Source organism: Aeromicrobium jepli (assembly GCF_047246605.1).
Taxonomy (GTDB): Bacteria; Actinomycetota; Actinomycetes; order Propionibacteriales; family Nocardioidaceae; genus Aeromicrobium.
Genome location: NZ_JBFOKO010000005.1, coordinates 272 through 56,342, shown reverse-complemented (window position 1 = coordinate 56,342; position 56,071 = coordinate 272). Strand labels below are relative to the sequence as shown.

The 56,071-nt window shown below is 71.3% G+C and carries 51 protein-coding genes, 1 pseudogene and 1 riboswitch (1 of these 53 only partly in view); of the genes and pseudogenes, 29 read left to right on the top strand and 23 right to left on the bottom strand.

From position 1 onward, the window contains the following. Both AB3M81_RS11005 and AB3M81_RS11000 read left to right on the top strand, forming a co-directional pair. On the top strand, positions 1–206 hold the final stretch of the coding sequence (locus AB3M81_RS11005; protein WP_412903960.1) for a hypothetical protein. It extends 547 nt beyond the left edge of the window; 206 of the gene's 753 nt are visible here — the last part of the coding sequence; the start codon falls outside the window, past its left edge; its stop codon occupies positions 204–206. A 3-nt stretch (positions 207–209) separates the two neighbouring features. After that, entirely contained in the window at positions 210–1,367 is a 1,158-nt protein-coding gene (locus AB3M81_RS11000; RefSeq protein ID WP_412903959.1) for a MalY/PatB family protein, read from the top strand. A gap of 6 nt (positions 1,368–1,373) precedes the next feature. Here the strand turns inward: AB3M81_RS11000 and AB3M81_RS10995 are convergent, their stop codons facing one another. Together AB3M81_RS10995 and AB3M81_RS10990 are read right to left on the bottom strand one after the other, a co-directional pair. Then, on the bottom strand, positions 1,374–1,592 hold the full coding sequence (locus AB3M81_RS10995) for a hypothetical protein (RefSeq protein ID WP_412903958.1): 219 nt from the start codon (positions 1,590–1,592) through the stop codon (positions 1,374–1,376). Between the two features lie 53 nt (positions 1,593–1,645). Next, a complete protein-coding gene (locus AB3M81_RS10990; protein WP_412903957.1) occupies positions 1,646–2,239 on the bottom strand; it encodes a M15 family metallopeptidase in 594 nt (197 codons plus the stop codon). Between the two features lie 131 nt (positions 2,240–2,370). Here AB3M81_RS10990 and AB3M81_RS10985 point away from each other — a divergent pair, with 131 nt between their 5' ends. From AB3M81_RS10985 to AB3M81_RS10975, 3 genes and pseudogenes are all read left to right on the top strand, one after another. Next, positions 2,371–3,066 carry a response regulator transcription factor gene (locus AB3M81_RS10985; RefSeq protein ID WP_412903956.1) on the top strand — a complete coding sequence of 232 codons (696 nt, stop codon included), beginning with the start codon at positions 2,371–2,373 and terminating at the stop codon, positions 3,064–3,066. Then, a pseudogene (locus tag AB3M81_RS10980) lies at positions 3,059–3,679 on the top strand (HAMP domain-containing protein); the annotation flags it as partial. The gene AB3M81_RS10985 and the pseudogene AB3M81_RS10980, both read left to right, overlap by 8 nt. Before the next feature lie 142 nt (positions 3,680–3,821). Next, entirely contained in the window at positions 3,822–4,148 is a 327-nt protein-coding gene (locus AB3M81_RS10975) for an ATP-binding protein (RefSeq protein WP_412903955.1), read from the top strand. A 13-nt stretch (positions 4,149–4,161) separates the two neighbouring features. Here the strand turns inward: AB3M81_RS10975 and AB3M81_RS10970 are convergent, their stop codons facing one another. Then, complete coding sequence (locus AB3M81_RS10970; protein ID WP_412903954.1) at positions 4,162–5,532, bottom strand: hypothetical protein; 1,371 nt, start codon at positions 5,530–5,532, stop codon at positions 4,162–4,164. Between the two features lie 67 nt (positions 5,533–5,599). Between AB3M81_RS10970 and AB3M81_RS10965 the strand changes: the two genes are divergently transcribed. The 3 genes from AB3M81_RS10965 to AB3M81_RS10955 all read left to right on the top strand — a co-directional run bounded on the left by AB3M81_RS10965 (position 5,600) and on the right by AB3M81_RS10955 (position 14,213). Next, the gene (locus AB3M81_RS10965) at positions 5,600–6,244 is read left to right on the top strand and encodes a DedA family protein (protein ID WP_412903953.1); all 645 of its coding nucleotides are present in this window, start codon (positions 5,600–5,602) and stop codon (positions 6,242–6,244) included. A gap of 247 nt (positions 6,245–6,491) precedes the next feature. Continuing rightward, the gene (locus AB3M81_RS10960; protein WP_412903952.1) at positions 6,492–7,895 is read left to right on the top strand and encodes an NAD-dependent succinate-semialdehyde dehydrogenase; all 1,404 of its coding nucleotides are present in this window, start codon (positions 6,492–6,494) and stop codon (positions 7,893–7,895) included. A 312-nt stretch (positions 7,896–8,207) separates the two neighbouring features. Further along, complete coding sequence (locus tag AB3M81_RS10955; protein ID WP_412903951.1) at positions 8,208–14,213, top strand: Ig-like domain-containing protein; 6,006 nt, start codon at positions 8,208–8,210, stop codon at positions 14,211–14,213. Positions 14,214–14,298: 85 nt separating this feature from the next. Here AB3M81_RS10955 and AB3M81_RS10950 read toward each other — a convergent pair whose 3' ends face one another. From AB3M81_RS10950 to AB3M81_RS10935, 4 genes are all read right to left on the bottom strand, one after another. Continuing rightward, on the bottom strand, positions 14,299–15,648 hold the full coding sequence (locus AB3M81_RS10950) for a hypothetical protein (protein ID WP_412903950.1): 1,350 nt from the start codon (positions 15,646–15,648) through the stop codon (positions 14,299–14,301). A gap of 61 nt (positions 15,649–15,709) precedes the next feature. Next, positions 15,710–17,686 carry an ABC transporter ATP-binding protein gene (locus AB3M81_RS10945; RefSeq protein WP_412903949.1) on the bottom strand — a complete coding sequence of 659 codons (1,977 nt, stop codon included), beginning with the start codon at positions 17,684–17,686 and terminating at the stop codon, positions 15,710–15,712. A 4-nt stretch (positions 17,687–17,690) separates the two neighbouring features. Continuing rightward, positions 17,691–17,981 (bottom strand): YbaY family lipoprotein, encoded by a 291-nt coding sequence (locus AB3M81_RS10940; protein ID WP_412903948.1) that lies wholly within the window; start codon positions 17,979–17,981, stop codon positions 17,691–17,693. 96 nt (positions 17,982–18,077) lie between these two features. Continuing rightward, positions 18,078–18,491, bottom strand: a complete 414-nt coding sequence (locus AB3M81_RS10935; protein ID WP_412903947.1) for a hypothetical protein — start codon at positions 18,489–18,491, stop codon at positions 18,078–18,080. A 219-nt stretch (positions 18,492–18,710) separates the two neighbouring features. Here AB3M81_RS10935 and AB3M81_RS10930 point away from each other — a divergent pair, with 219 nt between their 5' ends. After that, complete coding sequence (locus AB3M81_RS10930) at positions 18,711–19,259, top strand: VanZ family protein (protein ID WP_412903946.1); 549 nt, start codon at positions 18,711–18,713, stop codon at positions 19,257–19,259. Positions 19,260–19,279: 20 nt separating this feature from the next. Here the strand turns inward: AB3M81_RS10930 and AB3M81_RS10925 are convergent, their stop codons facing one another. The 3 genes from AB3M81_RS10925 to AB3M81_RS10915 are packed head-to-tail and all read right to left on the bottom strand — an operon-like array spanning position 19,280 to position 21,966. Beyond that, complete coding sequence (locus AB3M81_RS10925; RefSeq protein ID WP_412903945.1) at positions 19,280–21,439, bottom strand: heavy metal translocating P-type ATPase; 2,160 nt, start codon at positions 21,437–21,439, stop codon at positions 19,280–19,282. Between the two features lies 1 nt (position 21,440). Beyond that, entirely contained in the window at positions 21,441–21,671 is a 231-nt protein-coding gene (locus tag AB3M81_RS10920; RefSeq protein WP_412903944.1) for a heavy-metal-associated domain-containing protein, read from the bottom strand. A gap of 1 nt (position 21,672) precedes the next feature. Next, positions 21,673–21,966, bottom strand: a complete 294-nt coding sequence (locus AB3M81_RS10915) for a metal-sensitive transcriptional regulator (protein ID WP_412903943.1) — start codon at positions 21,964–21,966, stop codon at positions 21,673–21,675. A 100-nt stretch (positions 21,967–22,066) separates the two neighbouring features. Here AB3M81_RS10915 and AB3M81_RS10910 point away from each other — a divergent pair, with 100 nt between their 5' ends. Next, positions 22,067–22,495, top strand: coding sequence for a PaaI family thioesterase (locus AB3M81_RS10910; protein ID WP_412903942.1), 429 nt, complete (start codon positions 22,067–22,069; stop codon positions 22,493–22,495). A gap of 50 nt (positions 22,496–22,545) precedes the next feature. Next, positions 22,546–22,634, top strand: a riboswitch (ZMP/ZTP riboswitch). A 45-nt stretch (positions 22,635–22,679) separates the two neighbouring features. Next, positions 22,680–23,930 carry a phosphoglycerate dehydrogenase gene (gene serA, locus AB3M81_RS10905; protein WP_412903941.1) on the top strand — a complete coding sequence of 417 codons (1,251 nt, stop codon included), beginning with the start codon at positions 22,680–22,682 and terminating at the stop codon, positions 23,928–23,930. A 121-nt stretch (positions 23,931–24,051) separates the two neighbouring features. Here serA and AB3M81_RS10900 read toward each other — a convergent pair whose 3' ends face one another. From AB3M81_RS10900 to AB3M81_RS10885, 4 genes are all read right to left on the bottom strand, one after another. Continuing rightward, positions 24,052–24,837, bottom strand: a complete 786-nt coding sequence (locus tag AB3M81_RS10900) for a Sir2 family NAD-dependent protein deacetylase (RefSeq protein ID WP_412903940.1) — start codon at positions 24,835–24,837, stop codon at positions 24,052–24,054. Continuing rightward, positions 24,830–25,351, bottom strand: a complete 522-nt coding sequence (locus AB3M81_RS10895; RefSeq protein ID WP_412903939.1) for a DUF1697 domain-containing protein — start codon at positions 25,349–25,351, stop codon at positions 24,830–24,832. Before AB3M81_RS10895 ends, AB3M81_RS10900 begins: the two co-directional genes overlap by 8 nt. A gap of 200 nt (positions 25,352–25,551) precedes the next feature. Further along, entirely contained in the window at positions 25,552–27,573 is a 2,022-nt protein-coding gene (locus AB3M81_RS10890) for an oxidoreductase (protein WP_412903938.1), read from the bottom strand. Further along, a complete protein-coding gene (locus AB3M81_RS10885) occupies positions 27,570–27,983 on the bottom strand; it encodes a nuclear transport factor 2 family protein (protein ID WP_412903937.1) in 414 nt (137 codons plus the stop codon). The genes AB3M81_RS10890 and AB3M81_RS10885 overlap by 4 nt, the downstream gene beginning before the upstream one ends. Before the next feature lie 33 nt (positions 27,984–28,016). Here AB3M81_RS10885 and AB3M81_RS10880 point away from each other — a divergent pair, with 33 nt between their 5' ends. Then, positions 28,017–28,247 (top strand): SCO4848 family membrane protein, encoded by a 231-nt coding sequence (locus tag AB3M81_RS10880; protein WP_412903936.1) that lies wholly within the window; start codon positions 28,017–28,019, stop codon positions 28,245–28,247. Here AB3M81_RS10880 and AB3M81_RS10875 read toward each other — a convergent pair. Next, the gene (locus AB3M81_RS10875; RefSeq protein ID WP_412903935.1) at positions 28,216–28,755 is read right to left on the bottom strand and encodes a PadR family transcriptional regulator; all 540 of its coding nucleotides are present in this window, start codon (positions 28,753–28,755) and stop codon (positions 28,216–28,218) included. The two genes, AB3M81_RS10880 and AB3M81_RS10875, sit on opposite strands and share 32 nt — an antisense overlap. A gap of 136 nt (positions 28,756–28,891) precedes the next feature. Between AB3M81_RS10875 and AB3M81_RS10870 the strand changes: the two genes are divergently transcribed. The 3 genes from AB3M81_RS10870 to AB3M81_RS10860 are packed head-to-tail and all read left to right on the top strand — an operon-like array spanning position 28,892 to position 31,357. Next, complete coding sequence (locus AB3M81_RS10870; RefSeq protein ID WP_412903934.1) at positions 28,892–29,758, top strand: ABC transporter substrate-binding protein; 867 nt, start codon at positions 28,892–28,894, stop codon at positions 29,756–29,758. 4 nt (positions 29,759–29,762) lie between these two features. Then, positions 29,763–30,626 carry an amino acid ABC transporter permease gene (locus tag AB3M81_RS10865; protein WP_412903933.1) on the top strand — a complete coding sequence of 288 codons (864 nt, stop codon included), beginning with the start codon at positions 29,763–29,765 and terminating at the stop codon, positions 30,624–30,626. Beyond that, positions 30,626–31,357, top strand: a complete 732-nt coding sequence (locus tag AB3M81_RS10860; RefSeq protein WP_412903932.1) for an amino acid ABC transporter ATP-binding protein — start codon at positions 30,626–30,628, stop codon at positions 31,355–31,357. The genes AB3M81_RS10865 and AB3M81_RS10860 overlap by 1 nt, the downstream gene beginning before the upstream one ends. A gap of 128 nt (positions 31,358–31,485) precedes the next feature. On the opposite strand, the gene AB3M81_RS10855 is transcribed toward AB3M81_RS10860, so the two are convergent. Next, positions 31,486–32,298 (bottom strand): alpha/beta fold hydrolase, encoded by an 813-nt coding sequence (locus AB3M81_RS10855; protein ID WP_412903931.1) that lies wholly within the window; start codon positions 32,296–32,298, stop codon positions 31,486–31,488. 166 nt (positions 32,299–32,464) lie between these two features. On the opposite strand from AB3M81_RS10855, the gene AB3M81_RS10850 reads away from it, so the two are divergent. The 5 genes from AB3M81_RS10850 (at position 32,465) to AB3M81_RS10830 (ending at position 37,115) form a co-directional block, all read left to right on the top strand. Continuing rightward, positions 32,465–33,628: a CaiB/BaiF CoA transferase family protein gene (locus AB3M81_RS10850; RefSeq protein ID WP_412903930.1), complete on the top strand. Its 1,164-nt coding sequence runs from the start codon at positions 32,465–32,467 to the stop codon at positions 33,626–33,628. Beyond that, on the top strand, positions 33,628–34,770 hold the full coding sequence (locus AB3M81_RS10845; RefSeq protein WP_412903929.1) for an acyl-CoA dehydrogenase family protein: 1,143 nt from the start codon (positions 33,628–33,630) through the stop codon (positions 34,768–34,770). The genes AB3M81_RS10850 and AB3M81_RS10845 overlap by 1 nt, the downstream gene beginning before the upstream one ends. Positions 34,771–34,801: 31 nt before the next feature. Then, the gene (locus AB3M81_RS10840; RefSeq protein WP_412903928.1) at positions 34,802–35,167 is read left to right on the top strand and encodes a VOC family protein; all 366 of its coding nucleotides are present in this window, start codon (positions 34,802–34,804) and stop codon (positions 35,165–35,167) included. A 167-nt stretch (positions 35,168–35,334) separates the two neighbouring features. After that, positions 35,335–35,859: a hypothetical protein gene (locus tag AB3M81_RS10835; RefSeq protein ID WP_412903927.1), complete on the top strand. Its 525-nt coding sequence runs from the start codon at positions 35,335–35,337 to the stop codon at positions 35,857–35,859. 65 nt (positions 35,860–35,924) lie between these two features. After that, positions 35,925–37,115 carry a lipopolysaccharide biosynthesis protein gene (locus AB3M81_RS10830; RefSeq protein ID WP_412903926.1) on the top strand — a complete coding sequence of 397 codons (1,191 nt, stop codon included), beginning with the start codon at positions 35,925–35,927 and terminating at the stop codon, positions 37,113–37,115. A gap of 13 nt (positions 37,116–37,128) precedes the next feature. On the opposite strand, the gene AB3M81_RS10825 is transcribed toward AB3M81_RS10830, so the two are convergent. The 5 genes from AB3M81_RS10825 to AB3M81_RS10805 are packed head-to-tail and all read right to left on the bottom strand — an operon-like array spanning position 37,129 to position 42,197. Beyond that, positions 37,129–38,202, bottom strand: a complete 1,074-nt coding sequence (locus AB3M81_RS10825) for a glycosyltransferase (RefSeq protein WP_412903925.1) — start codon at positions 38,200–38,202, stop codon at positions 37,129–37,131. Further along, complete coding sequence (locus AB3M81_RS10820; protein ID WP_412903924.1) at positions 38,195–39,574, bottom strand: O-antigen ligase family protein; 1,380 nt, start codon at positions 39,572–39,574, stop codon at positions 38,195–38,197. Before AB3M81_RS10820 ends, AB3M81_RS10825 begins: the two co-directional genes overlap by 8 nt. A 3-nt stretch (positions 39,575–39,577) precedes the next feature. Then, positions 39,578–40,396, bottom strand: coding sequence for a LicD family protein (locus AB3M81_RS10815; protein ID WP_412903923.1), 819 nt, complete (start codon positions 40,394–40,396; stop codon positions 39,578–39,580). Then, entirely contained in the window at positions 40,393–41,424 is a 1,032-nt protein-coding gene (locus AB3M81_RS10810) for a polysaccharide pyruvyl transferase family protein (protein WP_412903922.1), read from the bottom strand. The genes AB3M81_RS10815 and AB3M81_RS10810 overlap by 4 nt, the downstream gene beginning before the upstream one ends. A gap of 59 nt (positions 41,425–41,483) precedes the next feature. Next, positions 41,484–42,197: a MerR family transcriptional regulator gene (locus tag AB3M81_RS10805; protein ID WP_412903921.1), complete on the bottom strand. Its 714-nt coding sequence runs from the start codon at positions 42,195–42,197 to the stop codon at positions 41,484–41,486. Between the two features lie 96 nt (positions 42,198–42,293). Here AB3M81_RS10805 and AB3M81_RS10800 point away from each other — a divergent pair, with 96 nt between their 5' ends. From AB3M81_RS10800 to AB3M81_RS10790, 3 genes are all read left to right on the top strand, one after another. Then, the gene (locus AB3M81_RS10800) at positions 42,294–42,872 is read left to right on the top strand and encodes a hypothetical protein (RefSeq protein WP_412903920.1); all 579 of its coding nucleotides are present in this window, start codon (positions 42,294–42,296) and stop codon (positions 42,870–42,872) included. 120 nt (positions 42,873–42,992) lie between these two features. Then, positions 42,993–44,207: an acetyl-CoA C-acetyltransferase gene (locus tag AB3M81_RS10795; protein WP_412903919.1), complete on the top strand. Its 1,215-nt coding sequence runs from the start codon at positions 42,993–42,995 to the stop codon at positions 44,205–44,207. A gap of 33 nt (positions 44,208–44,240) precedes the next feature. Continuing rightward, positions 44,241–46,430 carry a 3-hydroxyacyl-CoA dehydrogenase NAD-binding domain-containing protein gene (locus AB3M81_RS10790; RefSeq protein ID WP_412903918.1) on the top strand — a complete coding sequence of 730 codons (2,190 nt, stop codon included), beginning with the start codon at positions 44,241–44,243 and terminating at the stop codon, positions 46,428–46,430. A gap of 103 nt (positions 46,431–46,533) precedes the next feature. On the opposite strand, the gene AB3M81_RS10785 is transcribed toward AB3M81_RS10790, so the two are convergent. Continuing rightward, on the bottom strand, positions 46,534–48,039 hold the full coding sequence (locus AB3M81_RS10785) for a sugar transferase (protein ID WP_412903917.1): 1,506 nt from the start codon (positions 48,037–48,039) through the stop codon (positions 46,534–46,536). Between the two features lie 243 nt (positions 48,040–48,282). Here AB3M81_RS10785 and AB3M81_RS10780 point away from each other — a divergent pair, with 243 nt between their 5' ends. Together AB3M81_RS10780 and AB3M81_RS10775 are read left to right on the top strand one after the other, a co-directional pair. Then, entirely contained in the window at positions 48,283–48,873 is a 591-nt protein-coding gene (locus tag AB3M81_RS10780; protein ID WP_412903916.1) for an LPXTG cell wall anchor domain-containing protein, read from the top strand. Positions 48,874–48,918: 45 nt separating this feature from the next. Next, positions 48,919–50,712 carry a DUF4012 domain-containing protein gene (locus AB3M81_RS10775; protein WP_412903915.1) on the top strand — a complete coding sequence of 598 codons (1,794 nt, stop codon included), beginning with the start codon at positions 48,919–48,921 and terminating at the stop codon, positions 50,710–50,712. Here AB3M81_RS10775 and AB3M81_RS10770 read toward each other — a convergent pair. Then, positions 50,709–51,251, bottom strand: coding sequence for an arsenate reductase/protein-tyrosine-phosphatase family protein (locus AB3M81_RS10770; RefSeq protein ID WP_412903914.1), 543 nt, complete (start codon positions 51,249–51,251; stop codon positions 50,709–50,711). The two genes, AB3M81_RS10775 and AB3M81_RS10770, sit on opposite strands and share 4 nt — an antisense overlap. A 77-nt stretch (positions 51,252–51,328) precedes the next feature. Here AB3M81_RS10770 and AB3M81_RS10765 point away from each other — a divergent pair, with 77 nt between their 5' ends. The 4 genes from AB3M81_RS10765 (at position 51,329) to AB3M81_RS10750 (ending at position 55,804) form a co-directional block, all read left to right on the top strand. Beyond that, the gene (locus AB3M81_RS10765; protein ID WP_412903913.1) at positions 51,329–52,759 is read left to right on the top strand and encodes a tyrosine-protein kinase domain-containing protein; all 1,431 of its coding nucleotides are present in this window, start codon (positions 51,329–51,331) and stop codon (positions 52,757–52,759) included. Positions 52,760–52,831: 72 nt separating this feature from the next. Continuing rightward, a complete protein-coding gene (locus tag AB3M81_RS10760) occupies positions 52,832–53,701 on the top strand; it encodes an aldose 1-epimerase family protein (protein ID WP_412903912.1) in 870 nt (289 codons plus the stop codon). A gap of 17 nt (positions 53,702–53,718) precedes the next feature. Further along, positions 53,719–54,480, top strand: coding sequence for a glycoside hydrolase family 16 protein (locus AB3M81_RS10755; RefSeq protein ID WP_412903911.1), 762 nt, complete (start codon positions 53,719–53,721; stop codon positions 54,478–54,480). 64 nt (positions 54,481–54,544) lie between these two features. Further along, positions 54,545–55,804, top strand: a complete 1,260-nt coding sequence (locus AB3M81_RS10750) for an HNH endonuclease signature motif containing protein (protein WP_412903910.1) — start codon at positions 54,545–54,547, stop codon at positions 55,802–55,804. Positions 55,805–56,071 lie beyond the last annotated feature (267 nt).

The following is a 56,071-nucleotide window of genomic DNA, read 5'->3' as shown; positions in this document are numbered from 1 at the left end:
TGGCCGGGGCCGCGATCTTCGCGCTCGGCGTCAACCTGCTGATGCCGCGCAGTCCGGGCTACGCCGCCGCGGCCATCTGGGCGCAGGTCGGCGTCATCGCCGCGGTCGCCGGCGAGTCGACCCCCCCGCTCATCGTGTCGATCGTCGCGATCGTGCTGCTGGTCCTCGAGACCGCGTTCCTGTGGAAGCGCGTCGTCGAGGACTGACGGGTGCTGGGGCAGACTGGCGCGGTGTTCGACCTCGACGACGACGCGCTGCGGGCGCGCGACAACCTCAAGTGGGCCACGACCGGGGCCGACGTCCTGCCGGCGTGGGTCGCCGACATGGACGTGCGCGTGCCCGACGTCGTGGTCCGGCGGGTCCGTGACCTGCTCGACGCCGGTGACATCGGCTACCGCGTCTTCGACGCCGCCCCCGACCTCCTGCTCGAGGCGTTCGAGGATCGCATGGCGCAGCGGTTCGGCTGGGCGCCGGAGCCCGGCCGCAGCCGCGCTATCACGGACGTCATCCAGGCGTTCCAGGTGCTCGTCGAGCTGCAGACCGCGCCCGGCGACGGCGTCGCCCTGCACGTCCCGGCGTACCCGCTGTTCCTCGAGTCGCTGGCGGCCGCGGGGCGACGCATCGTGCCGATCCCGATGGACGCCGACGCGGACGAGCTCGCCGGCCGGTGGCGGCGCGAGAACGTCCGGCTCGTCGTCGTGGTCAACCCGCACAACCCGTCCGGCCACATGCTCACCGCCGACGAGCTGCGCCCGATCGCGGATGCCGCGGCCCTGTCCGACCTCACCGTCCTGTCCGACGAGATCCACGCCGACCTCGCGCTCGACGGCCGGCGGCACGTGCCGTTCGCGTCGCTCGGACCCGACGTCGAGGCGCGCACCGTCACCGTGACGTCGGCGTCGAAGGCGTTCAACCTCGCGGGCCTGCACTGCGCCCTCGCGCACATCGGCGACGCCCGCGTGCGTGCGCGGCTCGACGCGTTGCCGTTCGCGTTCCTCGGCGGCGTCAGCAGCGTGTCGCGCGTCGCCACCATCGCCGCCTGGACCGAGGGGGACGCCTGGCTCGACGACCTGGTCGCGCGGCTCGCCGAGAACCGGGACACGGTCACCCGGTGGGCCGGCTCGGTGGGCGCGGCGGTCGTGCCCGCCGAGGCCACCTATCTCGCGTGGCTCGACTTCGCGGGCACGCGCGTCGAGGCGGACCCCGCGGGCGCCTTTGCCCGGGCCGGAGTCCGCCTCTCGCCGGGAGTCGAGTTCACCGCGCACACGGCGCTGGAGTCCCCGACGTTCGCGCGGCTCAACTTCGGTACGAGCCCCGAGCGCCTCGCCCGGATCCTCGACCGGATGGGCGACGCGCTGCGCGACTGACCGCTCTCAGCGGCCGAGCACCTCGGCGGCGTCGACGGCGCCGTGACGATCCTGGATCGCGTCGGCGAGCTTGGTCACGCTCTCCTCGGACACCTCGATGCCCACCTCGGAGAAGCCCTTGCGCAGCTCGTCCTCGACCGTGCCCTCGGTGGCGCCGTCCTGCCAGGAGGTGACGCGGTCGACGACGGCTTGGACGGCTTCGAGATCGATGTTCGTGTCAGTCATGCCCGGCACGTACCCGCTGCGGGCGGTCGCAACCGCCCGCGCTCCGACCGGACTCAGCGCCCCAGGTGCGAGGCGTCGGGGAGCATCTCGGGACAGCTGCCTCCCGGCTCGGCGGCGAGCTCGAAGTGCCACCGCTCGTTGGCGTACGTCTGACAGAGCCCGTAGGCGGCTCCGTGCTCCATGAGCCAGAGCTGGGCGTCGAGCGGTCCCACATCGACCGCCTTCCCCGTCAGATGGGTCGACAGCTCCGGTGGCGCCACGAACTGCCGGGCGATCTCCTCGCTCCCGTACCGGGCTCGCGCCTCCTCGAAGAGCTGCGCCTGGTATCGCTCGCTCCGCCAGCCGGTGGTGACGTAGAGGGGCTGTCCCTCGAGCGCGGCATCGTTCGTCGCGGCTCGCAGTGCGGCGCGCAGCCGGGGCTCCAGCCCGGTCATCGCCGGATGGTCGGCGTTGACCGTGAGGAGCGCGCCCTCGGGAATGAGGCCGTCATCGCGACCCACCGGAGCGTCTCCGCCGGCGCTCGCGCGAACCTCCGCGAGACCGTCGTGGACCTTGGCGCCCACCGCTGAGCCGGGACCCAGGCTGGACACGAGAGCCGAGACGACGACGCCGCTGACGACGGCGACGAGGAGGACGACGCCGAGCATGCTGAGGAGGGGCCGTGATCCGCGACCGAGTGGGTGGAGGTGCATGCGTCCATCGCACCGGCCCTCGCGTCGCGAGAGCGTATCGAGATTCCGATACGTCGGCGATATGCACCGGTACGTATCGTCGCGGTATGCGCGTGCTGATCGTCGAGGACGAGGTGTTCCTGGCCGAGGCCGTCCGCGACGGTCTGCGCCTCGAGTCGATCGCGGCGGACATCGCGCACGACGGCGACGCGGCACTCGCCCAGCTCGCGGTGAACGACTACGACGTGATCGTCCTTGATCGCGACATCCCCGGGCCCAGCGGCGACGAGGTCGCGCGGGTCGTGTCCGCCCGGCCGACGGGCCCCAGGATCATCATGGTCACGGCGGCCGGACGACTCCAGGACAAGGAGACGGGCTTCCACCACGGGGCGGACGACTACCTCCCCAAGCCCTTCAGCATGCGCGAGCTCGTGCTGCGGCTGCGCGCGCTCGAGCGCAGGCCTCGCGCGTCCCGGCCTCCGGTCGTGGGCGCCTTCGGCCTGCAGCTGGACCCCTTCCGCCGCGAAGTCCATCGCGACGACCGGTACATCGCGCTGACCCGCAAGCAGTTCGCGGTGCTGCAGGTGCTGGTCACCGCCGAGGGCGGTGTCGTGAGCGCGGAGGAGCTGCTCGAACGTGCGTGGGACGAGAACGCGGATCCCTTCACGAACGCCGTGCGCATCACGATCTCGACGCTGCGCAAGCGGCTCGGCGAGCCCTGGCTGATCCAGACCGTGCCCGGTGTCGGATATCGATTCGGTGAGGCGTCACGCGAGACCGAGGACGCCCGTCGCGATGGCTGACGCACAGCCCCGGAGCCGTCCTGCCGGCCTGTCCCTGCGATGGCAGCTGACGCTCAGCTACGCAGCGTTCGTCGTGGTCGTGGGGGTCGTCCTGTTCGCCGTCGGGCTGCTCCTGCTCAGGTTCGTCCCGGAGGGCAATCTCAGCGGGGGCGGCGAGCTCGGGTTCATTCCCGACCGCACGGACCTGCTGACCGTCTTCACGCGCTACGCCGTCGCCGGGCTCGTGTTCCTCGCGGCGTTCGGCGTGGGCGGCGGGTGGCTGCTGGCGGGGCGCATGCTGCGTGGCGTGGACCGGATCACCGCCGTCGCCGAGCGGGTGCGGGCCGGTGACCTCGGACAGCGCATCGACTGGCCCGGCCGGTCGAACGAGCTGTCGGACCTGGCGGACACCTTCGATGCGATGTTGGCGCGGATCGAGTCCGCGATCGACGAGCAGCGTCGCTTCGCCGCCAACGCCTCCCATGAGCTGCGCACGCCCAACGCGGTCATCCGGACCATCGTCGAGGTCGCTCGGGCGGACCCGGAGCGGGACGTCGACCGGGTGCTCGATCGCATCGAGGAGATGAACGAGCGGTCGATCATGGTGACCGAGGCGCTGCTCGACCTGGCACAGGCCGACCAGGGCGTCGAACGGAGGGAGTCGGTCGACCTCGCCGCTCTCGCGGCTGCGCGGGTGGGCGAGGTGGCAGACGCTTCTGGACGTCATCCGGCACTTGGCGCCCGCCACCGTGTCAGGGGATCCGGTGCTGCTCTCCATGCTCGTCGCGAACCTCGTGCAGAACGCCGCGGTCCACAATCACCCCGACGGCTGGATCTCCGTCGCCACGCGCACAGACGGCGGAGACGTGGTTCTCGAGGTCGGCAACACGGGCCCGGCCGTCGACGACGCGGTCGTCGCGACGCTCACGGAGCCCTTTCTCCGTGCGGCCGGACGTGCCCGATCCGGTGACGGCTCGCATGCGGGCGCGGGGCTGGGGCTCGCCATCGTCGCGTCGATCGTCCGGGCGCACGGCGGCCGTCTCGATCTGAGCCCGCGTCGCGACGGTGGGCTCACGGTCCGGGTCCGACTCGCGGCGGCGTAGTCCCGGCCCCGCGTCACTGGTACGTGATGAGCTGCGGCCGCGGGCGGACCTGCCGCCACGTCTGCGCGACGTCCAGCATCGGCTCGTCCTCGTCGACGAAGTTCTTCCAGCCCCAGCCCACCCCGGCGGGCGCGTCCTGCCGGATCGTGCGCCACGTGCCGAACTTGGCGCCCGGACTGCCCTGGCCGTCGACGTGGATGATCGTCGAGAGCTCGGGGTGGTCGGTCCGGACGCGCTTTCGATGGCGGATCATCTGCGTCTGGAACTGGTGCAGCACGAAGACCTTCTGCGGCAGCGCGTGCTTGCGGGTCAGGGCGGCGAGCCAGGCCGACGTGCGGTTGATCTCGGCCGCGTCGACGTGGCCGATGCGCTCGAGCGGCTTGCCCTTCGGGCCGAGCTTCCACTCCGGGTCGAGCGCGAGGCCGACGTGCGGCCGGCGCAGCAGCGACTCGTACTCCCTCGCCTGCGCCGGGAACGAGCCGCGTCCCGGCTGCAGGTCCAGGATCACGACGACACCCGCCTTCTCTGCGGCGTCGACGAGCGGCTCGAGGTCGCTGACCTTCGTGCGCGCGGAGTAGTCGCCGTGCGGGCCCTTGCCGGCGGACGCGACGGTCGTGATGATCTCGAAGGCCGGCACGAACGTCGCGTCCGGCGCGACGCGGCGGTACTTGCGCACGAGCTCCCGGACGCGGGCGACCGACGCCTCGACCCCCTGCTCGCCGAGGACGCCGAGCGCGGGCCCGGACGGGTGCCCGTACATCGCCAGGAGGTGCTTGCCGCGCGTGGCGAACCAGCCGCCGCCGACGGCCTGCGCGTTCTCGCGCACGACCCGGACGGCGTAGCCCGACGCCCCGAGGGTGAGCAGGGCGGAGTCGGCGCCGCGACGCAGCCGCTGGGCGGACGTCCGGTCGTGGCGGGGGTCGGCGGCGATCCGCATCAGGTTGGCGTCGCCGATCGCGGCCAGGTGCAGCAGGGCGCCGGACGGCCTCCCGGTCACCGCGATCGTGACGCTCGCGTCGCGCTCGACGGGCTCGGCGGAGTCGCCCGGCTGCTCGTCGGCACCCAGGACGCGCGCCCCGAGCCGCTGCGCCTCGGCCCGGCCGGCCTCGGTGGCGGGCAGCACGGGGACGCCGGCGTCGCGCGCCCGGTCGATCGCGGCGTCGGCGTCCTGCTCGGGCAGCAGCACGACGGCCGAGGCGCGGTCGAACAGGAAGCGCGAGGCCGCCACCAGGTCGTCGGCCTGCGCGACGGTGAGACCCTCGGGCGCGGCCGGCGTGAGGGACTCGGCGTCGGGGGAGTCGTCGTTCTGGCACGCGGTGAGCAGCGCCGTCAGCAGGACGGTCGCGCCCACGGCGGCGAGGAGCCTGCGGAACGGATGCACCATCGCGACGCTACCCCGTCCGCGAAGAGCGACGACAGGCTGCGGGGCCCTCGTTATGCTCTGCCGGGTGATGACTCAGGCGGGGGCCGACCAGCAGATCGACGGGCTGGCGGGCTTCATGGTCGACCTGATGGACCGCCTGGGCCTGTTCGGCGCCGCGATCGCGGTCGGCCTGGACAACCTCTTCCCGCCCATCCCCAGCGAGATCGTCCTGCCGATGGCCGGCCTGGCCGCCAGCCAGGGCCGCTTCTCGCTCGCCGGCGCCCTGTTCGCCACGACCGCCGGCTCCGTCATCGGCGCCTGCATCATGTACTGGCTCGGGCGCCTGTTCGGCCGCGACCGCACCGAGTGGGTCTTCGCCAAGACGCCGCTGCTCAAGATCAGCGACCTCGAGCGCACCGAGGCCTGGTTCGCCAAGCACGGCACGAAGGCGATCTTCTTCGGCCGCATGGTGCCGATCTTCCGCAGCCTCATCTCGATCCCGGCGGGCGTCGAGCGCATGTCGTTCGGGGTCTTCCTCGTGCTGACCACGCTCGGCAGCCTCATCTGGAACTCGGTCTTCGTCGGCGCCGGCTACACGCTGGGGGAGAACTGGCACGTCATCGAGCCGTGGGCGGACTGGTTCCAGCGCCTCGTGATCCTCGCCGTCGTCGTGGTCTGCGGCTGGTTCGTCGTCTCGCGCGTGCGCGAGCTGCGCGACCCGCGTGAGAGCTGACAGTTTCCCCGGTTAAGCAGGTTTCCTGTCACTGAACGAGGGTTGCGATCCCCTGGAAGTGACAGGAAACCTCGCGAGGTCGCGGCCGCGGCGACTGAACGAGGCTTTCTCCCACTTCACGGGGATCGCAACCCTCGTGAAGTGCGAGAGAACCTACTTAACCGGGGAAACCGTCACCGGACGAGGTTCGCCGGCCGGGCGGTCTTCCAGAAGGAGGAGTCCCCGGGTCGGTAGTAGCGTCGAGGACATGGCGAACCAGCTCTTCATCGCAGGTCAGTGGCGCGACGCCGAGAACGGCGCGACGTTCGAGGTCGAGAACCCGGCGACGGGCGAGGTCCTGGCGACGGTGGCCGACGCCTCGGTCGCCGACGGCAAGGCCGCCCTCGACGCCGCGGTCGCCGCGCAGGCCGACTGGGCGCGCACGGCCCCGCGTGACCGTGGCGAGATCCTGCGCCGCGCGTTCGAGCTCATCACCGAGCGCGCCGACGAGCTGGCCGAGCAGATGACCGCCGAGATGGGCAAGCCGATCAGCGAGTCCAAGGCCGAGATCGCCTACGGCGCCGAGTTCTTCCGCTGGTTCGCCGAGGAGGCCGTGCGCATCAACGGCCGCTACGCCGTCTCGCCGAACGGCGCCACGCGCCTGCTGACGCTCAAGCAGCCCGTCGGCCCGTGCCTCATGATCACGCCGTGGAACTTCCCCCTCGCGATGGGCACGCGCAAGATCGGCCCCGCGATCGCCGCCGGCTGCACGATGGTCGTGAAGCCCGCCTCGCTCACGCCGCTGACGATGCTGAGCCTCGCCGAGATCCTCACCGAGGCCGGCCTGCCCGACGGCGTGCTGAACATCGTGACGACGAAGAGCACGGGCGAGGTGATGGAGCCGATCATCCGCGACCCGCGCCTGCGCAAGCTGACGTTCACCGGCTCGACCGAGGTGGGCCGTTCGCTCATCGAGCAGTCGGCGCAGGGCGTCCTCAAGGTCTCGATGGAGCTGGGCGGCAACGCGCCCTTCCTCGTCTTCGCCGACGCCGACCTCGACAAGGCGGTCGACGGCGCGATCCTGGCGAAGATGCGCAACCTCGGCGAGGCGTGCACCGCGGCCAACCGCTTCATCGTGCACGAGTCGCTGGCCGAGGAGTTCAGCAAGCGCCTCGCCGAGAAGATGGCGTCCGACGAGGTCCCGACCGGCCCGCTCGTCGAGGCCAAGCAGCGCGACAAGGTCGCCGAGCTGGTCGACGACGCGAAGCAGCACGGCGCGACGGTGCTGACCGGAGGCGAGGTCCCCGAGGGCGCGGGCTACTTCTACCCGCCGACCGTGCTGACGGACGTGTCGAAGGAGGCGCGCGTGTGGCGTGAGGAGATCTTCGGCCCGGTCGCGCCCATCTTCACGTTCAGCGACGACGACGAGGCCATCGCGATGGCCAACGACACCGAGTTCGGCCTCGTCGCCTACGCGTTCACCGAGAGCTACCACCGCGCCATCAAGGTCTACGAGGGACTCGACACCGGCATGGTCGGGATCAACCAGGGCGTCGTGTCGAACCCGGCCGCCCCGTTCGGCGGCCAGAAGGCGTCCGGGTTCGGTCGCGAGGGCGGCGACGAGGGCATCGAGGAGTACCTCGAGACGAAGTACGTCGGCCTCGCCCTCTAGCGACCGCCGTCGTTGTCGCTGCGGCGGATGATCCTCCGCATGCCTCACGAGTCTCGTGTGGCGCCCGTCATGACACTTTGGTTCCCCCTGCGTAGTTCTTTGCGACCGTTTGAGGATGGTCTTGCCCGAACGGGCCCAGAAAGCGTCACCAGCACCTCCTGTCACAGGTAGCGTCACCGGCGAGCGGGTGACGAGGGAGTCGGATCCGCTCCCTCGGGGCCGCGGCAATGACGGTCCAGGTCGCGCCGGACGGTGCGATCCCGCGCCTTCCTGCGCGCTGTGCGTCTCCCGCTCGAGAGGTCTCGTAATTCCATGGCGTTCCGCCTGCGCAGCCGACTGCTCACCTGCGCGTCAGCCTTCCTGCTGATCGCGCTCAGCCTCGCCGGAACCATGACGGTCCTGGCGCCGGCCCCAGCCGCCGAGGCGGCCCCGGCGCCGGCGTTCGACTGCACGGTCCCGCGCTTCTTCGCCCAGGCCGAGGAGCCGGTCGGCACCGTCAAGCTCAACTCGGGCTCGTACACGACGACGGGCGGCTCGCAGTGGACCCAGATCGGGTCGAACTTCACCGGCCAGAACGTGTTCAACGCGCTGGCGTTCAACCCGACCGACGAGTACCTCTACGGCACGTTCTACGGCCAGACGTCGGGCAACGTCCGTGGCTCGTTCGCGCGTATCAGTCGCTCGGGCGTCGTGACGCCGCTGGGTGACGCCACCACGGCGCTGGGTGCCCCCCCGAACCTGCTGTGGGACAGCGGCGAGTTCGACGCTGACGGCAACTACTACGTCGCCAACGGTTACGCCGGCACGACGACGATCCACAAGGTCGCCGGACTGAAGGGGGTCACGAGCGCCACGAGCACCCCGCGCCCGACGCGAACGACGATCACGCTGTCGAGCAGCATCCGCTTCGCCGACCTGACCTTCCTCAAGGGCTACCTGTGGGCCGCGAACTACGGCCAGTCCTCCACGCTCTACCGGATCAACCCGACCACGGGTGCGGTCACGACCTTCGCCGTGCCCGCCGACGTCATGCCGACCAACTCCTACGGCTCGGCATTCACGATGACGAACGGCAACCTCGCCCTCATCGCGACCAACGGCTTCATGTACCAGATCGCGATCCGGGGCGCGGATCAGGCGTCGCCGACGTTCGAGCTGATCAGCCGCGTGACCGCGCCGGCGAACCAGCGCAGCGACGCGACGAACTGCTCGACCGCGCTGCCGTCCAAGCTGAGCGTGACGAAGACCGGCCCGGCCACGGTCGTCGTGGGCAACCCCATCTCGTGGCGCGTCGTCGTGAAGAACGAGGGCCCGGGCAACACGTCGGGCTTCGTCCTGAACGACGTCCTCCCGAACAACCTCGGCGACCTCTCGGTCACCAGCACCGACACGTCGTGCGTCGTGACCGGCACGACGCAGAAGGTCGCGACCTGCAACGGCGGCTACCTCGAGGTCGGCCAGGAGGCCGTCGTCACCGTCCGCGCCACGGCGCCCTCGACCCCGGGCCCGCTGATCAACAAGGCCTACGCGATCGGCAACGAGGACCCGGACCCCGCGCCGCCGGTCTCGGCCGAGACGCAGGTCGTCATCGCGACGCAGGTCGACGTCCCGGCCACGGTCACCGACACCTCGAACGGCACCTACGACCGCACCTCGGCGAAGGGCGGCACGGTCGCCTACGCCGGCGGCCGCTACACCTACACCCCTCCGGCCGGCTACTCCGGACCCGACTCCTTCACCTACCGGACCTCGGACGGCACGCTCGTGACCGTCATCATCAACGTCACGCCCGAGGCGGACCCGGACAGCCGGTCCACGACCGTCGGCACCCCGGTGACGATCACGGCGGACGCCCTCGAGGCGCTCGGCCAGGGCTCGGACCTCACCCTCGTCGGCGTGGGCGGCGCCCATAACGGCACCGTGAGCCTCGACCAGGGCGTCGTGACCTTCCGCCCGGCCGCCGGGTTCTCCGGCGCCGGCAGCTTCACGTACACGCTGCGCGACGCCTCCGGCCAGGACGTCACCCAGACGATCACCGTCACCGTCGCGAACGTCTTCAGCGACGGGAGCGCGGTCGAGGACGGCGTCACGACGCCGCAGAACACGGCGAAGCGGATCCCGCTGGCCGACGTGGCCTCCGCGTCCGGTCGCCCGCTCGACCCGGCGCGCGTGACGATCACGGGTGCGCCCGCGCACGGTGCCGTCTCGGTGAACCCGACGACGGGCGAGCTGACCTACACGCCCACCACGGGCTACATCGGCGACGACGAGTTCGAGGTGCGGGCCTGCGACACGTCGGACCCGGTTCAGTGCACCACCGTCACGATCTCCGTCACGGTGACCCCGAACGTCGTCACCGCCGATGACGACTCGGACACGACGCCGGTGGAGACGCCGGTCACGATCAACGTGCGGTCCAACGACGACAGCGAGTCGGGCCAGTCGCTCGCGGCGCCCACCGTGGTCAGCGCCCCGGCACACGGCTCGACCCGGGTGGAGTCCGACGGCCGGATCACCTACACGCCGGCCGACGGCTTCTCGGGCGTGGACACGTTCGAGTACCGCGTCTGCGACACGTCGACCCCCACGGCGATCTGCGACACCGCCACGGTGACCGTCACGGTGACCAACGTCTTCGCCGAGGAGACCGCGGCCGAGGACGGCGTCACGACGCGCCAGAACACGCCGAAGGACATCCCGCTCGACGACGTGGTCTCCGCGACCGGCAAGCCGCTCGACCCGACCAAGGTCACGGTCGCGGGCGAGCCGGCCCACGGCGAGGTCACGGTCGACCCGGCCACGGGCGAGCTGACCTACACGCCGGACGCCGGCTACGTCGGCGCCGACGAGTTCGAGGTGCGCGTGTGCGACACCTCGAACCCCTCGCAGTGCACCACGGTGACGATCTCCGTCACGGTCACCGCCAACACGGTGACCGGCGTCGATGACGCGGCCACGACGACGGTCGAGACGCCGCGCACGATCAACGTCCGCGCCAACGACACCAGCGCCTCGGGCCAGCCGTTCGCGGCGCCCACGGTCACGACCGCCCCGGCCCACGGCTCGGCCGTGGTCGAGTCGGACGGCCGGATCACCTACACGCCGGCCGACGGCTTCTCGGGCGTGGACACGTTCGAGTACCGCGTCTGCGACACCACGACGCCGACCGCCGCCTGTGACACCGCCACGGTGACCGTCACGGTGACGAACGTCTTCGTCGAGGAGACCGCCGTCGAGGACGGCGCGACCACGCCGCAGAACACCGCCAAGGACATCCCGCTCGACGACGTCGTGTCGGCGACGGGCCGCCCCCTGGACCCGACGAAGGTCACCGTCCCCGGCGCCCCGGCGCACGGTGACGTGTCGGTCGACCCGTCCACGGGCGAGCTGACGTACACGCCGGACCCGGGCTACTCGGGCACCGACGAGTTCGACGTCCGCGTGTGCGACACCTCGAACCCCTCGCAGTGCACCACGGTGACGATCTCCGTGACCGTCGGCGCGAACACGGTGACGGCCGGCGACGACATCGCGACCACCCCGGTCGGCACCGCCGTGCCGGTGCTGGTGCACCAGAACGACACGTCGGCGTCGGGCCAGGCGCTCGCGGTGCCGTCCGTGACCTCGCAGCCGGAGCACGGCACGACGTCCGTCACGATCGACGGGCGCATCGTCTACACGCCGGCCGCGGGCTTCTCGGGCGTGGACACGTTCGAGTACCGCGTGTGCGACACCTCCACGCCGACCGCCGTGTGCGACAGCGCCTCGGTCACGGTCACCGTCACGAACGTGTTCGCGGGCGAGAGCGTTGTCGAGGACGGCGTGGCCACGCCGCAGAACACCGCCAAGGACATCGAGCTGGCCGAGGTCGTCTCCGCGACCGGCAAGCCGCTCGACCCGACCAAGGTCGACGTCGCGGAGGAGCCGGCCCACGGCGAGGTCACGGTCGACCCGGCCACGGGCGAGCTGACCTACACGCCGGACCCGGGCTACTCCGGTGACGACGAGTTCGAGGTTCGCGTGTGCGACACCTCGAGCCCGGTGCAGTGCACCACGGTGACGATCTCGGTCACGGTGGGCGCGAACACGGTCACGGCGGACGACGACACCGCCACGACGACGGTCGAGACGCCGCGCACGATCGACGTCCGCGGCAACGACGACAGCGAGTCGGGCCAGTCGCTCGCGGCCCCGACCGTGATCACCGCGCCGGCCCACGGCTCGACCGTGGTGGAGTCGGACGGCCGGATCACGTACACGCCAACGGACGGCTTCTCGGGCGTGGACACGTTCGAGTACCGCGTGTGCGACACCTCGACGCCGACCGCCGTGTGCGACACCGCCACGGTCACGGTGACCGTCGACAACGTCTTCTCCGACGAGACCGCGGTCGAGGACGGCGTCGCGACGCCGCACAACACGGCCGCGACGATCGCCCTGGAGGACGTCGTCTCGAGCGCCGGCCGTCCGCTGGACCCGACGCGCGTGACCGTCCTCGAGGGTCCCTCGCACGGGACCGTCACGGTCGACCCCGCCACGGGCGAGCTGACCTACACGCCGGTCGCCGGCTACACCGGTGACGACGAGTTCGACGTGCGTGTGTGCGACACCTCGAGCCCGGTGCAGTGCACCACGGTGACGATCTCGGTCACGGTGGGCGCGAACACGGTCACGGCGGACGACGACACCGCCACGACGACGGTCGAGACGCCGCGGACGATCGACGTCCGCGGCAACGACGACAGCGAGTCGGGCCAGTCGCTCGCGGCCCCGACCGTGACCACGGCGCCGGCCCACGGCTCGACCCGGGTGGAGTCGGACGGCCGGATCACCTACACGCCGGACGCGGGCTTCTCGGGCGTGGACACGTTCGAGTACCGCGTGTGCGACACGTCCACGCCGACCGCCGTGTGCGACACGGCCACGGTGACCGTCACGGTCGACAACGTCTTCTCCGACGAGACCGCGGTCGAGGACGGCGTCGCGACGCCGCAGAACACGCCGAAGGACATTCCGCTCGACGACGTCGTGAACCCGTCGGGCAAGCCGCTCGACCCGACGACGGTCACGGTCCCCGGGGCTCCCGCGCACGGTGACGTGACGGTCGACCCGGCCACGGGCGAGCTGACCTACACGCCGGACCCGGGCTACTCGGGCACCGACGAGTTCGACGTCCGCGTCTGCGACACCTCGGTCCCGGCCCAGTGCACCACCGTCACGATCGTGGTCGAGGTGTCCGAGAACGCGGTCGCTGCAGCGAACGACTCGGCCACGACGACGCTCGCCACCGAGGTGCTCGTCGATGTGAGGGACAACGACGACTCGGCCTCCGGCCAGGCGCTCGCGGACCCGGTGGTCGTCACGGCGCCGGCCCACGGCGACACGCGCATCGAGGCCGACGGTCGCATCGCCTACACGCCGGACGCGGGCTTCTCGGGCGTGGACACGTTCGAGTACCGCGTGTGCGACACGTCGACGCCCACGCCCGTCTGCGACACGGCCACGGTGACGGTCACGGTGTCCAACGCGTTCACGAGCGAGCCCGCGTCGGCCGACGGGGTCGAGACCGACCAGGACGCCGAGCTGACGGTCCCGTTGGCGGACATCGTGAGCGCCGCCGGCGCCGCCCTCGACCCGCAGTCGGTGGCGGTCGCCGGACGCCCGGCCCACGGCGACGTCACCGTCGACCCGCAGACCGGAGCCGTCACCTACACGCCGAACGACAGCTACTCCGGCAGCGATGCGTTCGACCTGCAGGTGTGCGACGCCTCGAGTCCGAGCCAGTGCCACACCCTCACGGTTCCGGTGACCGTCCGCGTGAACGCGGTCACGACGGGTGACGACACCGCCACGACGCGCACGGGACGTCCCGTCGTCATCGCGGTCGAGGACAACGACACGAGCCGGACGGGTCGCCCGCTCACCGCCGCGCGCATCACGGTGCAGCCCGAGCACGGCACGGTGGTCGTCCTGGCGGACGGCACGCTGCGCTACACGCCCGCTCGGGGCTTCGTCGGCACGGACTCGTTCCAGTACGAGCGCTGCGACGACTCCACCCCCACGCCGGTCTGCGACACCGCCGCCGTCACGGTGGACGTCACGGCCGACCCCGTCGTGGACGGGGGTGGCGACTCGGCCACCGACGGCCGGGACGACACGCGCGACGACGACGGTGACGGCCGGGCCGACGCCGGCCGGGACGCGCTGCCGGACGCGGGCGGGCCGGCTGTGGTGATCGGCGCCCTGGGCGTGCTCGCGCTCGGCGCGGGCGCCGCCCTGGTCGGCGCGGCCCGACGCCGCCGCGACGACGCGGCCTGACCCCGGACCCGGAAGCGCCGGGCCGGGTGAGTCACCGTGACTCACCCGGCCGGGCGCCGTGGTGTCCCAGGACGACCCTCCCGGGTCAGCGGCGGCTGCGCATCGGCGCCGCACCGCCGGTGTCGGTCGCGCTGACCCGCCGGGTGAACTCGGCGAGCGTCTCCTGCGGGCCCGGGCGCAGCACCGTGAGGTCGATCTCGATGCCGAGGTCGTCGTAGCGCGCGTGGCCCTCGACCGCGCGGTCGGGCTCGAGCAGGGGACCGACGAAGGTCCACGTGTCGAGCCGCGCGAGCTCGTACTCGTCCTCCCAGCCCTCCTCGTGGGCGCGCGACTCGAGCCGGCGCGCCAGCAGGAACATGAGGTCGTCGGGGCGCCGGTCGGAGCGCGGTTGCGCGACGAACCGCAGGATCGGGGTGCCGGCCTCGACGGCCTGCTCCAGCAGCTCGAGCGCCGCCTTGCGGCCGAGGGTCTGCGTGGCCGGGTCGTGACCCTTGAGCGAGCCCGAGACGGTGGGGAACGACGAGCTCTCCACCGACGAGCGCGTCGGCCGGAACATCAGGACCTGGTCGCTGTTGAGGCGCAGCGGGTCGACCTCGTGGACCGACAGCGCCATGCGCAGCGTGCCGTGCTCGATCTCGACGTCCACGGTGGCGCCGTCGATGAACGGCGGCAGCCTGAGGGTCCTCGCGAGGTCGAGGCCGCGCCGGGCCTGCGTGCCGTTGAGCTCGAGCAGGCTCGCCGCCGGGCCGTTCCAGTCCTGCAGGACGCCCTTGCGGTCGACGACGAAGATGAACACGCCGATCGTGTCGAGCAGCCGGTCGGCACGCGACGCCGAGCGGGACCACGCGCCGGCGTGCCGCGTGGTCCACGCCGCGAGCAGCGCGATCACCGCGGCCGCCAGCGAGGTGAGCGCGGGCAGCACGACCTGGAACGTCACGAGCAGCAGCGCCGAGGCCTCGGTGGCGGCGACGAACCGGCGGACGTGCCGCGACTGGTCGTGCTGGCGCACGCTCAGCACGAGGATGCCGCCGCCCAGGAAGCCGAAGCTGTAGGCGAGGTGGGCGACGAAGACCGGGCTCTCGTCGTACACCTCGCCGGTGGTGATGCCGACGGCCGGCAGCATGCCGACGAACACGAGCGTGGTGAACCAGACCATCGCGATCCACATCCACGCCGGCACGCGCCATCGCCCGTGGACCAGGCGCCGGCACATGACGAAGAACGCGACCGAGGAGACCTCGACCGAGAGGATGCTCAACGCGGCCAGCGTGCTGGGGTCGGAGTCGTCCGGCCCGCGGAGGACGCGGGTGAGGTTCCAGCCCGCCGTGGACAGCAGCAGGACCACCGCCGGGACCGAGATGGCCGGGCGCTGGTGGCGGACCGTCGCGATCGCCAGCACCAGCAGTGCCGAGACGCACAGGTAGGCGACGGTCATGGCGCGATTGTGGCAGTCCTCGCGGGCGACGGCCATCACATTCTTGCGTGGGTCACCCGGCTCAGAGCGAGATGTCGGCGCGCAGCGAGCGCGCCGTGGCGTTCGCCTGCGGCGATTCCAGCGATTGTGGGCGCACCGAGAACTGCTCGCGGTACAGCCGCGCGTAGAGGCCGTCCTCGTCGTCGACGAGCTCGTGGTGCGTGCCGCTCTCGACGACGCGCCCGTCGACGAGGCCGAAGATCACGTCGGCGTTCTGGATCGTGCTGAGCCGGTGGGCGATCGCGAGCGTCGTGCGGCCGCTCGTCGCGCGCTCCAGCGCCTCCTGCACGAGCCGCTCGGTCTCGTTGTCGAGGGCGCTCGTGGCCTCGTCGAGAATGAGGATGCGCGGGTTCTTCAGCAGCACGCGCGCGATCGCGATGCGCTGCTTCTCGCCACCGGAGAGCCGGTAGCCGCGCTCGCCGGTGACGGTCTCGTAGCCGTCCGGGAAGCCCATGATCCGGTCGTGGATGTTGGCGTCCTTCGCGGCCGCCACGATCTCGTCGGGGGTGGCGCCGGGGCGGGCGTAGGCGATGTTCTCGCGGATCGTGCCGTGGAACAGGTACGGCTCCTGCGTCACCATGCCGACGCAGTCCGCCAGCGAGGACAGCGAGATGTCGCGCACGTCGATCCCGTCGATCAGCACCTGGCCGCGGTCCACGTCGTAGAAGCGCGGGACGAGGTACGTCGCGGTGGTCTTCCCCGAGCCCGACGGGCCGACGATCGCGGCCAGCTGGCCGCCCTCGATCGTGAACGACAGGGCCGACAGCGCCCACGCGTCGTCGGTCGCGGTGGACGCGGCGTCGATCGGGCCGGTCGACTCCTCGAACCGCTCCTTCGGGCCCTGGCCGGTCAGCGAGCGCGGCTCGGGGTAGCGGAACCACACGTCGCGGAACTCGATGCGACCGTTCAGCCGGGCCGGGTCGACCTCGCGCGCGCCGGGCCGGTCGACGATCGCCGGGACGAGGTCGAGGTACTCGAAGATGCGGCGGAACAGCGCGAGCGAGGTCTGCACGTCGAGCGAGACCCGCATGAGCTGCAGCAGCGGCATCTGCAGGCGCGCCTGCACGGTCGTGAACGCGACGAGCGTGCCGGCGGTCAGCGACTCCTCGCCACCGGGCAGTCGGCCCGCGATGATGAAGCCCGCGACCAGGTAGATGATCGCCGGGGTGATCGCGAAGAAGGTCTGCACCGTCGCGAAGAACAGCCGGCCCGTCATGGCCTGCTCGACCTGCAGCCGGGTCTGCTCGAGGTTCGCCCGGCGGTAGCGCTCGGCCTCGGACTCGCTGCGGTTGAAGACCTTCGCCAGCAGGATCCCCGAGACGCTCAGCGACTCCTCGGTGATCGCGGTCATCTCCGACAGGCTCTCCTGCGTGCGCCGCGCGAGCTGCTGGCGGCGGCGGCCCACCTTGAGCTGCAGCCACACGAACAGCGGCATGAGGATCACGGTGAGGATCGTCAGCTCCCACGACAGGATCACCATCGACACGAACGCCGCGGTCACCGTGACGGTGTTCTGCAGGATCGACGTGGCGGTGTCGGTCAGGACGGTGCGGACGCCCGCGACGTCGTTGGCGAGTCGCGACTGGATGGCGCCGGTCTTCGTGGTGGTGAAGAACGCCAGCTCCATCTTCTGCAGGTGCGCGAAGAGCTCGCTGCGCAGGTCGGCCATCGCCGAGTTGCCGATCGTGGAGGTCAGCCAGTTCTGCGCGATGCTCAGGGTGGACGCCAGGATCGGCAGCAGGCACATGCCCGCGACGAGCCAGCCGAGCAGCCCCAGGTCGGGCCCGCCCTCGACGAACAGGGCGTCGTCGAACACCGCCTGGGTCAGGAACGGGACGATCGAGGTCAGGACCGCGGAGGCGATCACGACCACCCCGACGGTCGCCATCTTGCCGCGGTAGGGGCGCAGCAGCGTCGCGATGCGCCGCAGGACCGGGCGGTTGTCCGCGGCGATCTCGGCGTCGCTCAGGTGCGTGACGGTCGGCCCCGGGCGCGGCACGGGGTCAGGCCCCGATCCGGTTCAGCTCGATCTCGGGCTCGTCGGCGGGCACGAGCTCCAGGGTGCCCCAGCCGGCGTCGCCGTTGCGCAGGAACGCCCACACGAACAGGTCGCCGTCGACCATCTCGGGGTCGATCGCGACCGAGAACTCGACGGGCACCTCGGAGGCCGTCACGGCGGTCGCGGCGAGCACCTCGCCCTCGTGGTCGACCACCTTGACGGTGGCGACGGCATCGGGCTCGATGGCGATCCGCTCACGCACGAACAGGGCTCCGGAGACGGTCAGGACGGTCATACGGTCAGGGTAGTCCGGGGCCATCGACACCACTCGCCCGTCGCCCGATACGACGACGCCGCCGGCCCGGGGACCGGCGGCGTCGTCGCGGAGGACTCAGTCGCAGAGCTCGTCGAGCTTCTCGCCCTTGGCCTGGACGTCCTGGCTGATCGTGCTCATCTTCTCCGAGACCGCGGTCAGCTTCGTGGTGTCGCTGCCGGCGGCCTTGAGGTCGGCGAAGACCGTCTCGAGCTCGCTGAACTCGGTGGACAGGTCGCCGACGGCCTTCTTGACCTTGTCGTTCTCGACCTTGTCCTGCGTCTTCTTGAGCGCGTCGCTCATCGACTTGACCGTGTCGGTGGCCTTGTCCGTGTCGGTGGCGTCGATCGAGGTCATGTCGCCCATGGCGTCCTTGACCTCGGACTCGGCGACCTTGCAGGCCTCGTCGACGGACTGGCCGCCGCCGCACGCGGCGAGGCCGAAGGACAGGCTCAGGGCAGCCAGGGCAGCGGCGGTCTTGCGGACGTTCATGGGAATTCCCCTCGACAGGGCGGCTCGGCCCGATCCGGCGCCGCTGTACCCCGGCATGGTGTCACGACGCGCCCCCGGACGTCGCATCGAGACGCCCGATCCGGGCCACCTCCCCCCGGAACCGGGGGGATGCGCGGGGGAGACGAGGGGTTCGCCCGCGGGCGCCCCGGTGGCTCGTGCAGGATGGGTCACCCGGCCTCGGCACCCCGCCACGGCCACGTGGGAGAGGGCTCGACGACCGTGCTGCGCGAGGTTCCGGTGCTGCCCGTCGTGATCCCCGTGGCGGCCGTGGTCCTGCTGGTCCTGCTGGCTCGCCTCCGGCGCCGCGGCCTGCTCTCCGCGCCGCGCGCGGCCGTCGCCGTCGCGCTGTGCGTGTACGCCGCGGGCGTCGTGGCGAACACGGTCTTCCCGATCCACCTGGACCTGCTGGCCGACCGCCCGCCGTGGCGGGTGTACTTCTCACCCGGCGACTACGAGGTGGCCGACGCGGTGACGAACATGGTGGTCTTCGCGCCGCTCGGCGTCCTGATCCCGCTGCTCGTGACGCGCCCGTCGTTCCCGCGGGTGCTCCTGGTGGCGGCGGCGCTCAGCCTGACGATCGAGACGACCCAGCTCGTCACGGCGCACTACCTGCGGGGCGGCCACGTGGCGGACGTGAGCGACCTCGTCTTCAACGTCCTCGGTGCTGCCGCCGGCTTCGGCGTGTACCTCGCGTTCTCGCGCGTGCCGGTCGCGGCCGGTGTCGTCGACCGCTTCCGCTGGCGCTGAGTCACACGGGGCGCGACGGGTCAGCCGAAGCGGCGCAGCCGCAGCGAGTTGGTCACGACGAAGACCGAGCTGGCGGCCATCGCGAACCCCGCGATCATCGGGCTGAGGAAGCCCAGGGCGGCCAGCGGGATCGCCGCGACGTTGTACGCGAACGCCCAGAACAGGTTGCCCTTGATGGTGCGCAGCGTCGCCCGGGAGAGCTCGACGGCCGTAACCGCGGTGGCCAGGTCGCCGTGCACGAGCGTCAGGTCGCTCGCGGCGATGGCGACGTCCGTGCCGGTGCCCATCGCGATGCCGAGGTCGGCCCCGGCGAGCGCCGCGGCGTCGTTGACGCCGTCGCCCACCATCGCCACGACCCGGCCCTCGCCCTGCAACGACTGCACGACGTCGAGCTTGTCCTGCGGGGTGACCTCGGCGTGGACGTGCTCGATGCCCACCTCGGCGGCGACCGCGTGCGCGACGCGCTCGTTGTCGCCCGTCAGCAGGATCGGCTCGAGGCCCAGCCGGCGCAGGCGCGCCACGGCGTCGCGCGACGACTCCTTGACGGTGTCGGCGACGGTGATCGTGCCGAGCACCTCGCCGTCGACCGAGACGCCGATGACCGTGCCGGTGCGCTCGGCCGGGACCTGCGCCCCGACCCAGCCGGGCCGGCCGGCGCGGACGACGTGGCCGTCCACGACGCCCTCGACGCCCTGTCCGGCGTGATTGCGGAAATCGCTCACGGGCGTGGGCTCGGCGAGCGTCGCGATCGCGCGCGCCACGGGGTGCTCCGAGGCCGCCTCGACCGACGCCGCCGCCCGACGCAGCCGCTGCTCGTCGACACCGGGGGCGGGGTCGACGTGCGTGACCGCCATCGTCCCGGTGGTGACCGTGCCGGTCTTGTCGAGGACGATCGTGTCGATCGTGCGCGTCGACTCGAGGATCTGCGGGCCCTTGATGAGGATGCCCAGCTGGGCGCCGCGCCCCGTGCCGACCATGAGCGCGGTGGGCGTGGCCAGACCGAGGGCGCACGGGCAGGCGATGATCAGCACCGCGACCGCGGCCTCGAACGCGCCGATCCCCGGCGCGACCAGCAGCCACACCAGCAGGGTGACCGCCGCGATCGCGATGACGCCGGGCACGAACCAGGCCGAGATGCGGTCGGCGAGCCGCTGGACCTCGGCCTTGCCCTCCTGGGCCTCCTCGACCAGGCGCGCCATCTGGGCCAGCTGCGTGTCCTGGCCGACGGCGCTCGCCCGGACGACGAGCCGGCCGGACTGGTTGACGGTCGCGCCGGTGACGGTGTCGCCCACGGCGACCTCGACGGGGACGGACTCGCCCGTCAGCATCGACTCGTCGACCGCGGACGCGCCGTCGACCACCTCGCCGTCGGTCGCGACCTTCTCGCCCGGGCGGACGACGAACATGTCGCCGACGTGCAGCTGCTCGATCGGCACCTGGACCTCGCGCCCGTCGCGCAGGACCGTGACCTGCTTGGCGCCGAGGTCCATCAGGGCGCGCAGCGCGGCACTGGACCGGGTCTTGGCGCTCGCCTCGAGGTAGTGGCCGGCGAGGATGAACGTCGTCACCGCCGCGGCCGTCTCGAAGTAGTAGTGCCCGTGCTCGACGCCGTGGCCCGTGACGCCCAGCCACAGCTGGACGAGCGACCACGCGTAAGCGGCGGTCACGCCCATGCTGATGAGCGTGTCCATCGTGGCCGTGCCGTGCCGCGCGTTGAGGACGGCGGACCAGTGGAACGGGTAGGCCGCCCACAGCACGACGGGCGTGGTGAGGGCCAGCGCGACCCATGGCCAGCCCGTGAACTGCAGGCCCGGGATCATCGAGATCGCCAGGACGGGGATCGTCAGGACGGTCGAGACGACGAGTCGCTTGCGCATCGACTCGGCCGAGTGCAGGCCGCCGTGGCCGGGGTGCTCGGCGTGCGGGTCGTGGACCTGCGCGCTGTACCCCGTCTTCTCCACCGTCTCGACGAGCGCCTGCGGGTCGACGTGGCCGTGCGTGCGGACGGTGGCCTTCTCGGTCGCGTAGTTGACGCTGGCCTCGACGCCGTCGAGGCGGTTGAGTTTCTTCTCGATGCGCGCCGCGCACGAGGTGCAGCTCATCCCGCCGATGTCGAGGCGGTAGACCGTCGGCTCTCCCTCCGGGTGCCCGGTGTGGGTGTGCTCGGTGTCGGTGCTCATGTCAGACCACCGGCAGCTCGCCGGGGCGCTTGAGCGCGTACCCGGCCTCGTCGACCGCGGCGACGACGTCGTCGTGCGCGAGCGGGGCGGCGCTGGTGACGACGACCTTGCCGGACTCGACGTCGACCTTGACGTCCTCGACGCCCTCGATCTGGCTGACCTCCTGCGTCACGGCGGCGGCGCAGTGGCCGCACGTCATGCCGGTGACGTCGTACGTGGTGGTGGTGCTCATCTCAGCTCCTCACGAGACGCGCGATCGCGTCCGATGCTTCCTTGATCTTGTGGTCGGCCTCGGGCCCGCCCTTCGCCGCAGCATCGGCCACGCAGTGGGCCAGGTGCTCGTCCAGCAGCTTGAGGGCGACGGCGTCGAGGGCCTTCTTCGCGGCGCTGACCTGCGTCAGCACGTCGATGCAGTAGGTGTCGGCCTCGACCATCCGGGTGATGCCGCGCACCTGCCCCTCGACGCGGGCCAGCCGCTTCAGCACGGCGACCTTGTCGTCCGCGTATCCGGGGTGTGTGTGCTCCATGCTCCGATCATACCCCTAGGGGGTATGACGTTCAAGGCGCGCGACTTCAGTCCGCCCCATTCGGTGCCGACGGCCGGAGCGCGCTGGCTAGAGTCCGAGCATGAGCGAACTCCCCGGACTGGACGGACTGCTGGGCGTCGAGCACGTCGAGCTCACCGCGGACAAGGTCGTCGTGCGGTTCACGATCACCGACCGGCACCTGCAGCCGTTCGGCATCCCGCACGGCGGCATCTACTGCGCCGTCCACGAGTCGACCGCCAGCATCGCCGGCCAGATCTGGATCGGCACGAAGGGCGTCGTCGTCGGCACGAACAACTCGACCGACTTCCTGCGCCAGGCCAAGAACGGCGACACGATCACCACGACGGCTACGCCGATCCACCGCGGCCGGACGCAGCAGCTGTGGCACCTGGACTCGGTCGACCAGGATGGCAGGCTCATCGCGCAGGGCCAGGTCCGGCTCGCGAACCTGCCGCAGGAGGTCCCCGCGGACGTCGTCGAGAAGATGACCGGCTCCACGGTCGGCTGACCTCGATCCGGACGCGTCCGCGCCGGCTCGGGCGGCCCGCTACGATGGAACAGTTCGGTCGCGACTGGCGTTGAGGTGGTTACCACCAGGGAGCGATGGGGCAGCACGACTTACGGGACCGTTCGCCTGGGCCCCGCGTCAGCCCGATCGACCGCTGACCCGGAGGCCACACACGATGACGATGATGACCATGAACTTTGACGTCCACGAGCCGCTGACGACGATCGACGACCAGGACGTGAAGGTCCTGCTGCTCGAGAACATCCACGCCGACGGCGCCGACTTCCTGCGCAACAAGGGCTACCAGGTCGAGACGCGCAGCGCCGCGCTCGGCGAGGACGAGCTCATCGAGGCGATCCAGGGCGTGCACCTGCTCGGCATCCGCTCGACGACGTACATCACCGAGAAGGTCCTGCAGAACGCGCCCGACCTGCTCGCGATCGGTGCGTTCTGCATCGGCACCAACCAGATCGACCTCGCCGCCACGAAGCGCCACGGCGTCGCGGTGTTCAACGCGCCGTACTCCAACACGCGCTCGGTCGTGGAGCTCGCGATCGCCGAGATCATCTCGCTCGCCCGCCGCCTGCACGAGAAGTCCACCGCGATGCACAACGGCGTCTGGAACAAGTCCGCCGCCGGCAGCCACGAGGTCCGCGGCCGCACGCTCGGCATCGTGGGCTACGGCAACATCGGCAGCCAGCTCTCGGTGATCGCCGAGGCGCTCGGCCTGTCGGTCGTGTTCTACGACATCGACGACAAGCTCGCGCTGGGCAACGCCAAGAAGTGCGCCACGCTCGACGAGCTGCTGTCCGTCGCCGACGTCGTCTCGCTGCACGTCGACGGCCGTCCCGGCAACGCGGGCCTGTTCGGCGACGAGCAGATGAAGGCGATGAAGCCCCGCTCGCTGTTCCTGAACCTGTCGCGCGGCATCGCGGTGGACACCGCCGCGCTGCGCCGCCACCTCGAGTCCGGCCACATCGCCGGCGCCGCGCTCGACGTGTTCCCGGTCGAGCCGAAGGCCCAGGGCGACCCGTTCGAGAGCGAGCTGCGCGGCGTGCCCAACGTCATCCTGACGCCGCACGTCGGCGGCTCCACCGAGGAGGCCCAGCAGGACATCGGCCGCTTCGTCGCGTCGAAGCTGCGCGCCTACGCCAAGGCCGGCACGACGAACCTGTCGGTGACGTTCCCCGAGCTGAACCTGCCCAGCGACCCGGCCCGCCACCGCCTCGCGCACGTGCACACCAACGCGCCGGGCGTGCTCGCCACGATCAACACGATCCTGGGCAACCACGGCGTCAACATCGAGGGCCAGCAGCTGGCCACGCGCGGCGAGCTCGGCTACGTCGTGACCGACGTGTCGGCCGAGGTCGGCGTCGACGTGCTCAAGGAGCTCGCCTCGCTGCCCGAGACCGTGCGCCTGCGCCAGCTCAGCTGATCCGCGCCTCCGCCCCGGTGATCGAGGGTCGGCGAGCGCAGCGAGACGGTGTATCGAGATCATCTGAACTCCCGTGATCTCGATGCACTCGCTCGTTCCTCGCGGGCGCTCGATGCGGGTACTACTCCCCGCTGAGCCGGCGGAGCGTCTCGGCCACCCCGTCGTCGATGCGCACGTCGGCGAGGTCGTCGCCGCGCGTCGCGCCGCGGTTGACGATGACGACCTCGGTCCCGTCCTTGGCCGCGCGACGCACGAACCGCAGGCCGCTCATGACCTGCAACGACGAGCCGAGCACGACGAGCGCCGCGCCCTCACGCCCGGCCCGGTCGACGAGGTCGAAGCAGTGCGCGACCTTGGGCTTGGGCACCGACTCGCCGAAGAACACCACGTCGGGCTTGAGCCGGCCACCGCACTGGGTGCACTCGGCGACGGCGAACCCCGACGTGTCGTCCAGTTCGACGTCGCCGTCGGGGTTGAGCGTGACGTCCTGGTCGGTCCAGCCGGGGTTGAGCGCGTCGAGCCGGTCCTGGACCTCGTCGCGGCCGACCACGTTGCCGCAGTCGAGGCAGACGACCCGGTCGAGGCGGCCGTGCAGGTCGACGACCTCGCGTGAGCCGGCCTTCTCGTGCAGGCCGTCGACGTTCTGCGTGATGAGGCCGACGAGCCTGTCCTGGTGCTCGGCGAGGAAGTGGTGGGTGTAGTTCGGCTCCGCGGTGCCCATCCGGCTCCAGCCCAGGTGCGCGCGGGCCCAGTAGCGCTGGCGGTTGCGCTCGGAGGCGATGAACTCCTGGTAGGTCATCGGCTGGCGCGGGACGGCGTCGGGTCCGCGGTAGTCCGGGATGCCCGAGTCGGTGCTGACGCCGGCGCCCGTCAGGACGAGCCAGCGGCGGTCGAACCAGTCAGACATCGGCGAGCGCGATCAGCTTCTCCACAGTGTTGAGATTACGTCCGGTGCCATGACTGCCGAGCGTCTTCAGCACGAGCGCCGGGGTGAGCTTGCTGGCCGCGACGCCCTCGGCGTAGCGGATGTGCAGGTCACGCCCCACGACCGCGAGCTGCTCGGGCAGGCCCCGGTCGAGGAGCGCCCGGACCTGCTCGGGCGACGGCGGCCGCAGCAGGAAGTACATGTGGTTCACCTTGCGCCCGGCGTCGATCTCGAACGGGTGAGCGGCGAGCGCGTCGCGCAGCTCGGCGGGGGAGCGACTGACGGCCTCGCGGAAGAAGCCGAACCGCTGCTCGATCGCCTGCTCGAGCGCGCGGTCGAAGGCCTCGGGATCGTCCACGTCGCACAGCAGGTTGCCCGAGGCGATGAACGTCGACACGTTCGTCGCGCCCAGCTGCTGGGCGACCTCGCGCAGCTCGGCCATCGGCAGCTTGGCGCCACCGACGTTGACCGCCCGCAGCAGCACGACCCTTCGCATGCCCTCAGTGTGGCGCGGCCGGGTGACGGTTTCCCCGGTTAAGTAGGTTTCCTGGCACTTCGCGTGGGTTGCGAACCACGCGAAGTGCGAGTGAACCACGCTCAGTGCGGCGCACGCCCGACCGAGCGTGGTTTTCCCTCACTCAACGTGGAAAGCGACCCACGTTAAGTGAGGGAGAACCTACTTAACCGGGGAAACTGTCAGAGCCGGGCCGCCAGCTCCGTCGCCTGGCGGATCGCGCGCTTCGCGTCGAGCTCGGCGGCCACGTCCGCGCCGCCGATGACGTGGACCGAGACGCCGGCGGCCTCGAGCGGCCCGACGAGGTCGCGCACGGACTCCTGGCCCGTGCAGAGCACGATCGTGTCGGCCTCGATCACCCGCGACTCGGGGGAGACGCCGCCTGCGCCGATCGTCACGTGCAGGCCCGCGTCGTCGATCCGGTCGTACCGGACCCCGCCCACGAACTCGACGCCCGAGTCCTTCAGCGTCGTGCGGTGCACCCAGCCGGTGGTCTTGCCCAAGCCCTTGCCGAACGTCGAGGTCTTGCGCTGCAGCAGCGTCACGGCCCGGCGCGGTGGGGCGGTGACCTTGGTCGTGAGGCCGCCGCGCTCGAGCTCCGGATCGGTGACGCCCCAGCGCCGCATCCAGTGCTCGAGCGACTCGTGCGGCTCGTGCAGGAGGTACTCGGACACGTCGTAGCCGATGCCGCCGGCGCCCATCACGGCGACGCGCTCGCCGGCGACGACCTGCTCGCGGATGAGCTGCTGGTACGTCACGACCGAGGGGTGGTCGACGCCCGGGATCTCCGGCACGCGCGGCTCGACGCCGGTCGCGACGACGACCTCGTCGAAGTCGCGCAGGTCCTCGACCGAGGCGGACCGGTTCAGGTGCACCTTCACGCCGCGCCGCTCGAGCATGACGGAGTAGTAGCGGACCGTCTCGGCGAAGTCCTCCTTGCCGGGGATCTGCATCGCGAGGCGGAACTGGCCGCCGATCTCGGGCAGCGCCTCGAACAGCTCGACCTCGTGCCCGCGCCCGGCCAGCTCGACGGCGGCGGCGAGCCCCGCCGGACCCGCACCCACGACGGCGATGCGCCGGACCGTGCGCGTCGGCAGCAGGACGAGCTCGGTCTCGTGCCCCGCGCGCGGGTTGAGCAGGCACGTCGCGCGCACGTTGCGGAACGTGTGGTCCAGGCACGCCTGGTTGCAAGCGATGCACGTGTTGATCTCGTCCGCGCGGTCCTGCTCGGCCTTCGCGACGAAGAACGGGTCGGCCAGCAGCGGCCGTGCCATGGAGATGAGGTCGGCGTCGCCGCGCGCGAGGATCTGCTCGGCGTCGTCGGGCGAGTTGATCCGGTTCGACGCGACGACGGGCACCGAGACCTCGGCCCTGAGCTTCGCGGTCACCCATGTGAACGCGTTGCGCGGGACGCTCGTGACGATCGTCGGGATGCGCGCCTCGTGCCAGCCGATGCCGGTGTTGAGGATCGTGACGCCCTCGGCCTCGAGCGCCTTCGCCAGCGCGACCGTCTCGTCCCAGCTCTGCGCGTCGTCGACGAGGTCGAGCAGGCTGATCCGGTACTGGACGATGAAGTCGTCGCCGACGGCATCGCGCGTGCGGCGCACGACCTCGATCGGGAACCGCATGCGCTTCTCGGCCGAGCCGCCCCACGCATCCGTCCGGTCGTTCGTGCGCGCCGTCAGGAACTGGTTGATCAGGTAGCCCTCGGAGCCCATGATCTCGACGCCGTCGTAGCCGGCGCGCTTGGCCAGGGCGGCCGAGGCGGCGAAGTCGCTGACGGTCCGGTCGACCTCGCGCGTCGACAGGGGCGAGACCTTGAACGGCGTGATCGGCGACTTGACGGCCGAGACGCCCTTCTTGAACGGCGAGTAGCCGTAGCGCCCGGCGTGCAGCACCTGTAGCGCGATCTTGCCCTCGTGCTCGTGGACCGCGTCCGTGACGAGCCGGTGCTGGTCGGCGTGCCGGCGCCGCGACATCTCCGACCCGAACGGCAGCAGCCAGCCGCGCCAGCTGGGCGCGAAGCCGCCGGTGATCGACAGCGCCACGCCGCCCTTGGCCCGCTCTGCGAAGTACGCCGCCAGCTTCGGCAGGTCCTTCGCGTGGTCCTCCAGGCCGGTGTGCATCGAGCCCATGACGACGCGGTTGCGCAGCGTCGTGAACCCCAGGTCGAGCGGGCTGAGCAGGTGCTCGTACCGGCTCACGGCTGCTGCTCCATGAATCTCGCCGCGTCCGCCTCGATCTGCGGGAACTGCGCGGCCATCGCCTCCATGAGGGCCTTCGCCCCGGACATCGGCCGCACCATGACGGTGAACTCCTCGATGAGGCCGTCGGCGTTGGTCGTGATGAAGTCGCAGCCGTTCACGCTGACGTCGCCGATCCTGGCCTCGAAGACGAGCGCGCTGCGGTTGTCCTCCTCGATCGAGGACACGTAGTGGAAGTCCTCGAACACGCGCGAGACGCCGTTGAGGATCGCCGCCGTGATGGCCTTGCCGGGGTAGGGCTTGAACGCGACGGGACTGCGGAACACGACGTCGTCGGCCAGCAGGCTGTCGACGCCGACGAGCGATCCGGTGGCGATGCTGCTCTCGACGAGGTCTCGGAAGGCCTTCATGGGCGGGTTCCCTTCGGCTGGGACAATGGATGGGTGATCGGAAAAGTCGCTGCGTGGCTGCTCATCGCGGCCGGAGTGTTCAACGTCGTCATCTGGCCGCGCTTCTTCAAGGCGATCGCCGACGACGAGCGGGCCTGGGGCGGCGCCGAGAAGTGGTCGGACCCGCAGCCGTTCTTCTGGGTCCACCTCGTGCTCATCGTGACGGCGATGACGCTCGGCATCATCGTGCTCGTCATCGGGATCCGCGCCCTTCGAGGGCAGTGAGGATCTCGTCGCACCACTCGATCCCGCGGCGCTCGGTGCTGATGCCGCCGCGCAGCGCGAGCCAGGCTCCGAGGTCCTGACCCTCGAGTGAGGCCGGGTCGGGGTAGAAGCGGGCCTCGCTGGCCTCGTACGCGGCGAGCCGGTCGACGTGGTCGGCCCGGCGGGCGCGCGTGTCGCGCAGGATCGCGTCGCGGTCGCGGAAGCCGCGCAGCTTCACCGCGAAGTCGCTGCGGATCGCCTCGCGGCCGCTGGGCTGGGCCGCCCACCGGTCGAGCTCGTCGCGCCCGGCGCCGGTGATCGCGTAGGTCTTCTTGTCGGGGCGGCCGTCCTGCTCCTGCACGGTGCTCTCGACCCAGCCGGCCTCCTGCATGCGGGCGAGCACGCGGTAGATCTGCTGGTGGCTCGCAGGCCAGAAGTAGCCGATCGAGGCGTCGAACCGGCGCGCGAGGTCGTAGCCGCTGGCGGCGCGCTCGGTCAGCGACACGAGGATCGCGTGGTCGAGGGCCATGCCCGAGACGATAGAGCGTCCCGACGGTCATATGCAACGAATCGCATAACTGGGCGGGGCGCCTCCGTGGCGGGCGTGACGGAGGTGACGCGGCACCCCGACGGGCGCGCCGACGGCCCGCCTTAGGATTCACCCCATGAAGCGATCCCTGCTCGCCGTCCCCCTGGCGCTCATGCTCTCCGTCGCGGCCGGCTGCGCGCCGTCCGACGACTCCGACGACGCGAAGTCGTCCGGCTCGACCCCCTCCGCCTCGCAGTGCGCCGTCGACCAGCTCCCGCTGACGACCGACGGCAAGCTGACGATCGGCACCGACGACCCGGCCTTCGAGCCCTGGTTCACCGACAACGACCCCAGCAACGGCAAGGGCTTCGAGTCCGCCGTCGCCTACGCCGTCGCCGAGCAGATGGGCTTCGACAAGAGCGACGTCGTCTGGACCAAGGTGCCGTTCAACACCTCGTACCAGCCGGGCAAGAAGAGCTTCGACTTCGACATCAACCAGGTCTCGATCACCGCCGAGCGCAAGCAGGCCGTCGACTTCAGCAAGCCCTACTACTCCGCCAACCAGGCAATCATCGTCCTGGAGGACTCGAAGTTCGCCGACGCCGACGGCCTCGACGACTTCACCACCGCCGGCCTCGGCGCGCAGATCGGCACCACGTCGCTCAAGGCCATCGAGAGCCTCGGCACGCAGGACGCCCCGCTCGTCTACGACGACACCACGAAGGCGGCCCTGGCGCTGACCAACGGCCAGGTCGACGGCATCGTCGCGGACCTGCCCACCGCGTTCTACCTCGTGGCCGCCGAGATCGAGGGCGCCACGATCGCGGGCCAGTTCGAGTACGCCGGCGGCGAGCCCGAGGAGTTCGGCCTGCTCCTGCAGAAGGACAGCGAGCTGACGCCGTGCGTCGACCAGGCCGTCACCGCCCTGACCGAGGACGGCACGCTGGCCGACCTCGAGCAGAAGTGGCTGTCGGCGTCGCAGGACGTGCCCGTCCTGAAGTGACCCGGTGACCTCACCCACGGGCCTGACCGGCCCGCACACCCCGTCCGCGCGCCAGCAGGAGCGCAACGCCCATCGGCGTCGTCGCACCCTGCGGCGCGTGGCCGCGGGAACGATCTCGAGCATCGTCGTGCTCGGCCTGGCCGCCTGGTTCATCACCCAGGCGCCGGGCTGGCCGCGCGTGCGCGAGGTCTACTTCAGCGGCCACCACGCCCGCGAGTCCTTCCCCGCGATCCTCGACGCGTTCTGGCTCAACGTCCGGCTGTTCCTGACGGTCGAGGCGCTCGTGCTGCCGCTCGCGCTGCTCGTGGCGGTCGTGCGCGTGATCCCGTCGGCGGCGATGGCGCCGTTCAAGTTCCTCGCCGCGGCCTATACGGACGTCTTCCGCGGCATCCCGACGATCCTCGTCGTGATGCTGGTGGGCTTCGGCTTCCCCGCGCTGGGGCTGGCCGGCATCCCGACCAGCCTGTTCTGGCTGGGCGTCATCGCGCTGACGCTGAGCTACGGCGCGTACGTCGCCGAGGTGCTGCGCGCCGGCATCTTGTCGATCCACCCGACGCAGTGGGCCGCCGGCCGTGCGCTCGGCCTCGGCTACGGCCAGACGATGATGCGCGTGATCCTGCCGCAGGCGGTGCGGAACGTGACCCCGCCGCTCATGAACGACTTCGTCTCGCTGCAGAAGGACACCGCGCTGGTCTCGACGATCGGCCTGGTCGAGGCGCTGCGCGCCGCGCAGGTCTACCAGGCCTCGACCTTCAACGTGACGTCGCTGTGCGTCGCGGCGCTGTTCTTCATCGCGGTCACGATCCCGCTGGCCCGGTTCACGGACTGGCTGACGATCCGGTCGATGCGCCGGCAGGGAGGACGCTGATGCTGCGCGTCACGGGAGTCCGCAAGACCTTCAGCGACCACGTCGTGCTGGACGGCATCGACCTGACCGTCGACCGGGGCGAGGTCGTGTGCCTCATCGGTGCCTCGGGATCGGGCAAGTCCACGCTGCTGCGCTGCGTCGACCTGCTCGAGCTGACCGACGACGGCGACATCCACCTGGGCGACCTCGAACTGACCGATCCCGCGATCGACGAGAACGCCGCCCGCGCCCGGATCGGCGTCGTGTTCCAGGCCTACAACCTCTTCCCGCACCTGACGGTCATGCAGAACCTCACGATCGGGCCGCGCCGGGTGAAGGGCGTCCCGAAGGCGCAGGCCGAGCAGCGCGCGCTCGAGCTGCTGCGTCGCGTCGGCCTCGAGGCCAAGGCGCACGCGTACCCCGACTCGCTCTCGGGCGGCCAGCAGCAGCGCGTGGCCCTCGTGCGGGCGGTTGCGATGGATCCTGAGCTGCTGCTGCTCGACGAGGTCACGTCGGCGCTCGACCCGCTGCTCGTGGCCGAGGTGCTCGACGTGATCCGCGACCTGCGCCACGAGGGCCGCACGATCGTCATGGCCACGCACGAGATGGACTTCGCCCGCGAGTGCGCCGACCGGATCGTCTTCCTGGCCGACGGCCGCATCGTCGAGTCCGGCCCGCCGGAGCAGCTGTTCACCGCGCCGCGCGACCCGCGGACCGCGGCGTTCCTGGCGCGGCACTCAGCCGCGAGGTGATCTCGATACACCGTCTCGCTGCGCTCGCCGGCACTCGATCACCGGCCCGGGACGCGGCGCTCGCCGGCACTCGATCACCGGTGGTCGAGTAGCGCGGCGAGGAACGAGCCGGCGTATCGAGACCACCGTCAGGGCGTCAGCGCCCGGGCGGTCGTGGCGCGGATGGCCGCGACGACCTGCTCGGGGGAGTCGCCCATCGGGACGTGACCGCAGTCGTGCAGGACGACGAACTCGACGCCGGTCATCCGCCGGGCCGCCGTCCGTGCCTGCGACCTGTGCAGGACCTTGTCCTTGTCGCCCCACGCGATCGTGATGGGCACCTTCGCCGCGCTGCGGAAGGCCTTCGGGGCGGTGAACCCGAGCGGCAGGCAGCGCAGGAAGTACTGCCAGAAGCCCCGGGCGCGCTTCATCGCCAGCGCGTCGCCGTAGACGCGGTCGGGCGCGTAGCGACCCGGCCGCTCGTAGAGCGCCCAGCCCGTGACGAAGCGGCCGAGCGTGGTCCGCGACATCACCTCGAGCGCGCGATCGGGCAGGTACGAGCCGAGCTTGAGCGGCACGAGGACGAGGGCGGCCTGCAGCAGGCTCCACGGCCGGAAGAACCCCGCCGGGGACAGGCCCGTGGCCGATCGGGCGTGTCCGTGCTGCGCCAGCGCGATCGACAGCAGACCCCCGAGAGAGTTGCCGGCGACGTGCGGGCGGTCGACGCCCCACTTCTCGAAGTTCTCGGCGATCGCCGCGACGACGTTGTCGACGGAGTAGCCGACGCCCTTCGGCAGGGCGGGTGACTCGCCGAGTCCGGGCAGGTCCGCGGCGATGACGTCGTAGTGGCGGGAGAGCTCGTCCATGACGGGACCGAACGCCTCCCGCCGGTGTCCGATGCCGTGCAGCAGGACGAGCGGCTCACCCTCGCCGCGCCGCGTGTACGCCATCTCGCTCAGCATCGGACTCCCCGGGGGTTGGGCACGTCAGCGCGACGTGACATGTGGCATGTCGAATGGCAGCATGTCACAGGTTCGATCACGGTGGGAACCCCCGGCCGTAGGGTGGCGCCGGCAGCGTCCCGTGGGGCGGTTGCGACCGTGACAGCATTACTGTCACTATGAGGGCGTGAGCCAGGCCACAGGACCCCTCGCGGGAGTGCGAGTCATCGAGATGGTCGGCATCGGGCCGGGCCCGTTCGCGGCGATGCTGCTCGCGGACCTGGGCGCCGATGTCATCCGCATCGACCGGCCGGGCGGCAACGCCCTGCAGGTCGCCCCGCCCGAGCGCGACATCCTCGGGCGCAACCGGCCCAGTGTCGCGATCGACCTCAAGGCCCCCGGCGGCGTCGACGTCGTGCTCGACCTCGTCGAGAAGGCCGACATCTTCCTCGAGGGGCTGCGCCCCGGCGTCATGGAGCGGCTGGGCCTCGGTCCGGACGCCGTCCTCGAGCGGAACCCGCGCATCGTCTACGGACGCATGACGGGCTGGGGCCAGACGGGCCCGCTCGCCCCGCGCGCCGGCCACGACATCAACTACATCGCGGTCGCCGGCGGCCTCGGGCCGATCGGCCGCGCCGAGGGCCCGCCGCAGGTGCCGCTCAACCTGCTCGGCGACTTCGCCGGCGGCTCGCTCTACCTCGTCACGGGCGTCCTCGCGGCGCTGACCCATGCGCGCGCGTCCGGGCAGGGCCAGGTCGTGGACGCGGCGATCACCGACGGCGTCGCGCACCTGCTGTCGATGACCGTCAGCATGCAGCAGTCCGGCTCGTGGTCCTCGCGCCGCGGCACGAACCTGCTCGACACGGGCGTGCCGTTCTACGACGTCTACGAGACCTCGGACGGCCTGTGGATGAGCGTCGGCGGGCTCGAGCCGCAGTTCTGGTACGCCATGCAGGAGGTCTTCGCGTCCGTCGGGCTCGGCGACCTGCCCGACCGCAACGACCCGAAGAACTGGCCCGAGCTGCGCGAGACGCTGCGCAGCTGGTTCCTGACCCGCACGCAGGACGAGTGGGCCCAGCTGTTCGACGGCACCGACTCGTGCGTCGCGCCGGTCATGTCGATCGACGAGGCCTTCGACCACCCGCACAACGTCGCCCGCGGCACGTACGTGACCGAGTACGGCATCACCCAGCCGGCGCCCGCCCCGCGCTTCTCGGCGACCGGGACCGGCATCCACCGCGCCCCGGACAAGCCGGGCGCCAGCACCCGCGAGGCCCTCACCGCGTGGGGCATCGAGAACGTCGACGACCTGATCGCGAACAAGGTCGCGGTCCAGCCCCAGGAGGACTGATGCAGCGCACCCTGTTCGAGGCCGAGCACGAGGCGTTCCGTGACACCGTGCGCACCTTCCTGGAGAAGGAGGTCGTCCCGCACCACGAGCAGTGGGAGCAGGACGGCATCGTCCCGCGCGAGGTGTGGTCCCGCGCCGGCGAGCTGGGCCTGCTCGGCTTCATGATGCCCGAGGAGTTCGGCGGCGGAGGCGTCTCGGACTTCCGGTACAACGCGGTGCTCCAGGAGGAGCTCACCCGCGCCGGCGCGAGCGGCGTGGGCTTCGCGCTGCACACCGACCTCGTGTCGGGCTACCTGCTCAGCTACGCGACGGACGAGCAGCGGCAGCGCTGGTTCCCGAGGTTCGTCACGGGCGAGATGATCACCGCGATCGCGATGACCGAGCCGGGCACCGGCTCGGACCTGCAGGGCATCAAGACGACGGCCGTCCGCGAGGGCGACCACTACGTCGTGAACGGCTCCAAGACCTTCATCAGCAACGGCATCAACGCCGACTTCGTGATCGTCGCGTGCAAGACCGATCCCGAGGCCGGCGCGATGGGCGTCTCGCTCATCGTCCTCGAGCGCGGCATGGAGGGCTTCGAGCGCGGCCGCAACCTCGACAAGATGGGCATGAAGGCCCAGGACACCGCCGAGCTGTTCTTCGACAACGTCCGCGTCCCCGTCGAGAACCTGCTCGGCACCGAGGGCCACGGCTTCATCCACCTCATGGAGAAGCTGCCGCAGGAGCGCCTCACGATCTCGGTCGTCGCGGCGGCCGCCTGCCGGACGATGATCGACATGACGCTGGAGTACGTAAAGAGCCGCAAGGCGTTCGGCAAGCCGATCGGCTCCTTCCAGAACTCGCGGTTCGTGCTGGCCGAGCTCGAGACCGAGCAGCGCATCGCGCAGGTCTTCGTCGACGAGAGCATCCGGGCGCTCAACGCCGGCACGCTGACGATCGAGGACGCCGCCGCGGGCAAGTGGTGGACCACCGAGCTGCAGAAGAAGACCGCCGATGCGTGCGTCCAGCTGCACGGCGGGTACGGCTACATGTCGGAGTACCCGATCAGCAAGGCGTACCTCGACACCCGCATCCAGACGATCTACGGCGGCACGACCGAGATCATGAAGGAGATCGTCGGCCGCTCGCTGGGCATCTAGCCGCCCGGCCGGCGGGGCGTACCCTGCCGGTATGGGGGTGCGGAAGAGCTTCCCGATCCTGACGACGACCGACCTGGAGCGGCTCGAGTCGTTCTACGTCACCGCGCTCGGCGCCGAGCGCACGTACGAGTTCGCGGACGACTTCCACGAGGTCTTCGTCGCGCTGCGCCTCGGCGCCTCCGAGCTGGGTCTCGCCCTGGACGAGAGGCTGACGGGCCGTCCCGCCGCGGTCGCGCTGTGGGTCGACGTCGACGACGTGGACGACGCCTACGGGCGCTGCCTCGACGAGGGCGCGGTCAGTGTCGCCCCGCCGTCGCTCATGCCGTGGGGCGAGCGCGTGGCCCAGGTCCGCGACCCGGCCGGCTTCACGGTGCACCTGGGCGACGAGGCCGGCTGACCTCGCGTCGTGCGGTGGCACGCTCCGCCCGGCACCAGTAATGTGCAGTTTTCACGTCATGCCCAGGGTTCTCTGTGGTCTCATGAGTGACGGTGCAGAACAGCGCCGACGGGGAGGGGTTGAGGTCCATGGGGTCGTGGTGGCAGGCGACGAATCCGGACGTGGTCGTGGCGCCGACAGGGGGGTTCGCTCCCGGCTCGGTCCGGGATCCGCGCTTCCTCGACCGGGCGCTCGTCGAGCCCGGCCCCGGCCGACGCCTTCCGTGGGACCGTCTCGCGGACGTCCTCGGCGCCGTCGCTGGCGTCACGCCCCTGAGCCTCTACGAGACCACCGCCGACGACGTCACCGCGATCGCCGGCCCTTCGGTCCACTGCTACTCGCGCGCCGACGACGAGATGGTGGTCGAGTCCGTCGACCCGCTCGGCTGGCGCCGCTTCACGTTCCATCCCGAGGCGTGGGTCCTGGCGCGCCTCGTGATCGGCCTGGCGACGATCACCCCCACCGAGCCCGGCCGCCTCGTGGCATGCGCCCTGGGCGACGAGACCGGGAGCGTGCTGCTCATCGACGGGAGCTCGATCGTGCTGGGCGACCTGCCCGAGGGCCGGGGCCCGGTGCGCCGCGCGGTGCACCTGAGTCCCGAGGACATCCAGCTGCTGCTGCTCGCCCGCGTGCGCATCCCCGCGGTGGCCTGACGGTCCCGCCGTCTAGGGTTTCCCCGAAGGGGTCCCACGGGGACCGCGGAGCGTCGAATCGGGGGATGATGCGCAGCTCGCTGCTGCTGCTCACGGGGTATGCGGGCAAGTCCGCCACCACGTTCCTGATCCTGTGGGGCTTCGCGCGCCTCAGCGGCGCCGAGGGCGCCGGCGAGTTCGCCTTCGCGATGGCCGTGTCGTTCCCGGTCTTCATCCTGCTCGAGCTGGGCCTGCGCAACGTGCTGCAGACCCTGCACGACAGCCCGCCGTTCCGCGCCTACCTGCTGCTGCGCCTCGCGGGCGTCGCGATCGCGGTGGCCGGCATCGCGGCTGCCGCTGCCGTCGTCGACGGCTTCCCCGCCCTGGCCGTTCTGGTGCCGCTGCTGGGGATGCGGGCCGCCGACTCCGTCCTCGACGTCTGCTACGGCTGCCTGCAGGCCGACGGGCGCTTCGGCGCGGTCGCCGGCTGGATGTGGGTCAACAACCTGCTGACCGTGGTCGCGGTCGCGGTGCCGATCGCCCTCGGCCTGTCCGCGCCCGTCTCGATCTGGGGCTCCTTCGCGGCCTCGGCCGTCGTGCTGATGCCCGTCATGGTGTGGTGCCTGCGCTCGGTCGACCCCTCCCCGTGGCGGCCCTCCGTGGCCGACACCCGGCGCATCCTGTCGGCGGGCGGCCGGCTGGGCGCCTCGCTCGGCCTCTCGTCCGCGATGACGTACCTGCCGACGGTGTACCTCGCCGCCTCGGCGTCGGCCGCCGTGGTCGGCGTCTTCGCCGTCACGCAGTACGTCGTGACGTTCGCCAACCTCTTCCTCAGCTCGATCCAGCAGGCCCAGCTCCGCGGTCTGCGGGCGGCGCTGGCCTCCGGGGGGACCGAGCGGCTGCGGGCGCTGAGCCTGCGCATCGGCGGCCGTGAGCTGCTCGTGGGCCTCGGCGTCGCGGTGCTGGCGGTCGCGGCCTTCCCGCCGCTGCTGCCGGTCGTCTTCGGCGACGAGTTCGTCATCACGCGCCTGGAGTTCCTGCCGATCGCGCTCACCGTCGTCGCCCTGAGCGCCGACTACGCCACGTCCGCGCCGCAGCTCGTGCTGAACCGCTACTCGTCCCGCGTCGGGGTCGCCGTCGTAGGGCTCGCGGCGGCGCTCGTCGTGGCGGGGGCGACGCTGCAGGACGCCACGATCACCACGGCCGGCTACGTCGTCCTCGCCGGCGTCGCCGCGCGCGCCCTGACGGGGTTCGTGCTGCTGCGCCGGGTGTGGTGACGGCGCGGCTCGCTCAGTCCCAGAGCTCGCGGTACTCGCGCGCCATGCGGGCGCGGCCGTAGCGCTCCTCGGCGCGTGCCCGGGCGCGGCGCCCGAGGTGAGCACGGCGGGCGGGCGAGTCCAGCAGCGCGGCGATCTCGGTCGCGAGCGCGGCGACGAAGTCGTCCCGGTCCTGCATCGGCACGACGGCCCCGGCGTCGCCGAGCGCGTCCACGCCGGCCGTCGAGCTGGCCACGATCGGCGCGCCGCACGCCATGGCCTCGAGCATCACGAGGGGCAGGCCCTCCCAGCGTGACGGGACCACGACGAGGTCGGCCTCCTGCAGGTGGCGCACCGGGTCGTCCGCGCCGACGAGCTCGACACGGTCCGCGATCCCCAGCTGGGCGGCGAGGTCGTCCAGCGCCGCCCGCTCGGGCGGGTCGCCAGGTCCGACGAGCCGCACCCGCACGTGGTGGCCGTCGAGCCGTGCGACGGCGCGCAGCAGCAGGTCCTGGCCCTTCTGGCGCGCGAGCCGGCCGACGCACACCACGAGCGGGACGTCGTGCTGCGGGCGGTCGGCGGCCGGTGCGAACCGCTCGAGGTCGACCGAGTTCTCGATGAGCCGCAGCGGGAGCGAGGAGCCCAGCACCCGGTGGCCCTCGGCGAGCTCGTCGTGCCCGACGACGACGGTCACGTCGGCCCGGCGCGCCAGCGTGCGCTCGATCGCGCGGTAGGCCGTGGCGAGCCGGCCGCCGACGAGCCACGACCAGCCGTGCGGCACGAACACCAGCGGGGTCCCGGACGGACGGGCCACCCGGGCCAGGGCGCCGGCCTTGCTCGAATGGGCGAGCACGACGCGTGCGCCGCGCATGGCCCGGCGCACCCGGCGCAGGGCGGCGACGTCGGCCGGGCCGGGGCTGCGCCGCAGATCGAGGCGGATCCACTCGGCCCCCAGGGCGCGGGCGCGCTCGGCGAGCTCGCCGTCGGCCGGGCAGCCGACCACGACGCGGTGCCCGTCGGCGACGCCGATCTCGACGAGCTGGAGCACCACCTCGGCGACGCCGCCGGACGTCGGCTGGGCGAGGTGGACGATGGGCGCGTCAGGCATGGGTCCTCGCGGTGGCCGAGACCTGGTCGCTGTCGGCAGAGGGCTCGCCCGAGGCCGCCGCGGCGATCGCGAAGGCCAGGAACGCCCACACGTAGCGCAGGTTCTGCAGGTTGAGGCTCATCATCATCACGACGATCACCATCACGCCGATGATGAGGGCCATCTGCTGCGTCTTGGTCAGGTGCGGCGCGACCGCGATCCGGCTCACGGCCCCGACGAGGATGGCGCAGAACGCGATGAGCCCGATCGCCCCGCCTTCGGCCGCGAAGCTGAGGAACGTGTTGTGCGCGACCTGGCCTTCCGTCCAGTTGCGGAAGGGCGTGAGACCGGCGGAGTACTCCGTGTACTGGCCGATGCCGACGCCCAGCAGCGGGTGGTCGAGCCACAGCTCCCACGCCCGGCCCCACAGGCGCCAGCGCGGGTCGGTGCCGGCGATCTCGCTCGAGGCCAGCAGGCGCTCGACGCCGGGGAGCGCGAGTCGGTCGAGGACGTCGGGCACCAGCAGCAGGACGGCGACGAGCGCCGACGTGCCGGCCATGAGCAGCGTGCCGATGCGGCTCGAGATGAGCGCGACCGCGGACACGGCCAGCAGGACGGCGGCGGCCGCGAGGGCGCCGCGCGAGCCCGTCGACAGGACACCGCCGAAGAGCAGCAGGATCGCCACCGGCCAGGCGATGAGGCGATCGCGCGCGACGACGTAGAAGAGCAGGGCGATCGAGCTCAGCAGGTACCCGGCGTAGAGGTTCGGGTCCTGGAAGTAGCCCAGCGACCGGACCCCGTCGGAGGGGACCAGGCCCACGAGCGAGCCGACGGACTGCGCGACGGCGCACCACACCCAGATGCGCGCCGCGCGCAGCCGGCCCCGCTCGTTCAGCGCCATGAACGAGACCAGCAGGGTCACGAAGTACACCAGGACGACGACGAGCTTCATCGTGTCCAGGGAGGCCTCGAGCAGGTTGAAGTCGCTCACCCCCAGCGCCGCGAGCAGGCCGGACACGAGCGTCACGAACAGCAGCAGCGCGGAGAGTCCCGAGTACCGCCGCACGACCGCCCGCTGCCCCTCGGACAGCGTGGCCGGCACGTTCCGCGACCAGACCAGCACGACCAGCAGCGGCATGAGGAAGTCCGCCACGGCGACGTTCAGCAGGAACCCGATCGGCGGGAAGAACATGAGCGGCATCGTGATGAGCACGAGCTCGGTCAGCGTCAGCCGCAGCAGCCGGACCACGCCGAGCCCGGCCAGGCCCGCCACGAGCAGCAGGCCGAGCCGCGGCTGCGCGGCGACGAGCACGCCGGCCACGCCCGCCGTGACGACGGCGGCGGCGACCAGGCCGGCGGAGCCCTGCCAGCGCGCGGGGACGAGGGACGACACGGCCTACTCCACGACGCCCGCGAGCCGCAGCGGCTCGACGTAGTGACGGCGCGCGAACTCCAGCTCGTGCGCGATGGCCTCGGACGGCGGCGGGGTCAGGAAGTCGCCGTAGACGTGCGCGAGGTAGGCGTCGACCTGCGCCGGGGCGGCGAAGGCGTGCTGGCCGAGCGGCAGGGTCGAGCCGTGCTCGAACCAGGCCGCGGGGAAGTACTCGCGCGGGCCGTACGAGCCGGACGAGTTCACCAGCGTGCGCCCCGATGCGAGCCGTCCCGCTGCGGAGACGACCGCCCGGTGCGCCGCCGCGATGGCGCGCAGCGGCACCACGGACAGGACGGCCTTGGCGCCGCGCGCGACCGCGTTCTTGGCGGTGCCGTAGTGACGCCGCTCGGCCAGGTCCATCGCCTTGATCATGTGCGCCTTGTTCGTGGCACGGAGCAGTCGCGTCAGGACCCACTGCAGCGGCGCCGGGTCCGGGGCGGCGTCGAGCGGGAACAGGTCGACCCGGATGAGGGTGTGGTGGACGCCGCGCAGCACGACGCGCGGGAACAGGTACTCGTACCCGGGATCGCCCGGCGCCTCGACCGCGAAGCGGGACCCCGCCAGCTCGGTCCGCAGCGCGCGCAGGGCCCGGGGCCGGTCCTGCGAGTGCAGGTACAGGTCCGCGTCGACGTCCCAGTCGATGAAGTCGCCGCCGCGCCGCGCACCCAGGGCCGTGCCGTACGCGAGGAAGTAGCGACAGCCCGCCTCGGTGAGCACGCGGTCGACCTCGATCAGTGCCGACCTCAGGATGTCGTGGATCTGCGCGACGCCGTCGTCCGTCATGCGTCCACGCGCTCCAGGAACGGGCACGCGTCCAGCAGGGCGGCGTGGTCGAACGAGATCGGCTCACCGGCGAACTCGAGCGAGTCCAGCAGGTGGCCGAGCTCGATCGGGCCGTCGCCGAACGAGGGGGACTGGGCGTGGCGCAGCTTGTCGACGGACGCCATGTAGTCGTAGAACTTGAACTCGCCGCCGGCGGGGCGGCTGCCGCCGGCGCCGCCGTCGGAGTCCAGCCAGGCGTTGGGGATCCCGTACGCGTCGGCCAGGATCAGGCCGTGCAGCGAGGAGGACAGGATCCGCCGGCACGAGATGAGCTCGCGCAGCGTCCCCGTCACGTCGTCGCTGCCGAGGTCGATGATCTTGACGCCCTCCCCGGCGACGGCCGACGTCCAGCGGCTCTCGGACCAGCGCACGACGATGCCGACCTCGGCGTCCTTCTGCACGTCGGGCCAGTAGACCAACGGCGCCAGCAGCGCGGGGTCGCCGTAGACGCGGGGGACCGGCAGGCCGATGTTGCGCAGCCGGCTGCGGGTCAGCGGACCACGTACGGCGCGGTACTCGGCCGCGGGGGTGATGCCCCACTTGCCCTCGGAGCCGAAGGCCCCCGAGCCCCAGACGACGGAGTCGCGTCGCGCCTCGCTCACGATCGAGCCGACCGCGAGGTACGAGGTCCGGTCCGCCGGCGCGTACGTCACGGCGCGACCGGTCAGCAGGCCGACGAGCCAGGGCGAGAGCAGGTCGCCGAAGTTGGCGGTGTGGGTCCACCACACCAGCGGGATCCGTCCGTCGACCAGCTCGGCGTCCGTGGCGAGGCGGTACCGCGCGGCGAGGTCACGCAGCTCCTGCGGGCCGTGGTGCGGGACGCGAGCGTCGGGGTCGGTGCTCAGCGTCGTGCCGAGCTGGCGCAGTCCCGCGATGCGGTCCTTGCGCGCCGGGTCGGTGTAGAGATCCCACCGGCGGCGCAGTGCGGTGCGCACCGCCTGGCCCTTGGTGAACGACGCCGTCACGGTCCCCCCGACCTCAATGATCACTTGCGTCACAGCATAGTTCGAAGTGACTACTGACTTCGATTCCCGCGACCGTAGGAAGGTCAGCTGCGCCGGCGGACGGTCTCGCGCTTCTGCTCGTCGACCGCCTGCTCGTACGCGGTCACCAGCGCCTGGATCGTCAGGGGCTTGAAGCGCTCGATCATCGCCGTGATGATCTCGGGCGGCTGGCCCGACGCCTTGAGGTGCGGCCAGACCTGCGTGCGGAACAGCTCGGTGAGCTCGTCGGCGAGGGCCGTGCCGTGCGCGAGGATCACCTTCCGCGCGGCGTGCGCCGCCTCGATCGGCAGCTCCGCCTCGAGGAAGCCGATGCCGACCGCGAGGTGCGCGGGCGCGAGCCGGAAGACGTCCTCGTCCGGCGTGGGCTCGATGACGCCGATCGCGATGAGCAGCTCGAGGTCCTCGTCCGAGAGCTCGCGGCCGGCACGCTTCTCGAGGGCGGCGCGCTCGACGGTCTCGGGCAGCTCGGGCATCCACGGCGCGAGCAGCGTCCGGTGCAGTGCGACCTGCTCGGGCGTCGCCTCGGCGGGGATCTTCTCGAGGTAGCCCTCGATCGCCTGGAGTGTGAAGCCGTGCGACTGCAGCTCGCGCACGAGCTCCAGTCGGGCCAGGTGGTCCGCCCCGTAGTAGCCGTTGCGGCCCTCGCGGCGCGGCGGGGCGATGAGGCCGCGGCTGGCGTAGAAGCGCACCGTGCGGACCGACATGCCGACCCGCTCGGCCAGCTGCTCGATGCCGATCGACTCGGCGGGCTCGTTCACGCAGGCAGCCTAGTGCGAAACGGGGCGCCGGCGTACCATCGGCGATGCGTCAATCGTTGCTTGACGACTGACAGTGCGTCAACGTACGGTTGACGCATGGAGCCCACCGAACTCACCGGAGTCACCCTCGACCGCCTCGTCGCCGCGCTCGAGGCCGCGCATCACGACGTCCGCGACCGCATCCCCGACGCGATGCTCGTGGCCGAGCACCTCGACCGCGTCGGCGACGAACTGATCGAGCACGTCGTCTCGACGGCGCGCGCCCAGGGCGTCAGCTGGTCCGAGATCGGGACGCGGATGGGCGTCTCCAAGCAGGCCGCCCAGCAGCGGCTCGCGAAGGCGTCGCGGGCCGAGCTCGAGCCCCTGGATCCGAAGCAGGGCTTCACCCGGTTCAGCATCGAGGGACGCAACCTGCTGATGGCGGCCCACGAGCAGGCGCGCACGCGCCGCGAGCCGTTCGTCACGCCGGCACGGATCGCCGTCGCGGCCGGCGTCCACGCGGCCGAGGCGCAGCTCCCGGAGCCCTCGGACCGGTCCCAGGACCTCGTGCCGTACGACGAGGCGGCCCAGCGCGTGCTCGCCCGCGCGTTCGACGTGGCGATCGCCGCGGGCGCGGACATGGTCGAGGTGGCCCACGTCGTCGAGGCGCTCGAAGGGGAGACGCGACGGGCCTGACCCATCTCGCGGAGGCCTCGTCAGGACGCGGGTCGAGTGGAATACTGGGGGTATGCGACGACTCTGACAGTAATGGTGTCAGAATCGTCGCCAACGCTTCCATCCGTTGTGAGGACATCCATGACCGAGGCATTCATCTACGACGCCATCCGCACCCCGCGCGGGCGCGGCAAGAAGAACGGGTCGCTCCACGAGGTCAAGCCGATCTCGCTGGTCAACGGCCTGCTCGACGAGATCAAGGTGCGCAACCCCGATCTCGACCCCAACCAGGTCGACGACGTCATCCTCGGCGTCGTGTCGCCGGTGGGTGACCAGGGCGCCGACATCGCCCGCACCGCCGTCCTGGCCGCCGGCTTCGGCGAGCAGGTCGCCGGCGTGCAGCTCAACCGCTTCTGCGCCTCGGGCCTGGAGTCCGTCAACCAGGCCGCCGCCCGCGTGAAGTCCGGCTGGGAGGACCTCATCATCGCCGGCGGCGTCGAGTCGATGAGCCGCGTGCCGATGGGCTCCGACGGCGGCGCCTGGGCGATGGACCCCAAGACGTCGCTCGACACCGGCTTCGCCCCGCAGGGCATCGGCGCCGACCTGATCGCGACGATCGAGGGCTACAGCCGCGAGGACGTCGACACGTTCGCCGCCGAGTCGCAGGCGCGTGCCGCCAAGGCGATCGCGAACGGCTACTTCGACAAGTCGATCGTGCCGGTCCGGGACCTCAACGGCCTCACCGTCCTCGACCACGACGAGTTCGTCCGCGAGGGCACCACGGTCGAGTCGCTGTCCGGCCTCAAGCCGTCCTTCGCCGACATCGGCGACCTCGGCGGCTTCGACGCGGTCGCGCTGCAGAAGTACGTCAACGTCGACAAGATCAACCACGTCCACCACGCCGGCAACAGCTCGGGCATCGTCGACGGCGCCTCGCTGGTGCTGATCGGCAACGAGCGCGCGGGCGAGCGCCACGGCCTCAAGCCGCGGGCGCGCATCGTCTCCACGGCCGTCATCGGCTCGGAGCCGACGATCATGCTGACGGGCCCCGGCCCCGCCTGCCGGAAGGCGCTGGACAAGGCCGGCCTGTCGATCGAGGACATCGACCTGCTCGAGATCAACGAGGCGTTCGCCGCCGTCGCGCTCAAGCTCATGCGCGACCTGGACGACTTCCCGCACGAGCGCACCAACGTCAACGGCGGCTCGATCGCGATGGGCCACCCGCTCGGCGCGACCGGCGCGATGATCCTGGGCACCCTCGTCGACGAGCTCGAGCGTCGCGAGAAGCGCTACGGCCTGGCCACGCTGTGCATCGGCGGCGGCATGGGCATCGCCACCGTCGTCGAGCGCATCTGACCGTCCCGACCCGAAGACCACGAAGGAACTTGCATGACTACTGACGCGGTGCGCTACGAGGTCGAGAACGGCATCGTCACCCTGACGATCGACGACCCCAACCAGAGCGCCAACACGATGAACGAGACCTACCGCGCCTCCATGGAGGCCGCGGTCGACCGTCTCGCCCAGGAGATCGCCGACCACGGCGACGACATCAAGGGCGTCGTCGTCGCCAGCGCGAAGAAGACCTTCTTCGCCGGCGGCGACCTCAAGCTCATGACGCAGGCGACCCCGGCGGACGCGCAGGCGCTGTTCGACAACGTCGAGTCCATCAAGCGCACACTGCGCAAGCTCGAGACGATCGGCAAGCCCGTCGTCGCGGCGATCAACGGCGCCGCCCTCGGTGGCGGCCTGGAGATCGCGCTCGCGTGCCACCACCGCATCGCCGCGGAGGGCCGCTACGAGATCGGCCTGCCCGAGGTCACCCTCGGCCTGCTCCCCGGTGGCGGCGGCGTGACCCGCACGGTCCGCATGTTCGGCATCCAGGACGCGCTCATGAACGTCCTGCTGCAGGGCCAGCGGATGAAGCCCGAGAAGGCGCTCAAGATCGGCCTCATCCACGAGATCGTCCCCGCGGGCGAGCTCGAGGTCGCGGCGCGCGCGTGGGTCGAGGCCCACGCCGGCGACGCCGAGGCCGCCACGCAGCCGTGGGACCGCGGCGGCTACAAGATCCCCGGCGGCACGCCGAGCAACCCGAAGCTGGCGGCCTTCCTGCCCAGCTTCCCGGCGAACCTCAAGAAGCAGCTCAAGGGCGCGCCCTACAAGGCCCCGCGCCACATCATGAGCGCCGCCGTCGAGGGTGCGCAGGTCGACTTCGACACCGCCAGCCGCATCGAGTCGCGCTACCTCGTGAACCTGCTCATCGGGCAGCAGTTCAAGAACATGACGCAGGCGTTCTTCTTCGACCTCGGCGCGATCAACGCCGGCGGCTCGCGTCCGGCGGGCATCGAGGAGCGCAAGGCCGAGAAGCTGGCCATCCTGGGCGCCGGCATGATGGGCGCGGGCATCGCCTACGAGGCGGCGCGCGCGGGCATCGAGGTCGTCCTCAAGGACATCAGCGTCGAGGCCGCCGAGAAGGGCAAGTCCTACTCGGACAAGCTGCTGACGAAGCAGGTCGAGCGCGGTCGCCTGACCGAAGACAAGAAGGCCGAGATCCTCGGTCGCATCCACCCGACCGCCGACTACGCCGACCTGGCCGGCTGCGACTTCGTCGTCGAGGCCGTCTTCGAGTCGGTCGAGCTCAAGCACAGCGTCTTCGCCGAGCTGGAGCCGATCGTCAACGGCGATGCGCTGCTGGGCTCGAACACGTCGACGCTGCCGATCACGATCCTCGCCCAGGGCGTCCAGCGTCCCGAGGACTTCATCGGCATCCACTTCTTCAGCCCGGTCGACAAGATGCAGCTCGTCGAGATCATCGTGGGCGAGAAGACGTCGGACGAGGCGCTCGCCCGCGCGATCGACTTCACGAAGCAGATCCGCAAGATCCCGATCGTCGTCAACGACAGCCGCGGCTTCTTCACCTCGCGCGTGTTCGGCACGCTCGTGATGGAGGGCGTCGAGATGCTGGCCGAGGGCGTCGACCCGGTCACGATCGAGCGCGCCGCGCAGCTGGCCGGCTTCCCGGGCCAGCCGCTGGCGATGTCCGACGAGGTCTCGCTGACGCTGCAGCAGAAGATCGACGCCGAGGCCCGCAAGGCCGCCGCCGCCGAGGGCAAGGAGCTCCCGGTCACGCAGGCCATGCAGGTCGCCAACAAGATGGTCGAGCTCGGCCGTCCGGGCAAGGCCGCCGGCGCCGGCTTCTACGAGTACCCCGAGGGCGGCAAGAAGTACCTGTGGCCCGAGCTGTGGAACCTGTTCGTCAAGGACGACGTGGACATGCCGCTCGAGGACATCAAGGAGCGGATGACGTTCATCATGGCGCTCGAGACGATCCGCTGCTTCGAGGAGGGCGTCATCCGCCAGGTGGCCGACGCCAACATCGGCTCCATCTTCGGCATCGGCTTCCCGCCGGTCCACGGTGGTGCGCTGCAGTACGCGAACGGCTACGAGTCCGCGACCGGCGAGATCGGCGTCAAGGCGTTCGCCGAGCGCGCGCAGGAGCTGGCCCAGAAGTACGGCGAGCGGTTCAACCCGCCCGCGCTGCTGCTGGAGAAGGCCGAGAAGGGCGAGAAGTTCGCCTGATCGCCCGAGTCGACGCACGAGGCCCCGGTCCGTCGGACCGGGGCCTCGTGGCGTGTGGGGCAGGGCATCGAGCGGTCGGGCCCTGAGGCCCTCGACCCTGGGATCAGACGGCGCCGTCCTTGGCGAAGACCGCCTTCACGGTGCGGAACAGGATCTGCAGGTCGCCCATGAGCGTCCAGTTCTCGACGTAGTACATGTCCAGCTGGATCGCCTCCTCCCACGACAGGTTGGAACGGCCCGAGACCTGCCACAGGCCCGTCATCCCCGGGCGCACGCGCAGGCGGCGGTGGGCGCTGCGGTCGTAGAGCGCGACCTCGCCCTCGCGCTGGGGGCGCGGCCCGACGAGGCTCATCTCGCCGCGCACCACGTTGATCAGCTGGGGCAGCTCGTCGATCGAGTAGCGGCGGATGAAGCGGCCGACGCGGGTGATCCGCGGATCGTCCTCGACCTTGAACAGCGGGGTGCCGTCGGTGCCCTGCTCCTTGAGCAGCCGGGCCAGCTGCTCGTCGGCGCCGACGCGCATCGAGCGGAACTTGATCATGGGGAACGGCCGCCCGTTGCGGCCGATGCGCTCCTGGCGGTAGAAGACCGGGCCGGGACTGGTGAGCTTGATCGCCAGAGCCGTCGCCAGGAACAGCGGCGAGGCCAGCAGCAGGATCGTCAGGGCGCCGAAGACGTCGAAGGCCCCCTTGGGCCAGTTGCCGGCCTCGGCGTACTGGGGTTCCTTGACGTGTACGAACGGCATGCCGGCGACCTCGCGCATCCCGATGCGCGAGCCGGCGACCGAGATGAGGTTGGGCGAGACGAGCATCTCGACGCCGGCGCTCTCGAGGTCCCACGTCAGGTCGCGCAGGCCGTGGTGGCCGAGCTCGTCGGTGCCCGAGACGATGACCGCCTCGGCGCCGGCGAGCGTCACGGCCGAGGTGAGGGAGCGGCCGCCGCCAAGCACGGGGATGAACTGGTCGGCGACGCGCAGCCAGTCGTGCTCGCTGCTCTGCGCCGGGCGCCACACGCCGGTGACGCGCAGGCCCGCCTCGGCGTGGCGGGTCATCCAGCCGGCGATCTCGCGGGCGCTCTCGGGACTGCCCACCACGAGCACGCGCTGCACGTGCCGGCCCTGGCGGTACTGGGCCTCGCGCCAGCGGCGCCACTGGCGCCGCGAGAGCAGCAGTCCGATCAGGCCGAGCGGGAAGGCGACGCCGAGGTAGCCGCGGGAGAGGTTGAGCTCGAGCAGCACGGTCGCGATGGCGAGGATCCCGAACACCATGACCGTGACGTGCACGATCTTCTGGTACTCGTCGGTCGAGCCGAGCGTGTTGCGGTCGCGGGTGCCGCCCAGGCGCAGGGCGATCCACCACACGACGGCGAGGATCACGCCGAACTTCGTGTAGCCCAGCCCGAAGTCGGCGTCGATCTGGTCGGCGTCGCGGCCCAGCCAGATGTACTCCGAGGACAGGATCGTCAGGAGCAGGATGAGGAGGTCCGTCGTGGCGACGAGGCGCAGGTGGCGTCGACGCGCGACGCCCAGTCCCTCGGCTCCGCGGAAGCCGGGCAGCGCGATTCCCCCCTGCGGGCCCGAGGCCCACCCGGACCGACTGTCGGCGGTCACATCCGTAACATAAATAACAGGGGTCACAGATGGCTAGTCCCGCGACGAAAGAAAGAACTACTTCCCGGTAGTCCGAAGGGACTACCTCGCAGTAGCGATTTCGTACGTGTTTCGAAACAACATTCGAGTTCGACAAGGTCGCCGCCGTCTGCTCTCATTGGGGCTGAAGTTACTGATGTTCACTCGGAGGGAACCCAAACCATGGTTGTGAAACTGCTTCGCCCCTTCTCTTTCCTGGCCGCGATGGGCGCGATGATCGTGCTCGCCCTGAGCGGCCCCGCCTCGTCCGAGGGCTACGGCGATCCCGTGATCGTCCCCGAGGACGGCGGCACCACCGAGGTCCAGCCCGGCGAGCCCTTCGAGGTCGCGTTCACCTCGAACGTCGAGTGCTCCTGGACGGCGAGCTTCGTCGACCAGACCGCGCCCGCCTCGGTCGGCTTCGACTACGCGGCCACGTTCGACGCGCCCACCGCTGCGGGCACGTACACGGGCACGGTCGAGTGCCGCTACTCGACCTCGGGCCCGTTCCGTCCGGTCGCCTTCAGCCAGGACGAGCTGAGCGCCGCGACGCGTGACCAGACCACGACGCAGACCTTCACGGTCGTCGTGGCCGGTGACGCCGCCGACGACGACGCGACGAACGACGACGACGCCGCGGCCGACGACGAGGCCTCCGGTGACGACAGCGCCGCCGGTGCGGACAACGCCTCCACCAGCAACGGCGCGCTCGCCGACACCGGTGGCGACAACTGGCAGCTGCTCGCGCTGGGCGCCGGCCTCGTGGTCGTCGGTGGCGGTGTGGCCATCGCCGCGCGTCGCCGCAAGACCGCCTGAAGCGCGTGAGCACGCAGGCGGGCCGAGTCCGTGGGCACGCCTAGGATGAGCGCGATCATGGAGCGGGTGCCGTGGCGGTCGCCCGCGGTCTGGATCGCGCTCGGGCTCGGGCTGGCCGTCGTCCTCTTCGCCCTGGTGCCGTTCGCACTGGGAGCCAAGACGGTGGCGGCCAGCCTGCTGCGCGCGCAGGACCAGGCGGTCCTGCTGCGCGACCAGCTGGCCTCCGGTGAGACCGAGGCCGCCGCCGCCACGCTGACCCGGTTGCAGGCCAACACCTCCGAGGCCCACCGGATCAGTCGCGGCGGCACGTGGGACGTCGCGGCCAAGGTGCCGTGGCTCGGCCGCAACGTCGAGGCCGTCCAGGTCACCTCGGCGGCGATCGACGACATCGCCGCCCGGGCGCTGCCGCCCATGGTCGAGGGCGGGTCGTCGCTGTCCGTGCAGAGCTTCAAGCCGCGCGACGGCCGGCTCGACGTCGCCGCCCTCGCGGAGCTGGCGCCCGCCGTGTCGACGGCCAGTGACGTGCTGTCCGAGAACGCCGACCGCGTGAACGCGATCGAGGCCGAGCGCCTGCTCGGACCGCTCGTGCGACCCGTGCTGGACCTGCAGCGCCAGGTCACCGAGGCCGACCGCGCCGCCGGTGCCGCCAGCCGCGTCATGCACCTGGCCCCGGCCTCGCTCGGCGCCGAGCGCGAGCAGCACTACCTGCTCGCGTTCCAGACCAACGCCGAGATCCGCTCGACCGGCGGCCTGGCCGGCGTCTACGTGCTGCTCAGCGCGAAGGACGGCAAGGTCGAGCTCGTGGACCAGGCCGTCTCGGGCGAGCTCAACCTCGCCGCAGACGGATCGCGCCAGCCCGACGCCAAGCTGACGAAGGACGAGCGCGACGCGTTCGGCACGATCATGGGCCACGACGTGCGCGCCACGAACATCAGCCCGGACTTCCGCCGGGTCGCGCGCATCTGGGCCGACCGTGCCGGTACGTCGTTCGGCGAGGAGGTCGACGGCGTCATCAGCCTCGACGCGGTCGCGATGTCCTACGTGCTGCGCGGCCTCGGCTCCGTCCCGCTCGCGGGCGGGGAGAGGCTGACGGCCGACACGGCGCTCGACCGGCTGCTCAACGGGGTCTACCTCGAGCACGAGGACCCGGCCGACCAGAACGCCTACTTCGAGGACGCCACGACGCGCACCTTCGCCGCCGTGATGAACGGCCGCGGCGACTGGACCGAGATCGTCTCGGCGCTGTCCGAGGCCGCCTCGGAGCGACGCCTGCAGGTGTGGTTCCGCGACGCCGAGCGCCAGCGGGTCATCGCCGACACGCCGGTCGCCGGTGCCGTCGGCCAGCCCGGGCGCACCCCGCACGTGGGGCTGTACATCACGGACGCCAGCCAGTCGAAGATGCAGTACTACCTGCGCTACGACACGCGCGTGAAGGCGACGACGTGCACGGCCGAGCGCGGCCAGGTGATCGTCGTGACGACCTCGTTCCGCAACCAGCTCTTCGGCGACACCGGCAAGCTGCCCTGGTACGTGACGGGCACCGGCACACGCACGAAGAAGGGCAACCAGCTGCTGACCTACCGGCTGCTGGCGCCGAAGGGCGGCAAGGTCGTCGGCTTCACGATCGACGGGCGCGAGCAGTCGCTCGCCTCCAGCGACGTCACGTACGGCGACCGGCCCGTGCAGTACGGCACGCTCGTCGTGAAGCCGGGCGACGAGATCTCGGTGACGTGGCGCGTCGAGACGGCCGACGGGGCCGCGGGCGACGCGCGCTACTTCGAGACGCCGGGCATCGACACCTCCGCCAACGACCTGCGGGTGCCGAGCGCATGTCGCTAGCGATCCGCGGCGCTGCCGCCCTTCGTCGTCAGGCGGGCCGCGATGGCGGCCGTCGCCTCGTCCGCGAGCCTGGCCACCTCGGCGTGGACCTCCTCGGAGCGGCCGATCGGGTCGCGCAGGTCGACCTCGCGCGGCCCCCGGGCGCGGGCGGCCGCCGCGGCCGCGACGATCTCGGCCAGGTCGGTGCCGTCGACCTCGCGGCACAGTGCCGCGAACTCCAGCACGGTGAACGTGCGGCGCAGCGAGCGCGGGTCGAGGTCGAGCACGTCGGCGCGGTGCGCCCTCGTCGCCGTCAGCACGAGGTCGGCGCCACTCACCAGGTCGGGCGTCAGCTGGCGCGCGGTGGTGTCGGGCACGGTGATCCCACGGGCGCGCAGCTGGGCGGCCGAGTCCGGATCCATCGCGCGGCCCTGTGGCGCCCGGACACCGGCGCTCTCGACGGCGTGCACCCCCGGGTCGAGCCGCTCACGCAGCATCGCGGCCACCATCGGCGACCGACAGACGTTCGCGGTGCAGACGACAAGGATCCGGTGGCCCACGCGCCCGAGCCTACTGCCGCCCGCCCCGGCGAGGATCGCCTCGCCGCCCCTCAACCCATCCCCACTCGGAGAACCCCATGGACGTGAAGGACTACCTGCGGATCGCGCGGGAGCGCTGGCTGCTGATCGCGTTCGTCTGCGTCTTGACGGTCACCGCGGCCGGGCTCTACACGCTCTCGGTCACGCCGCAGTACCAGTCGACGGCACGGCTGTTCGTCAAGACGCCGCAGAGCGGCTCGGACGGCGAGCTGCAGCAGGGCGGCCAGTTCAGCCAGCAGCGCGTGAAGTCGTACGCGACCCTCATCAAGGGCGAGGAGGTCGCGAGCCGCGTCGTCGAGAAGCTGCGGATCGAGGAGACGCCGCAGGAGCTCATGAGCCGCATCACGACGAGCGTCGAGATCGAGACCGTCGTGCTGTCGGTGTCGGTCACCGACCCGTCGCCCGAGCGTGCGCAGGAGCTGACGCAGTCGGTCGCCGAGACGTTCGCCAGCTACGTGCGCGAGCTCGAGACGCCCGACGGCCAGCAGGACGCGCCGGTCAAGGCCTCGATCGTGGACCGGGCGACCGTGCCGGACTCGCCGGTCTCGCCCAAGCCCGCGCGGAACCTCGGCCTGGCGTTCGTCCTGGGCCTGCTGATCGGGTTCGGCCTCGCGGTGCTGCGCGAGCTCACGGACAACCGCATCACGTCCCGCGACGAGATCAGCGCCGTCTCGGGTCGCGAGGTGCCCGTCCTGGGCGACATCCACCACGACCGCGAGGTGCCCAGGGAGCCGCTCGTGCGCGAGCTGCGAGCGCACCATCCACGCGTCGAGGCGTTCCGCGTGCTCCGCACGAACCTGCAGTTCATCGACGCCGGGACGACGCACAAGTGCTACGTGATCACCAGCTCGGTGCCCTCGGAGGGCAAGACCACGACCGCCGCGAACCTCGCGCAGGTCATCGCCGACAGCGGCCAGCGCGTGCTGCTCGTCGAGGCCGACCTGCGCCGGCCGAAGCTGGCCGAGTACCTGCGCCTGGAGGGCAGCGTCGGCATCACGACGATCCTGCTGGGCCGGGTCGAGCCCGAGGACGCGATCCAGGAGGTCACCGAGCGGCTGCACCTGCTGCCCTCGGGCCGCATCCCGCCCAACCCGGCCGAGCTGCTCGAGTCCGCCGAGATGAGCAAGCTGCTCGACCGGCTGCGCCAGGAGTACGACGTCGTCCTGATCGACGCGCCGCCGCTGCTGCCGGTGACCGACGCTGCGCCGCTGGCCGCCGCCACGGACGGCGCGATCATGATCGTCAAGCACGGCTCGACGACGACCGACCAGTACGCCTCGGCGCTGGAGAGGCTCGCAAGCGTCGACGCCCGCCTGTGCGGGACGGTCGTGACGATGTCGCCGCAGCCGAAGAAGCGCCGCCGCGGCTATGGGTACGGCTATGGGTACGGATACGGCTACGGGTACCAGCCCGAGACGGGCGCGCGGAAGCGCTCGCGCTTCGGCCGCCGGACCCCGGCGGACGCCTGAGACTGTGACGTCACCGACGTCGCGGCCCGTTCCGGGTGCGGAGCGGGCCGCCGTCTGACTACCGTCGATCCCATGACTGCGTCCCCCATCGTCGTCCGCGGTCACGGGGTGGCCGTGACCATCGACCACCACGGCGCCGAGCCCGTCTCGCTGCGCGACGCCGACGGCCACGAGTACCTCTGGTCCGGCGAAGACCCGTGGCGCCGGCACGCGCCCGTGCTGTTCCCGGTGATCTGCCGCGTGCCCGACGACCGCATCCGCGTCGGCGACCGCAGCTACCCGATGCCGCAGCACGGCTTCGCCCGCGACCGGGGCTGGAGCGTCGTCGACAGCACCGAGGACCGCGCCTCGTTCGTGTTCGTCGCCGACGACGAGACGCGCGAGCACTACCCGTACGACTTCGCGCTGGCCGTCACGTACACGGCGCAGGACCGCGCGCTGGACGTGCAGTACACGGTCGAGAACCGCGGCGACGGGCCGATGCCGTTCTCGCTCGGCTCGCACCCGGCTTTCGTCTGGCCGCTCGAGGACGACCAGCCCAGGTCGATGCACGAGATCCGCTTCGACGAGCCCGAGACCGTCCCCTTCCGCCGCGTCGCCGACAACCTGCTCACGCCCGACCGGTTCGACAACCCCGCGTGGGAGCACGTCATGACGCTCAACGACGCGTGGTTCGAGGACGGCGCGGTCATCATGCCCGAGGTCGCGAGCCGGGGCCTGGTCTACTCCTCGGGCACCGGCCGGCAGGTGCGCCTGTCGTGGGAGGGCTTCACCGGCATCGCCGTGTGGTCCGTCCCCGGCGCGCGCTTCGTGTGCATCGAGCCGTGGCGCGGACTGCCCGCCCCGGCCGACTTCGACGGCCAGTTCGAGGCGAAGCCGGGCAACGTCCTCCTGCAGCCCGGCGGCCGCGAGGAGCTCTCGTACCGCATCGAACTGCTCTAACCGCGAGACGCAGGACCATGACCGAGGACTTCGTGGACGACTTCGACGGTGCCGTGCTGGACCGGTCCCGGTGGCTGCCCCACTACCTGCCCGCGTGGAGCTCGCTCGCGGCGAGCGCGGCGGACCACCAGGTCCGCGACTCCTGCCTCGTCCTGCGGATCGGGCCGGAGCAGGGCCTGTGGTGCCCGGACGACCACCGGCCGCCGCTGCGCGTCTCGGGCGTCCAGAGCGGCAACCACTCCGGACCGGTCGGCAGCACCACGGGACAGCAGCCGTTCCGTGAGGGGCAGGTCGTGCGGGAGCAGCAGGAGACGTTCTGGGGCTGGACGCCCAGCGGGGGCCGGATCGAGATCACCGCGCGGATGGACCTCTCGCCGCGGTCGATGGCGTCGTGCTGGCTCGTCGGCCGCGAGCTCACGCGCCGCGAGTCCGCCGAGATCTGCGTCTTCGAGGTCTTCGGGGACGCCGTCGAGCCCGGTCGCAGCGCGCAGGTCGGGGCCGGCCTCCACGCGTTCGGTGACCCTGACGTCCCCGAGGACTTCGCGACGACACGTGTCGCCGTCGACGTGGGCGACTGGCACACGTACGCCGTCGACTGGACCGCCGACGAGGTCGCGTTCTCCGTGGACGGCGTCCACGTGCGGACGTGCTCGGGACCGCCCCGGTACCCCATGCAGATGATGATGGCGGTCTTCGACTTCCCCGAGCGCGCCGCGGGTCATGAGGACCACGTGCCTCGTCTGGTCATCGACCGGGTGGCGCGCTCGGCGCCTGATTGATGCTTGTCATGTTGGGCCCAACGCGGTAGACTCAGAACATCGGTTCGGATGAGTCGGGGGATTCGTGAACGTCATCGGCGGGCTCCAGTCAGGGCAGCGGTTCCTGGCTGACGCGCGCCGTCGTGACCTCACGCTCCTCTCCCCCGCCGATCTCGCTTCGGAGACGGCCGCCGTGCAGGCGCTGGAGCGTGAGGTCGCTGCGTTGAAGATGGCCCTGCTGGCTGAGGCGAACCGTCAGCAGGCTCACAAGACGACGGATGCGGTCGACATGACCGGGTTCATCGCGCGCGAGGCGGGCGTCACTCGTCGCGAGGCCGCGCAGCAGGTCCGGCTCGCTGAGCGCATCGAGGCCGCGCCGCGGGTGAAGGACGCGTTGGCGAAGCCGGGCATGTCGACCCACAAGGCCGCGATCGTGACCGGCGCCCTCGCCGACCTCCCCTCGGACCTGACGCGTGAGCAGCGCGACCGGGTCGAGGCGGACCTGACCGAGGCGGCTCAGGTCATGTCGGCCGAGGAGCTCCGCCGGAAGTCGCGGCGTGCGATCGAGGTGGTGGACGTGGCCCGTGCGGACCGGATCGAGAACGACCGGCTGGAGCGTGGCGAGAACGCCGAGCGTCGATTGAGCGAGTTCTGGATCGGCCGTCCCGACGACGAGACTGGCCTGGTGCCGTTCGGCGGCAAGACCGACCAGTTGACCGCGGACGTGCTGCGTGCGGTGATCGACTCCAAGACCGCCCCGCGCAAGCAGAGCGAGCCGCACGGCTCTCTCACCCCTGTCGAGAAGGCGGGCGAGGCGTTCGCCGACGTCGTGCGGCACCTGCCGCGCGAGGCCTACGGCAACCACGGTGGCGTCGCTGCGACGCTCGTTGTCACGGTGGACGAGGCAACGCTGCGCGCGGAGACCGACCGGGCGGGTGTGACCGAGTTCGGCACCCCGGTCAGCGCGGGCGAGCTGCGCAAGCTCGCGTGCGACGCGGCGATCCTGCCGATGGTGATGGGCGGCAAGTCCCAGCCACTCGACATCGGACGAGCCCAACGACTGCACACCGAGGCCCAACGGCTGGCTCTCGCGCAACGCGACCAAGGGTGCGCGTATCCGGGCTGCGACCGGCCGCCGGGATGGTGCGAGGCCCACCACGCGATCCCTTGGTCAGAAGGTGGAGCGACCAACACCGAAACGGGCGTTCTCTTGTGCGCTCATCATCACCGGTACGTGCACAACGTCGGCATCCCCATTCGGTTCACCGATGGCATGCCCGAGTTCAGGATCCGGGGTGAATGGCAACAGAACCGGCGCTACCGACCCCTGCCCGTCTCGGCGTGATCTCGATACACCGGTGTCGCTGCGCTCGCCCGACCCGGTGGTTGAGTAGCTCGCGACGAAGGAGCGGCGTATCGAAACCACCGCACCTCAGGCGTGATCTCGATACGCCGGTCTCGCTGGCGTTCGCCCGGCACTCGATCACCGGGGGCGAACCCGGTGGTTGAGTAGCTGGCGACGAAGGAGCGGTGTAATCGAAACCACCGCACCTCAGGCGTGATCTCGATACGCCGGTCTCGCTGGCGTTCGCCCGGCACTCGATCACCGGGG

Bases quoted from the DNA above. Each gene is read 5' to 3' on its own strand.
- AB3M81_RS10995 (WP_412903958.1), bottom strand. From the start codon at position 1,592: ATGACTGACACGAACATCGATCTCGAAGCCGTCCAAGCCGTCGTCGAC.
- AB3M81_RS10990 (WP_412903957.1), bottom strand. From the start codon at position 2,239: ATGCTCGGCGTCGTCCTCCTCGTCGCCGTCGTCAGCGGCGTCGTCGTC.
- AB3M81_RS10985 (WP_412903956.1), top strand. From the start codon at position 2,371: ATGCGCGTGCTGATCGTCGAGGACGAGGTGTTCCTGGCCGAGGCCGTC.
- AB3M81_RS10975 (WP_412903955.1), top strand. From the start codon at position 3,822: ATGCTCGTCGCGAACCTCGTGCAGAACGCCGCGGTCCACAATCACCCC.
- AB3M81_RS10970 (WP_412903954.1), bottom strand. From the start codon at position 5,532: ATGGTGCATCCGTTCCGCAGGCTCCTCGCCGCCGTGGGCGCGACCGTC.
- AB3M81_RS10965 (WP_412903953.1), top strand. From the start codon at position 5,600: ATGACTCAGGCGGGGGCCGACCAGCAGATCGACGGGCTGGCGGGCTTC.
- AB3M81_RS10960 (WP_412903952.1), top strand. From the start codon at position 6,492: ATGGCGAACCAGCTCTTCATCGCAGGTCAGTGGCGCGACGCCGAGAAC.
- AB3M81_RS10955 (WP_412903951.1), top strand. From the start codon at position 8,208: ATGGCGTTCCGCCTGCGCAGCCGACTGCTCACCTGCGCGTCAGCCTTC.
- AB3M81_RS10950 (WP_412903950.1), bottom strand. From the start codon at position 15,648: ATGACCGTCGCCTACCTGTGCGTCTCGGCACTGCTGGTGCTGGCGATC.
- AB3M81_RS10940 (WP_412903948.1), bottom strand. From the start codon at position 17,981: ATGACCGTCCTGACCGTCTCCGGAGCCCTGTTCGTGCGTGAGCGGATC.
- AB3M81_RS10935 (WP_412903947.1), bottom strand. From the start codon at position 18,491: ATGAACGTCCGCAAGACCGCCGCTGCCCTGGCTGCCCTGAGCCTGTCC.
- AB3M81_RS10925 (WP_412903945.1), bottom strand. From the start codon at position 21,439: ATGAGCACCGACACCGAGCACACCCACACCGGGCACCCGGAGGGAGAG.
- AB3M81_RS10920 (WP_412903944.1), bottom strand. From the start codon at position 21,671: ATGAGCACCACCACCACGTACGACGTCACCGGCATGACGTGCGGCCAC.
- AB3M81_RS10915 (WP_412903943.1), bottom strand. From the start codon at position 21,966: ATGGAGCACACACACCCCGGATACGCGGACGACAAGGTCGCCGTGCTG.
- AB3M81_RS10910 (WP_412903942.1), top strand. From the start codon at position 22,067: ATGAGCGAACTCCCCGGACTGGACGGACTGCTGGGCGTCGAGCACGTC.
- serA (WP_412903941.1), top strand. From the start codon at position 22,680: ATGACCATGAACTTTGACGTCCACGAGCCGCTGACGACGATCGACGAC.
- AB3M81_RS10900 (WP_412903940.1), bottom strand. From the start codon at position 24,837: ATGTCTGACTGGTTCGACCGCCGCTGGCTCGTCCTGACGGGCGCCGGC.
- AB3M81_RS10895 (WP_412903939.1), bottom strand. From the start codon at position 25,351: ATGCGAAGGGTCGTGCTGCTGCGGGCGGTCAACGTCGGTGGCGCCAAG.
- AB3M81_RS10885 (WP_412903937.1), bottom strand. From the start codon at position 27,983: ATGAAGGCCTTCCGAGACCTCGTCGAGAGCAGCATCGCCACCGGATCG.
- AB3M81_RS10875 (WP_412903935.1), bottom strand. From the start codon at position 28,755: ATGGCCCTCGACCACGCGATCCTCGTGTCGCTGACCGAGCGCGCCGCC.
- AB3M81_RS10870 (WP_412903934.1), top strand. From the start codon at position 28,892: ATGAAGCGATCCCTGCTCGCCGTCCCCCTGGCGCTCATGCTCTCCGTC.
- AB3M81_RS10860 (WP_412903932.1), top strand. From the start codon at position 30,626: ATGCTGCGCGTCACGGGAGTCCGCAAGACCTTCAGCGACCACGTCGTG.
- AB3M81_RS10855 (WP_412903931.1), bottom strand. From the start codon at position 32,298: ATGCTGAGCGAGATGGCGTACACGCGGCGCGGCGAGGGTGAGCCGCTC.
- AB3M81_RS10845 (WP_412903929.1), top strand. From the start codon at position 33,628: ATGCAGCGCACCCTGTTCGAGGCCGAGCACGAGGCGTTCCGTGACACC.
- AB3M81_RS10840 (WP_412903928.1), top strand. From the start codon at position 34,802: ATGGGGGTGCGGAAGAGCTTCCCGATCCTGACGACGACCGACCTGGAG.
- AB3M81_RS10830 (WP_412903926.1), top strand. From the start codon at position 35,925: ATGATGCGCAGCTCGCTGCTGCTGCTCACGGGGTATGCGGGCAAGTCC.
- AB3M81_RS10825 (WP_412903925.1), bottom strand. From the start codon at position 38,202: ATGCCTGACGCGCCCATCGTCCACCTCGCCCAGCCGACGTCCGGCGGC.
- AB3M81_RS10815 (WP_412903923.1), bottom strand. From the start codon at position 40,396: ATGACGGACGACGGCGTCGCGCAGATCCACGACATCCTGAGGTCGGCA.
- AB3M81_RS10800 (WP_412903920.1), top strand. From the start codon at position 42,294: ATGGAGCCCACCGAACTCACCGGAGTCACCCTCGACCGCCTCGTCGCC.
- AB3M81_RS10795 (WP_412903919.1), top strand. From the start codon at position 42,993: ATGACCGAGGCATTCATCTACGACGCCATCCGCACCCCGCGCGGGCGC.
- AB3M81_RS10790 (WP_412903918.1), top strand. From the start codon at position 44,241: ATGACTACTGACGCGGTGCGCTACGAGGTCGAGAACGGCATCGTCACC.
- AB3M81_RS10780 (WP_412903916.1), top strand. From the start codon at position 48,283: ATGGGCGCGATGATCGTGCTCGCCCTGAGCGGCCCCGCCTCGTCCGAG.
- AB3M81_RS10775 (WP_412903915.1), top strand. From the start codon at position 48,919: ATGAGCGCGATCATGGAGCGGGTGCCGTGGCGGTCGCCCGCGGTCTGG.
- AB3M81_RS10765 (WP_412903913.1), top strand. From the start codon at position 51,329: ATGGACGTGAAGGACTACCTGCGGATCGCGCGGGAGCGCTGGCTGCTG.
- AB3M81_RS10760 (WP_412903912.1), top strand. From the start codon at position 52,832: ATGACTGCGTCCCCCATCGTCGTCCGCGGTCACGGGGTGGCCGTGACC.
- AB3M81_RS10755 (WP_412903911.1), top strand. From the start codon at position 53,719: ATGACCGAGGACTTCGTGGACGACTTCGACGGTGCCGTGCTGGACCGG.